Here is a 54,000-nt window from a genome sequence, read left to right as displayed (position 1 = left end):
AAATCGTCGTTCTGATGCAGAATGGCAATTCGCCCGCCCGGATGTGTTGCCAGGATGTGCTTGGCATAGAGTTGTGCCTCGATGCGGTAGCTGGGTGGAAAGCCAATAGTCCAAGGGAACTCTTGGTAGTTGCTCCACTTGTCGGCACCGGTGGAGGGAAAGAGGTTCGGCACCTTGCGTTGGTTCAGGTAGCGCAGCACGGCGCTATTGGTCGGTGTGCCGAGATTGCTGAATAAGCAGGCCACTTGGTCCTGCTCCACCAGTCGCCGCACCTGCTCCACCGTCTTCGGCGGGCTGTAGCCGTCGTCATAGGTGAGGAAGCGGATCCTCCGCCCAGCGACGCCGCCATTATCGTTCACCTTGCGAAAGTAGGCGTCCATGGTCTTGCCTTGGATGCCGAGGCCGGAAACCGGACCGCTATAGGACATGGTATTGCCGATGCGGATTTCGGTTGCAGTGACGCCAGGCGAGGTCTGGGCGGCGGCGATGCGTGGCGCACCAAAAGGGACGGTGATGGTAGCGGCCGCGCCGCCGAGCACCATGCGACGGGTTGTCATGATGTTTCTCCCTCCGCTGTTGGGCAGAGCCGGATGACCGGCCGCACCTGAGCGAGCCTAGCACCACCCTTGGTGCTTTCGACGAGAAACGGCCTTGTTGCACAGGTCGACGAAGTGGTCGCATTGAGGCCCATTCGTGATCCGGATCATGCGGTGCGGACATGCTTGAGGCGTCCAAGCTCCACCATTCGGTTCAGCATCTCTGCGGCGATCGCCGCCTCGGTCGCCTGTTCGAGCAGCCGACCAATCCGGGAGCCATCGTCGGCATCCCTGTCGGTCAGCGTCGAGGCAATTCTCCGCCCGGTGTTGGCGTCGGTGGCAAGATGCCGCACTCGCCAGGCCCGGCGCCGCTTGCTGCCGTGCCTCTGCTTCAGCCGCAAGGTCGCCAACGATAAAGGATTCCGCCGAGGCAAGAAGATCGGCGCAGCCAGGAGTTGCAGGAGGATGCCCGAAAACCAGAACGTCTTCGCGTCACCCGCGTTTCGGTTGTCCGGCCATAGGGGCCATGAGGAAGTCAACGATGTCCGAAAGCCCGCCCTTCGTGAAAACTCGCCGGCAGACGGTCAGGGTTGGCTTAGGCTTGGCAATGGGGGCCATGGCTCCTGCCGTCCACTCTGTCCAAGCACAGCAAACCTCGGTTGGGCGGCCCATTCGGCTCGTCGTTCCCTACCCAGCCGGTGGTGCCGTAGACCTGGTGGGGCGACTGTTCTCGGAACGCATGGAACCGCTTCTTGGCCAACAGGTGGTGGTGGACAACCGCTCCGGTGGAGCCGGCATCGTCGGAGCCGATTACGTCGCCAAAGCTCGCGCGGACGGCACGACTCTCGGCGTGATCGGCATGACCACCCTTTGCGCCTACAAGACGCTCTACAGCCATCTGCCCTTCGATCCCGACACTGACTTTTCCCCGATCAGTCAGCTGAGCGCCGGCACTGTCGTATGTGCCGTCAACAAGCAGGCCGCAGCACGACATGGCTGGACCGATTTCCGCCGTCTGGTCACTTGGGCCCGTGACAACCCGGAGGAATTGCGCTTCGGTACTGCGGGTGTGGGTAGCACTGCGCACCTGACCATGGCAGCGCTGCAGAAAGCCGCCGCTGTACGAGGATTGCACGTCACCTATCGTGGGGCTGCCCCTGCGGTTGCCGACCTGCAGGCTGGCGTCATTGATATGATGTTCGAGCTGACGCCGGCCCTGATGCCACTCATTTCCCAGGGCGAGGTAGCAGCGCTGGCCGTCGGAAGTGCGCGACGGATCGCGTTGCTTCCCTCCGTCCCAGGCATGTCGGAATTCGAAGACCTTGGACTGGGAGCGCTCGACATTGGCGCCTGGGAGGCGCTGATGGCTCCTGCCGGAACAGCCCCGGAGGTGATCAAACAGCTGCATGCCGCTGCCCTGCGAGCGGGCAGCGATTCCAGGCTAGGGGAAAGGATGCGAGAGGTCGGCTTCATCGCCGATCCGTCTGTCACACCACAGGCCCTCGCCGACAAGATCAAACACGAGACGCCGATCTGGCGGCGGCTCGTGGAAGCCTCAGGCGCGAAGCTTGACTGACGGACGGCATAGGGCGGCTTGGCAATCAGGGAACTCTTTCCAGCTGGCGACCGGACCAGATCGGCATGCCAAGCCCTCGCCAAGTTGACGGTGCACCCGGCCATCAATCTCGGCACACGGGCGGCTCACCTGGCTCTTGCTGATGCCTTCATGCCCATGGCCCGAACCAGGTCGTCCGCCGAGCGAGTGAAGATGCCCTGGACGAAGATGCCCTGGACATAGGCCTCTTGGGTTGAACGCATGCGTTCAACCGCCGTGAGCGCCTTCTCCGCCAGCCGCCTCGGCTCCAGAAAAGCCGGAAAGTAGGAGCCGCGCCGCAGCTTCGGAACGCGCAACTCCACCATGCCAACCCGGGTTTGCCAGTCCCGCTCCCGACAGCCGTTCCGCTGGCTCACCCGCCAGGCGCTGCGCCCGCCATGGCCAGCGCCACGGGCTCCCTCAGCATACAGCTTCATCAGCCGATACGCGGCAAAACCGGTCATCTCCCGCAGGAAAGTAGGGTCGGAGCCCTTCTCCAACAGCTCCCCCAATAGCGATCCTCTCGTCGGTCATCGTGGCGTCCCTGGGTCAGAGTTGCGTGTCGCAACACAACCCTACCAAGGACGAATTGCGATGATCGCCACCGTTACGGTATCGGCCTCCTACACCAGCACCCGGGACACGACCCTCCAGCACTGCCCACTCCTCATCCGTCAGCCCCAACGCCACCTTCCAGAAAGGCGGCTCAACACCAACGACGCGCCTGTGTTCAGGCGCTGGCGGGCCCTGGCTTTGCCAGAAGGGCGCGCACAAGCGGTCGGTACTTTCGTTGCAAAGCGCGTGGCGGTTTCGCTTGCCGGCTGATCTCACCCTGTGGCGTACAGGTCGAGGCTCTGCGCCAGCTCTTCCCACTGTCGGAGAGTCCGCTCGACCGACATGCGGAAGGCCGGCGGATCCTCGTAGCCGGGAACGGTGTCGATGGCGTGCAGCCGTCGTATCATCTCTGTGCTGGTTGCGACGGTGCGGAAGGCGGCGGACAACTGGTCCAAAATGGGCTGAGGTACCCGCGCCGGTGCGAAGAGGCCAGTGAAGCCGGTGAAGTCGAAGCGGCGGGAATAGCCAAGCTCAAGAAGCGTCGGCACCTCAGCCGCGAGTGAGGGCACACGATCCGGTCCCCCGGTTGCCAGCGGCCGGATGCGCCGCGTGCGGATCATCTCACCTGAGGCCGTCATGCTGTGGAAGCCGCCATGGAAATTGCCCGCCAGCAGGTCCTGCAGCATGGGGGCCTCGCCCCGATAGGCGACCTGGGTCACGCGGAGCCCTGCTTCCTGCGCCAGGAGCAGGGCATAGGCGTGCCCTGTCGAGCCCTGCCCGTAATTGCCGAAGGCGAGCTCGCGCCCGCGGCCCCACGCCACGAATTCGGCGAGCGTCGTCACGGACGCCGGCACGGTCGGCCCGATGCAGAAGGTGATGGCGGTGGTGCCGAGGCGTCCTACCGGGAAGAAGTCACGCATCGGGTCGTAAGGGAATCGGCGGAAGGTCACCGGCGCCTGCACATGAGTTGTGATATTGTAGAGCAAGGTGTAGCCGTCCGGAACGGCCTTCGACGCGACCTCTGCTCCTACCATCCCGCCAGCCCCGGCACGGTTCTCGATCAGGACCGGCTGGCCGAGCTCGGCCTGCATGCCCTCGGCCACCATGCGCGCCCAGACATCGGTTCCACCGCCGGGCGGAAAGGGTACGATGAAGCGGATGGGCCGGTCCGGGTAGCGTAAACCGACCTGGCCATGCCCCTGGGCGCGGGCGATGGCGGGAATGGCAAGCGCCTGGGTCACGACGCCCAGGAATGAACGACGGTACATAGGTGAACCTCCCCTGTGGTGACCGCTCTCCGGCGGTTGCGCACAGACGTCATGAAACATGCGTTGCCGGTGGGTACGGAGGGAAATCAGCAGGCTCCGGAGGTCGTGAGACAGGGTGATCCCGTCGGCCTCCCGTCCTCTGCAACGCCAATCGGCCGGACTTGGATGTCGGGGCTCGGTAGCCATTGGATCATGCTTGCTGTGACAGCCTGGACCAACACCCGGCACCGTCATGAACCTGTGGCAGATGGCATCGTCACGCGTGGTGCGGACAACCTGGTAGTGCAGACGCTCGCGGATCCAGCGTGAGTGATTGGCCAGCCACTTCCGCACCTTTGGTTGCTTGTGGGTGCCGTAGGTGTCGAGGATGGCGTGGGTCATCTTGCCAGCCGGAACCGTGCGCTCGACGGCGTTCAGGAAGCAGACGAACTACTTGTGGCTGTGCCGCAGGCATCGCCAGGTTATTGAAGCGATCGCTGCGTTGGATCGAGCGCCATCGCGGCTGGCAGGATCACGCTGCCATCTGAACACAGGTTTCCTCAGACAGCCCCGGAAGGCCTTTTCGCGGGCGCCGTGGTACTGCCCCGCGCTCATCAGGTGCCGCCGGACGTCGGACACCAGCTTCGGATGCTCTCGTGCGTGACGCTGATGCTCCGCTCGGCCAGGATGAGCTCGACGTCGCGCAGGCTGAGGCTGAACAGTTGATGAAGCCACACCGCAGGGCTGATGATCTCTGCTGGGAAGCGATATCCGGAGCAGGTGGCGGGCTCTGGCATCATCCCACCGGATTGGCCCAGCCACCTCGTTCCGGACAGAGTCCAAGAACTTGGCAACGCTCATGCGGCGGAACCGGATGAGGCCGCATCTCGTTGCATTGCCGGCACCCACATAAATCGAGGTCGGAGATGGTAGCCAACCGCGAACGCCTGGAGCTGCTGGCCCGTCTCGGTTATGCCGCGCGCGGCGTCGTGAGCCTGATCATCGGCGCCCTGGCCTTGCTCGCCGCTATTGGGCGCGGAGGAGGTGCCACGGATTCGAAGGGCGCTCTCCAGACCATTCTGTCCCAGCCGCTTGGGACTGCTCTCCTCGCTGTCGTCGCGCTCGGCGTCTTCGGCTTCGCCCTCTGGCGAACCTTCCAGGCGATCCTGGACGCAGACGGGCGCGGCACCGGCCCAAAGGCCATCGCCGCCCGCGCCGGGCAGGCGGTCTCGGCCATCATCTACGCCAGCCTTGGGGTGTTCGCTGTGAGTCTGCTCCTCGGGGGGCGGCAAGGCGATGGCGGCGGGACCTCGACGGAGGATTGGACTGCTTGGCTGCTGGTCCGGCCGTTTGGCCGGTGGTTGGTCGGCGCCGCCGGGCTGGCGGTGTCTGGTTCGGCGCTGGCCATGGGATACAAGGCTTGGACCGCCTCTTTCAGACGCTATCTGACCTGTGACGCCGGCGCTGCGCGCTGGGTGGTCCCGCTTGGGCGTGCGGGATATGCGGCGCGATCGGTGGTGTTCCTGATAGTCGGCGGCTTCCTTGTGGTTGCCGCTTACCAGGCAGACCCGAGCGAGGCGCGTGGTCTCGGCGGTGCCTTGCTTGCTCTTCAGGCTCAGCCTTTTGGGCGGGCGCTCTTCACCTTGGTCGCACTTGGCCTCACCGCATTCGGCGCCTTCGAGCTTGCAGAATCCAGGTATCGGCGAATTAACGCACCTGACGCCCGCGAGGTTGTCGCGGCGGCAAAGCCCATGGTGATGTAACCCTGACCGCCACCGTTGGTGCATCTGGTGGCTCTGTTCCACGCATCATCGTCGGCGGACAGTTCGGTGTCAGCTGTCGCATAGGCTGCTGGTGCTGCGCCCGTTGCTCCGTGGCAACTGCTATTGATCCGGCCTGGGTTCCCTGAGGGCAAGTAGGATCGGCCCAGACCGGCCCGGCCCGCAGCGTGGCGCTGGCATGAGCGGCTGGCCGTCCTCGGTGAGGGTTTCGCTGGCCGTCAGGGAGGCCGGCGCGTCGAGCATGCCGAGCGGCGCCAGCGCTGGGGCCGCATGCGCCAGGGCGGCAGGCCGGAGGTGCGGCAGCGACAGGTCGAGATGCCAGCGCTGCGGCGCGTCTTCCAGCGAGGCGGCCAGCCGAAGGGGCACCGTCTCCTCCCCCGATGCGAGCTTAACGCTGGCCGCGCCCCGCAGCGCATCATCCGCAGGCCGTCCCAGCGCGAGGTTGAGGTTGCGGAGCGCCCAATCGAGCCCGAGCGCCCGGTCCTCGACCACGATCCGCCCGTCCGTGATCCGGAGATCGCGGAGCGCTGCGAGGAGCGCCTCCGGTGATGGGCCGGAGGCCGGCGCCGCGGCCTCGCCCTCCGGCTGCCCCGGGGCCAGGGACAGCGTACCGCCGGCCTCGCAGCGCAGGTGGAGCACCGGCGCGTCCAGCACCACCCGGCTCGGTGCGAGGCGCGCGCAACAGCCCGCCGAGCGGGAATGCCACCTGCGCCTTCGGCACCTCGAATCACGGCGTCCCTCCCTCCCCGCGCGCATGCACCTGCGACAGGAGGATCTCGACAGGGGCCAGGCCGCCATCCTCGAAGCCGGTCCAGGCGATGCGCGTGCGGCCCACCTCGACGTGTAGGGCACCGCCCTCCAGGGCGGCCTCGATCCGCGCGGCGAGGAAGGGCGCCTCGATCGCCCCCCGCTCCAGGCGCCAGGCGAGCGCCCCGAGCCACGACAAGTGCGATCCTGCGCAGCATCATGCCGTCCCTCTTTACTGGGATTGCGGCGCCGGCCCTGCCGGGGACCGCAGCCAGGGCCCGAGCAGGAGGATGGCGCCGAGGGCAAGCGCGAGGCCGGCCACGGTCGCGGCGATGACCAAGGCGGGCAGCGCGCCATAGTCCCCGCGCGCCACCGGGAAGGCGGCGTTCAGCCCGCGCGAGAAGATGTTGCCCGCCTGCAGGGCCAGGTTCATCAGCGAGGCGACCAGCGCGAACCAGGTGGCCTGCCGCCCCGGCGGCGCATGCACCGCGATCAGCGTCAGCACCGGGATCATGCCGAGCTGCGCGAGCGGCGCCGAGAGCGCGGTGTCCACCAAGCCGATGGTACGCGCGCCGATGCCGAGATGCGCCTCGGTCCAGTGGTGCAGGCCGAAGAGCATGCCGATGGTCGGCAGTGCCAGCAGGGCGCCGAGCGCCGCGAGCCAGCCGAGCACCATGCCGAGCGGCAGCCGCACGATGCGCCCGCCGAGCAGCAGCGAGCCGGCGATGGCGAGACCGGTGCCGATCTGCGCCAGCACGCCGAAGAAGCCCTGGTCGTAGCCGAGCACGTCCATCTGCCACCATTGCAGGCCGGGCCCGGCCGGCGGCGCGGCGCGGAACGCGAAGATCACCGCCGCGGCCGCCGCCATGGCGCGCCGCGTCGCGGGCGGGATGCCGGCCATGGTGGTCCGCAGCAGCCAGGCGATGACACCGAGCGAGAGCAGGAGACCGATCTCCGGCGCATAGGGCGGGTCGAACAAGCCGAGCGCGAGCAGCGCCGCGGCGAAAACGGTCCCTCCGCCGAGGATGCGCCGGTCGGGCCGGAGCGGCGCATCCTCGGCGGTTTCTTGCAGCAGCACGGCGCCGATGACGGAGAGCAGCGGCACCGCCGCGCCGATCAGGAAGACGATGGCCGCCGGCAGCGCCTGTGCCGCCCAGCCTCCGATTCCGGCCACCGCGAAGGCCCCGCCCATCACCGCGACGCGGCCGAGCACCTGCACGTCGCCAAGCTCGGCCTGCACGACGGCTGGGTCGCGCGGCATGCCCTCCGGGTCCGTGCGGTCCACCACCTCCGTCGTCAGCGCATCGGCGACGCAATCCTGCACGACAAGGCCGATGACGACGAGGAGGGAGGCGGCGACATAGACCGCTTCCGCCGAGGCGGAGCCGGTGCGGCCGGCGGCGGCGGCGGCCAGCGCGAGAGAGGCCGCCACCTGCAGCAGGGCGCCGATCAGGATGTAGCTGCGCCGCCGAGAGCCGAAGATCGGCACGGTGTCGACCAGGTGCCCGACCACCATCTTCAGCGTCCAGGGCACGGTCAGCCACGCGGCGAGCGCGAGCAGCGCCGGTGCCGAGAGCCCGAGGCGCTCGCGCACCCAGAAGGTCTCGGCGATCGCGGCGAAGCCGCTTGCCCCGGCCGCCAGGTAGACGAGCAGCGGCGGCGCCGTGCGTCGGTTGAGCCGGCGCAGCGGGGCGAGCAGCCCGGGAGGCCCGACGTGGTCCGGCATGCGTGCCAGGCGCCGCTCAGCCGTTCCGCTGGTCGCGTTCGTAGATGCAGCCACCAGCGATACCGGCGGCCGTGCCTGTCAGCGCGCCCCAGCCGAGTTTGCCGGACAGCGAGCCGAGCCGGGCGCCAGCCGCGGCACCGAGGCCGGCATCCGCGGCGATGCCGGTCTTCGGATCCTGCATGGGCGGTACTTGGCAGGCGCTGCCGAGCGGCTGCGCGCCGAAGGTGAGAGCGGGCAGGCCGATGGGTCGCATGGTTGTTCTCCTGTGCTCAGCGGGCCCGGCCCGAGAAGGCCTAGCTGGAGTCGGGGAAGCAGAACAGGGCTTTCGCCGGGTCGTCCTTGGCATATTGGGTGTTGTCGCGGGCCTGTGCGACGAAGCGGTCTACTGCCGCCTGCCGGTTCGGCGGCGTGGTGCAGTGATGGGATTGCCGTGTCACGAGGCCGCCCGCCACCACGGGTGGCGAGGTGGAGTAGTAGGCGCCCGGCCGGACATTCGGCATGTTCGCCCAGAGATTCACCTGCCCCGTGCCGCCGCCGAAATCCCGGCAGACCGCGCCGCTCTCCGGATCGAGCGCCACCAGGCGACCATCGGCGGTGGGCAGGAAAAGGCGTGCGGCGCAGTCCGTGGTCCTGGCTGTCTCGGCCGCCACGGGCAGGTTCGGGACCGTGGTCCGGGCCGCCTGCAGCCGCGCAGGGTCGGGTGCCGGTGCGGTACCTGGCGGCAGGTCGGCGGCGTAGGCGAGGCCCCGGCCAGTCAGGTGCTGCAGCGCGAGCCCGTCGAGCAGGCGGGTGTCGTGGCGCCACAGCTCTGCGCCGGTGGTCGCGTCCAGCGCCACCACGTCCTGGTGCGGCGTGCAGAGGAAGAGCCGGTTGGCGATCTTGAGCGGCATGACCTCGAAGGTCGTCTCCACGGGGTCCCCTGGACGGCCGCGCATGTCACCGGAATGATAGTGCCAGGCGACCTGGAGCTGTTCGACATTCGCGGGCGTGAGTTTGTAACCGGAAGAACTTCTTGCGGCTGACATGAGCGGCGCAGCCGCGCCTGCCGCTATTCCACCGTGACGCTCTTCGCCAGGTTCCTGGGCTGGTCGACATCGGTGCCCTTCAGCACCGCGACATGATAGGCCGGCAGTTGCACCGGGATGGCGTGCAGGATCGGCGCGGCGAAGGAGTCGATGTCGGGCAAGGTCACCACCTGCTCCGCGAAGCGCGACAGGGCCGTCGCGCCGGCCGCATCCGTGAAGGCCATCACCCGCCCGCCACGCGCCGCGGCTTCCTGCAGGTTGGACGCGGTCTTCTCGAAGAGCGGGCCGGAGGGACACAGCGCGGTGGGGCCATGCTTCATCTCGCCCGCGGCGTAGCCTTCGGCATGGATGGAGCTGAGCTCCTTCAGCTTCAGCGCACCCTCGAGCGTGATCGGGAAAAGCGGCCCGCGGCCCAGGAACAGCACATCCCGTGCCTTGGCGACTTCGGTGGCCAGTTCGCGGATGCGCGCATCCTGCCCGAGGATCGCCGCCGCATGGCTTGGCACCGCGAGCAGCGCCTGGGTCAGCCGTCCCTCTTCCAGGGTCGTCATCTGCCGCCGCCGCCGCGCGAAGTCGATGGCGAGGCAGGCCAGCACCGCGAGTTGCGCGGTGAAGGCCTTGGTGGATGCGACGCCCACCTCAGGCCCGGCTACGGTCAGCAGTGCGGCATCGCTTGCCCTGGCCATCGTGCTTTCCGGCACGTTGACGATGGACAGCACCGTCTGCCCGCCCACCTGCAGCAGCCTGAGCGCCGCCATCGTATCCGCCGTCTCGCCGGACTGGGATACGAGGATCGCGGCGCCGCCATCGGCCAGCGGCGGATCGCGGTAGCGCAGTTCGGAGGCGACATCGGCGTCGCAAGGAAGGCGTGCCAGCCCCTCGATCGAGTAGCGGCCGACATGCGCCGCCAGGAAGGCGCTGCCGCAGGCGATGAGCGTCAGCCGCGAGAGGCTGGCGGGATCGAAGGGCAGCCGCGGCAGGCGCACCTCCAGCGTTCGTGGATCGAGGTACTGCCGGAGCGTATCGCCGAGGACGGCAGGGTGCTCATCCCTTGCCGAGCACGGCGCCGGAGATCGCCGTCTGGACCACGGGACGCTCCACCGGCCCGCCATCCGCGGCGAGGAAACGCGCGCCCTCGACGGCCACGACGGCCCAGTCGCCCTCCTCGAGATAGGCGATGCGCCGTGTCAGCGGGGCGAGCGCATGCGCGTCGGAGCCGAGGAGCATCTCCCCATCGCCGTAGCCCACTGCGAGGGGCGCACCCTGCCGGGCGCCGAGCAGCAGCCTGGGATGCCCAGCGAAGGCCGCGACGAGCGCGAAGGCACCCTGCACGCGCCGGAGCGCCGTGGCGAAGGCCGGCTCGGGCGCCAGGCCATCGGCCAGGTATCGGTCCAGCAGGCAGACGAAGGTCTCGGTATCCGTCTCGGTCTCGAACAGCGCGCCCTGGCTTTCCAGCTCGGCGTGATTCTCGATAATACCGTTATGGACGACGGCGACGCGGATGGTCGCGTGCGGATCCCGCCTGGGGGGGGAAACACGGCGAGGTCCATGCCGGCGATGCCCGGGCTACGCCCCCACCCGGCCGGGACGCGCCGCAGTGCGGGCCCAGGCCCCGGATGCTCCGGCCCCGCGCCCTGCACGCCCGGCCGCGGTCCGAGAGGGGCGTTCACGCATGGTCAGGCGTCGTCGCAGGGGCCGCAGCAGCCTCGGCGCCTGTCGTCCAGGGCTACCGGCCCGTCCCCGCGCCCGGCGCGCCGGGGCTGGTCGGCAGCGAGGCACCCGGCCCGATCCGGCCGACATTGCCGAACAGCGCCTGCAGCAGCGTCCGGTCATTGCCCGGCGTCGGCGTCTCGCGCGCGACCATGGCGACGGGCTTGCCCTCCTCCGGCCCCAGCACCTTCACCTCACGGACCACGCCGCCGGAATCGAAGGACACCACGACGGTCTGCTGGTCGGTCACCAGCAGCTCCCGCCCCGGCCGCTGCCGGGTGCGGCTGCTGATATAGTACCAGACCGGGTCGCCGAAGGTGCTGCTGTTGGTCGGCGAGCCGAGCAGCGCCTGCACGTCCTGCCGGGTCTGCACCCCGGGCGTGATCTCCTTCAGCTGATCCTCGGTCACCCGGTTGCCGCGCTGGACGGTCGGCGCGTCGAAGATGCTGCAGCCTGGCAGGGCCAGCGGCAGCAGCAGCACGCCACAGGCCAGGGCCGCGGCACGCAGCCGCCGCGTGGCGGAGTCGTTGACCGGATGGCAAGGGCGATCCATCTCTGCGTCCCATCGTGAAATCGTGCCGGCGGCAAGGTGTCGCGGGCAGCGGCGGGGTGCCAGCCCCGGCGCGAATGCCACCACGCCACGGCAGGGTCAACCACGCCGTGGCCGGACCGGGAAGGACAACACCACCCATGGGCCTGCTCGCCCTGTTCCGCCGCAAGCCGCATGAGCGGACCGGCTTCGAGCTCTACGGCGCCGCCGTCACCGCGGCGCGCGACCCATGGTTCTTTGGCCCCCTCGGCGTGCCGGACACGCTGGACGGGCGGTTCGACCTGGTCGGCCTGCATGTCGCCCTGCTGATCCGCCGCCTCCGCACCGATCCGGACCCGCTGGGCGCCGCCCTCGCCCAGGCCGTCTTCGATGCCATGTTCGCGGATATGGACATCAACCTGCGCGAGATGGGCGCCGGCGACATGAGCATCGGCAAGCGGGTGAAGCGGATGTGGGAGGCCTTCCACGGCCGCTGCCTCGCCTATGAGGCGGCCCTCGATTCCGGTGACGAGGCGGCGCTGGCCGCCGCCATCGAGCGCAATGTCTGGCGCAGCGAGGCCGCCGCACGCGACCCCGCCCTGCGCCTCGCCCGCCATGCCTTCCGCAGCGCCGAGGCTCTGGCCACCCAGCCGCTGGCCAGCCTGCGGCGCGGCGAGCCCCCCTTCCCCGCCCCAAGCGAGCCCGCCGATGCCGCCTGACGCCGCCCCCGAATTCTCCCGCCCCGTCCCGCTTGGCACCGTCCCCCATGCGGGCCGCCGCATCGCCCTGTCGGCCACGCCCGGGGAATGCGCGGCGCTGGCCGCCCGATTCGGCATCCTCGGCCTCGACAGCCTCGCCGCCGAATTCCAGCTCATGCCGGAGGAGGAGGGCACGGTTCGCGTCCAGGGCCGCATCGCCGCCAGCCTCACCCAGGCCTGCATCGTGACCCTGGAGCCGGTGGCCCAGACGGTGGACGAGGCGGTGGCCTTCCGCCTCCTCCCCCCCGGCCGCGAGCCGCAGGACGGGCCGGACGATCTCGACGAGATCGAGTGCCCGGACGGCGTCGCCGATCTCGGCGAGGCGGTGGCCGAGCAGCTGGCCCTCGTCCTCGATCCCTATCCGCGTGCGCCGGGTGCGGAACTGCCCGCCGAGGCCACCGACGGCTCGGCCGGCGCCTTCGCCGCCCTGGCCTCGCTCCGCAAGAACTAAGGCCCCGGTTCCGGCAGCCGTCGCGGCTTTCACGGCGAGGCCACCAGCCCCTCGGCCAGGGCAGCAGGCGCGGGTCAGGGCCGCGTCCATTCCGTGCCACCGTGCTTGCGCCCCCGGGGGGGCGGTGCTACAGCCCCGCCCTCCCGTTGAAACGCCTTGCGTGTTGCAAAGAAAGGCTCGGCGCCATGGCCGTCCCGAAGAAGAAAGTTTCGCCCTCCCGTGCCGGCATGCGGCGGAGCCATCAGGCCCTGACCAAGATGGCCCATGCCGAGTGCTCCAATTGCGGTGAGCTCAAGCGCCCGCACCATGTCTGCTCCTCCTGCGGGCATTACGATGGGCGGGAGGTGGTCCCGGCCGGCGATGCGCTGAAGGCCGCCATTCGCCACTGAGCCACAACCGGCACCCTGGCGGGGATCGGCATACCGTGTCGCAAAGCATTGGGCCGCAGGATAGCAGCGCCCCGGGTTTCTCCCTGGCGATCGACGCCATGGGGGGCGACAACGCGCCCGACATCGTCCTCGATGGTCTGGAACTGGCCGCGGAACGTCATCCGCAGGCCCGTTTCCTGCTGGTCGGTGACGAGGCCCGGATCGGCGGCATGCTCGCCCGCCGGCCTCGCGCTGCCAAGGCCTGCATGCTGCGCCATGCGGCGACCGTGATCTCCGCCGAGATGAAGCCGACCGCGGCGCTTCGCCAGGGCCGGCAGAGCTCCATGCGCATCGCCATCGACGCCGTTGCCGGTGGCGAGGCCAGCGGCGTCGTCTCGGCCGGCAATACCGGCGCGCTGATGGCGCTCGCCAAGATCGTGGTGAAGACGCTGCCGGAGATCGACCGGCCGGCGCTGGCCGCCATCGCCCCCTCCGCGCGCGGCGACGTGGTGCTGCTCGACCTCGGCGCCAACGTCCAGTGCGATGCCCGCAACCTCGTCGAATTCGCCGTCATGGGCGACAGCTTCGCCCGTGCGGTGCTGGGCCTGACGACGCCGAGCTTCGGCCTGCTCAATGTCGGCTCCGAGGAGCTGAAGGGCGACGACCGGGTCCGCGCCGCCGCCGAGACGCTGCGCGAGAGCCATATCGGCGCCAATTTCCACGGCTTCATCGAAGGCCATGACATCGCCGCCGGCACCGTCGACGTCGTGGTGACGGATGGCTTCACCGGCAATGTCGCGCTGAAGACCGCCGAGGGCACGCTGAAGCTGATGCGCGACCTGCTGCGCCAGGTCTTCACCAGCAGCATCCCCGCCCGCGCCGGCTACCTGCTCGCCCGGCCCGCGCTCGACCGCCTGCGCGAATGGATGGACCCGCGCCGCTACAACGGCGCCATCCTGCTCGGCCTGAACGGCGTCGTCGTGAAGTCCCATGGCGGGACCGACGCGCTCGGCTTCGCCCATGCTGTGGATGTCGCCATGGACATGGTGACGCACCGCTTCAATGACCGCATCCGCGAGGGCCTGGCGCAGATCGGCAAGCCGGTCGCGGCACCCGCCTCGCCCTAGGGCCGGTCCCTGCGCTGCGGCGCAGCGGATAGGCCCTGGGCTGTTGTTTCATACCAGCGGGCCACGCCATGCCGGTGACGCATCGGAGCGGCGCTCGCTCTAGGGAAGGCCTTCGGGATGATCCGTTCCGTGATCGCCGGCTGCGGCAGCTACCTGCCGGAGCGTTGCGTGCCCAACACGGCGCTCGCCGCCGAATTCGGCATCGAGACCTCCGATGAGTGGATCACCGAGCGCACCGGCATCCGCCAGCGCTACATCGCCGCCCCGGGCGAGTCCGCCTCCTCCATGGGTGCCGCCGCGGCGCGCCAGGCGCTCGAGCGGGCCGGCATCGAGGCCAGCCAGGTCGATGCCATCATCGTCGCCACCGCGACGCCGGACAGCGCCTTCCCGGCAACCGCCGTCCGCGTCCAGCAGCAGCTCGGCATCACCCGCGGCTTCGCCTTCGACATCGCCGCCGCCTGCACCGGCTTCGTCTATGCCCTCGGCGTCGCCGATGCGCTGATGAAGACCGGCCAGGCCCGCTGCGCCCTGGTCATCGGCACCGAGGTCTTCTCCCGCATCGTCGACTGGACCGACCGCGGCACCTGCGTGCTCTTCGGCGACGGTGCCGGCGCCGTGGTGCTGACCGCGGAGCAGGGCACGGATCGCGGCATCCTCTCCACCCATCTCCATTCGGATGGCCGGCATGGCGACATCCTGCTGGTGGATGGCGGCGCCGGCTCGACCGGCGGCACCGGCCTGCTCCGCATGGCGGGCAAGGAGGTGTTCCGGCACGCCGTCTCGAAGCTCGCCGCGGTGGTGGACGAGGCACTGGCCGCCAACGGGCTCGGCCATGCCGATCTCCGCTGGCTGGTTCCGCATCAGGCCAATCTCCGCATCATCGAGGCGATGGGGAAGAAGCTGAACCTGCCGCGCGAGCGCGTGGTCGTCACCGTGGACCGCCACGCCAATACCTCCGCCGCCTCCATCCCGCTGGCATTGGCCGAGGCAGCCGGCCGCGGCCTCATCGAGCGCGGCGACCTGATGGCGCTCGAGGCCATCGGCGGCGGCCTCACCTGGGGCGCGGCGCTGGTACGTTTCTGACCACGGCACTGCGACTTTCGTGCCACGCTGTTGCGCTTTCGCCAAGCTGCGGTTGACGCCCGCGGAGGATACCGGTTTCCTAATGGCCAGAATGGCTTGCGGGAACCGGTTGCCGGATGAATACGCTCACGCGCGCGAACCTGGCCGAGGCGATCTATAGCCAGGTTGGGCTGTCGCGGAACGAATCGGCGGCCCTGCTGGAATCCGTGCTGGAACGGATTTCCTCCGCGCTCGAAGCCGGCGAGGCGGTGAAGATTTCGGCCTTCGGCACCTTCATGGTCCGCCAGAAGGGCCAGCGAGTCGGGCGCAACCCGAAGACCGGCGTGGAGGTCCCCATACTGCCCCGCAAGGTGCTCTCCTTCCGACCCTCCCAGGTGCTCAAGGCCCGCATCAACGGCCAGGCCGCGCCCGACTCGGACAACGCGGCGTGAGCGAGCAGCTCCCCCCGCGGCCGCGCAAGGCGCCGACCGCCTTCCGCACCATCAGCGAGGTCGCCGAGGATCTCCATATCCCGCAGCATGTGCTGCGCTTCTGGGAGACGAAATTCCCCCAGCTCAAGCCGCTGAAGCGCGGCGGTGGCCGGCGCTACTACCGGCCGGAGGATATCGGCCTGCTCCGCCGCATCTCCGATCTGCTCTACACCCAGGGCTACACCATCAAGGGCGTGCAGCGGCTGCTGCGCGAGGGCGGCCTTGGCGAGGCCGAGATGGCCCTGCCCGAGCCCACCGAGTCCGCCCCCGACAGCCTCCGCGCCATCCTCGAGGATCTGGAGGAATTGGCCGAGGAGCTGCACGGCCTGGCCGGCCGCTGACCGCCCCGCCGCATCGCCCCGCAGGCCGGCCAATTCCCGGCGATCGGCTCTAGCCTCGCATGGCGGAGGGTGCTATCCCCCCGCCCGGTACGGATCGTAGCGCAGCCTGGTAGCGCACTTGTCTGGGGGACAAGGGGTCGTGGGTTCAAATCCCGCCGGTCCGACCATTCCCCCCTCCCTCCCCAGCAGCACCCGCGCCGGCCTCAGGCCTTGGCCAGCTTGCGGATCGCGCTCGCCATCGGCCGCCGGCCCTCGCCCATATAGCCCTCGTGGTATTCCTCGATGCGGGCCGGGTCGTAGAGGTAGTTCACCATCAGCCCTGCGCTCTCGCGCATGCCCTTCTCCGAGACATCGCCGCGCCAGTTGATCCGCTCGATCCGGGCGCCATTGGAGAGGTGGAAATGCTCCACCGGGTCCCGCGCCCGCTGCGGATTCCGCGCCGAGGCCGCGTGCACCAGATAGCCGGCGCAGAGCCGGGTCAGCACCGGCTCCAGCGCCTTGGCGATGGCCTCGTCACGCTGCCAGCCGCGCCGGGCAAGGATGCGTGCCAGGGTCTGCGCCGGCGTCTCCGGCGCGACCGAGGGTGCGCTGGTGGTTGCCGCCCCGCCTTCGGCCGGGGCCGGCAGCGCCAGCATGGCAGGCGCCGCCGCCCGCAGCGCCGTCAGCTCCTCCTCCGAGGCCAGCGCCGGCTCCGCCGCCGCGATCCGCTCGTTCAGCCAGCGGCAGAAGCCCGGGATGGGCGAGAGGGTGGCGAAGTTCTTCAGCCCCTTCAGCTCGCCCCCAAGCAGCGCCACCACCCGCTTGATCAGGAAATTGCCGAAGCTGATGCCATCCAGCCCGCGCTGGCAGTTGTTGATCGAGTAGAAGATCGCGGTATCCGCCTGGGCCGGGTCGAGCACCGGCGCCTTTTCGTCCAGCAGCTTCTGGACGCTCGCCGCCAGCCCCTTCACCAGCGCCACCTCGACGAAGATCAGCGGCTCCTCCGGCATGCGGGGGTGGAAGAAGGCGTAGCAGCGCCGGTCGCTGTCGAGCCGGTTCTTCAGGTCGCGCCAGGTGCGGATCCGGTGCACGGCCTCATAGGTGACGAGCTTCTCCAGCAGCGCGGCCGGGCTGTTCCAGTCGATCCGGCGCAACTCGAGGAAGCCGACATCGAACCAGCTCGCCAGCAGCCCGCGCAGGTCGCTCTCCAGCGCCCCGAGCACCGGGTCGCTATCCATCACCCGCAGCAGCTCGCCACGCAGATCGACCAGGAACTTCATCCCGTCCGGGATGGTGGTGAACTGGGTCAGCAGCCTGAGCCGCGGCGGCTCCAGCGCGCGGCGCAGCTTGGCCTTGGCGCTGGCGCGCTCGGTGGGTTCGGCCGCGGCCAGGACCCGCTCCATCGCCTTCCGCGTCGCCGCGTCATCCGAGTCGAAACCGGCCAGGGTGCGCAGGAACTCCACCCGCCCCGGCGCATCGAGGGTGAGATAGGCCTGGGCCAGCTTGGCCGCCCGGTTGCGGGCCGAGAGCTCTCCGCCCCGGTCCTCGAGGCAGGCGCGCATCTGCTCGGCGATGCCCTCTGCCTCCGTCCCGGACACCCGATCGGCCATGTCCCGCCACAGGCTGGTGACGCGGCGCAGGGCGCGGTCGAAGAGACCAGCCTGTTCGAGCACTTCAGACATCGTCGAGCCTCCCGCGAAGCGGAATGAAATCCCGGGTAATCTAGCGCGATCGGAGGCCGCCGTCAGGCACCGCTTGCAGCCGCGGCGGCACTTGGCAGCAGCGTGATGAGATCCTCAGCCAGCAGCCCGGGCCCATGCCGCCGCGCCGCCTCGCCCTGCAGCCAGGCCCCGGCCGCCGCCGCCTCGAAGGCCGCCATGCCCTGCGCCAGCAGCGCGGCGATGCTGCCCGCCAGCACATCCCCGGTGCCGCCGGTGGCGAGGCTCGGCGGGGCATTGTGGTTGACGATCGCCCGCCCATCCGGCGCCGCGACCACGGTATCCGCTCCCTTCAGCAGCACCACCGCGCCGGTCAGCGCCGCCGCCCGCCGCGCCGCCGCGATCTTGTCATCGCCGATCGGGCCGAAGACCCGGTGGAACTCCCCCGCATGCGGCGTCAGCACCGCCGCCCCCGCCAGCGCCTCCGGCGCCCCGGCCGAGGCGCCGAGCGCCCCGGCATCCGCCACCACCTGCCGCCCGGCCGCGAGCACGGCGCGGAGGGCCGCACGCGTCGCATCATCCGGCTCCAGCCCCGGCCCGATCAGCCAGGTGCCGCGCCGCGCATCGCCGAGCAGCGCCTCGATCGTCGCCTCGCTGACCAGGCTGCCCGGCTCCGCCGCGCGATAGAGCATGGCCGAGGCGGCATCCGGCGCCCGGAGGGTGACCAGCCCTGCCCCCATCCGATGCGCCGCGCCGGCGGCCAGCCGCGCCGCGCCCGTCATCGCCGCGCCGCCGAGGATGCTCAGATGGCCCCGGCTGTATTTGTGGGACTCGGCCCCGGCCACCGGCAGCCGCCACAGCCTCGGCCCGTTCCGCCAGGCCTGCGGCGCAATCCTGCCCAGCACGCTCGGCGGCAGGCCGATATCCGCCAGCACCGTCTCGCCGCAAAGCTCCCGCCCCGGCAGCAGCAGATGCCCGGGCTTGAGCCGGAAGAAGGTGACGGTCATCGCCGCCCGCGGCGCGAAGCCGCGCACCTGACCCGTCGCCCCATCGAGGCCGGAGGGCGTATCGACGGCCAGGATCGGCGCCTCGCAGGCCCGCAGTACCTCCGCCGCCAGCCCCTCCACCGGCCGGCCCAGCCCGGCCCCGAAGACGGCATCGATTACCAGCCCCGCCCGGCCGGCTTCCGCCACGCTGAAGGGCACCAGCGGCCCCCGCCAGCGCGCGGCGGCCGCCGCGGCATCGCTGCCCGCGCGCGGCGGCGCCAGGGCGGCGACGGTGACGGGCCAGCCCGCCGCCTCCAGCAGCCGCGCCGCGACATAGCCATCGCCGCCATTATTGCCCGGCCCGGCGAGCACCAGCACCCGGCAGGGCCGGAATCGCCGCCGCGCCGCCCGCGCCACCGCCCGCCCCGCCGCCTCCATCAGCCATGGCCCGGGGATGCCGGCCTCGGCGGCCAGCCCATCGGCCCGGCCCATCTCGGCCGGGGTCAGCAATTCGGGCGCTGCATCCAGGGGCATCGATCCGTCCTCCGTCTGAACCACAGGGGGCGCCACGCGTCCTGATGGGGCAAGTTCCCAAGGAGCCGCGCATGCCCCGCCTGAACCTCTCCACCGTCATCGCGCCGCTGCTGGTCATGATCCTGGTGGCGCTGACGATCCATAAGATCAGCGCGCCGCCGCCGAAGGGCCCGCCGCCGCCGACGACAGCCGCGATGCGCGAGACCAGCGGCGGCGGCGCCCGGCCCGCCGAGCCGGCCGCCGTCAATACCCAGACCACGAACTCCGGCGGCTGAAACGGGACCGTTCGCACGGCCCCGACATCCGGCCGTGCGGATGCCCCGGACTGGCCTGGCCGGAGAGATCCGCGGAACCATGCCGCAAGCCGGTGCGGAGTCCGCCAGCGCTGGCGGGGAAGCCCCGGCCTAGGCTAGGCGTGGCAGGATCGCTGCCACCACCGCCTCGAACATCTCGGTGGTGAGCCGCCGGGTCGAGGTGTTGTAGCGGCTGACATGGTAGCTGTCGGCCAGCAGCAGCCCGCCCGGCAGCGGGTGCAGCGCGCCATGGGAGAAACGCGTCGCGCTGCGCTTCAGATCCAGCGCGCGCAGGCAGGCATCATGCGCCAGCACGCCGAGCGCCAGCACCACCCGCAGCCTCGGCATCCCCTGCAGCTCCCCCTGAAGGAAGGTGTTGCAGGCACGGATCTCGGCCGGCTCGGGCAGGTTGGCGGGCGGCACGCAGCGCACCGCATTGGTGACGCGGCAGCCGGTCAGCTCCATCCCGTCATCCGGCCGTTCGAGGTAGGTCCCGCGTGCCAGGCCGTATTTCAGCAGCGTGGCATAGAGCAGCCGCCCCGCATGATCCCCGGTGAAGGGCCGGCCGGTGCGGTTGGCGCCGCGCTGCCCCGGCGCCATGCCGAGCACCATCAGCGGCGCCTCGCGCGGGCCCCAGGAGGGAACGGGCGCGTTGTGCCAATCCGGCCAGGCTGCCCGGTTCGCCTCGCGCAGCGCGGCGAGGCGGGGGCAGAACGGGCAATCGCGGTCCGGCTGCTGGGCCGGCGCCGCTCCTGCCAGCTCCGTCACTCCGGCAGGTCCGGCGCTTCGCGGAAGGGCTCGGCCGGGGTCGCCCGCGACACGCTCGCCCGCGCCGGCGCGCCGCCCTGGGGGGCACCGCCGACCGCCCGCTGCCGCGGCTCCACCTGGCGGCGGGTGATGTGCTCGGCGAGCTCGGTCAGGTCGATGAAGGCATCCGCCTGGCGCCGCAACTCGTCGGCGATCATCGCCGGCTGGGTGCGGATCGAGGAGATGACGGTGACGCGCACGCCACGCCGCTGCACCGCTTCGACCAGGCGCCGCAGATCGCCATCGCCCGAGAAGATCACCACATGATCGACATGCGGGGCGAGGTCGAAGACATCGACCGCCATCTCGATATCGACGCTGCCCTTCACGCGGCGGCGGCCATTGGCGTCGGTATACTCCTTGGCCGGCTTGGTGACGACGGAATAGCCGTTATACCCGAGCCAATCGACCAGCGGCCGCAGCGGGGAGTATTCCTCGGTCTCCAGCAGGGCGGTGTAGTAGTAGGCGCGGATCAGATAGGCACGCTGACGGAAATGGGCGAGGAGATTCTTGTAGTCCACGTCGAAGCCAAGAGTACGGGATGCGGCGTAGAGATTGGCGCCGTCGATGAAGACGGCGAGCCGTTCGATACGGTCGGGCTGCAAGTTCGTTGCTTTCGAAATATGGGTCACGCCAATCTGGCCAGCTGAGTGTAGGCGAACATTGCAAGCAGTTAAGCGACAAAGCGTTGTGCTCATCGCCGTTGGCGCGAATTTGCCCGGATATTCCGGGGATGGGCCGCTCGAGACCTGCCGTGCCGCCGCGGCGGCGATGGATGGACTTTGCGGGTTGCGCCTCACGGCCCTCTCCCGCTGGTACCGGACGGAGCCGGTGCCGCCCATGCCGGGCGCCCCCCGGTTCGTCAATGGGGTCGTCAGGCTGGAGGGCCCCATGCCCGACCCGGCCGCGCTGCTGGCGGCGCTGCACGCGCTGGAGGCGGCCGCCGGCCGGCAACGCCCCTTCCCCAACGCCCCGCGCACCCTCGACCTTGATATCGTCGCGATCGACGACCTGCGGCGCAGCGCGCCCGATCCGGTGCTGCCGCACCCCCGGGCCCATCTCCGGCGCTTCGTCCTGCAGCCGCTCGCCGATGTCGCCCCGGGCTGGGTCCACCCGGACACCGGCCGCAGCGTCGAGGACATGCTGGCCGCCCTGCCGGCCGAGGACCTGCCGGAGCCCATTCCCGGCTGAACCCTGCCGCGGCGCTTGCGGAAGCCAGCCGGCATGTCTATCTGGAAGGTTCATCTCTCAGAGTCTGCGCTGCTCCTGGCCGGTTCATCCCGGGAGCGGCTCGATTGAACCTAAGTGAGGCCGATATGGCGCGCGTCACCGTCGAAGACTGCATTGTCCAGATCCCCAACCGGTTCGAGCTCGTCCTCACCGCCGCCCAGCGGGCCCGCAACATCGGCCGCGGCGAGGAGCTGACGCTCGACCGCGACAACGACAAGAACCCCGTCGTCGCCCTGCGCGAGATCGCCGAGCAGACGATCGATCTCGGCTCGATCGAGCAGGACCTCATCAAGTCCCTGCAGCGCGCGCCCGAGCCGGAGCCGGCAGAGGAGGAGGTGCTCGACCTCATCGCCACGGACGAGAACATCTTCGGCGTCATGGACGTCAACGAGGAGCTGCCCGTCGAGGGCGCCGGCCTCGAGGACATGTCGCCCGACGACCTGGAGGCTGCGATCGCCGCCGAGCTGGGCGGCGGCCGCCGCTGAGGCGCCGCCTTTGACCGAGCGCGACACCGGGCCCGCTTTCGCCCCGGTGCCGCGCGCCCCCGAAGGCCCGGCCACCGGTACCGCCAGCACGACCACGATCGCCAATCCCACCCTGCCTCCCGGCTATGCCGAGGCAGCGGTGCTCGCCGAGCGCGTCCTCGCCTATGACCCGCGGGCCGATATCGGGCTGATCACCCGCGCCGGCCAGCTCGCCGCCGAGGCGCATGCCACGCAGCGGCGCGACAACGGCGACCCCTACATCACCCACCCGCTGGCCGTCGCCGGCATCCTCGCCGATTACCGGCTCGACAGCGCCACCATCGCCACGGCCCTGCTGCACGACGTCGCCGAGGACACGGCGGTCGGGCTGAAGGAGATCGAGCGCCGCTTCGGCCCCGATGTGGCCCGCCTCGTCGATGGCGTCACCAAGCTGACGCGGATCGAGCTGCAGTCGGAACGCACCAAGCAGGCGGAGAATCTCCGCAAGCTGGTCCTCGCCATGAGCGAGGATATCCGCGTCCTCCTCGTCAAGCTCGCGGACCGGCTGCATAACATGCGGACGCTGCATTTCGTCCCGCAGCAGGCGCGGCGGCAGAAGACGGCGCGCGAGACGCTCGAGATCTTCGCCCCGCTCGCCGAGCGCATCGGCATGGATGCGCTGAAGACCGAGCTCGAGACGCTCTCCTTCCAGGCGCTGCACCCGGAGGCGCGGCAGACCATCGCCGCCCGCCTCACCTTCCTGCGGGGCCAGGGCGCCGACCTGATCCGCGAGATCGAGCAGGACCTCAAGCGCGTCCTCGCCCGCCACGGCGTCTCGGCGCTCGACGTCATGGGGCGGGAGAAATCGCCCTATTCCATCTGGCTGAAGATGCAGAAGAAGAACGTGGCCTTCGAGGCGCTCTCGGATGTCATGGCCTTCCGCGTCATCGTCGAGGACCGCGCCGCCTGCTACGTCGCGCTCGGCGCGGTGCATGACGCCTATCGTGTCGTCCCCGGCCGCTTCAAGGACTACATCTCGACCCCGAAGACCAACGGCTACCAGTCGCTCCACACGGGCGTCACGGTGCCGGAGCGGCGCAACGCCAAGATCGAGGTGCAGATCCGCACGCGGGAGATGCACGAGGTCGCCGAATTCGGCGTCGCCGCCCACTGGATCTACAAGCAGGGCCCCGAGACCGCCGGCGGCACGGCGCGCAAGCGCTACCCCTGGGTCCGCGCCCTGCTCGACATCCTGGAGAATGCCGAGGGCGTCCAGGAATTCCTCGACGACACCAAGCTCGAGCTGCATCGCGAGCTGGTCTTCTGCTTCTCCCCCAAGGGCGACCTGATCGAGCTGCCGCGCGGCGCGACACCCGTCGATTTCGCCTATGAGGTCCATAGCCAGGTCGGCGACACCTGCGTCGGCGCCAAGGTCAACGGCAAGATCGTCCCGCTCCGGCACATGCTGGAGAATGGCGACCAGGTCGAGATCATCACCGCCCGCGGCGGCCAGCCCAACCCGGCCTGGGAACGCTTCGTCGTCACCGGCAAGGCGCGGGCCCGCATCCGCCGCTTCGTCCATGCCCGGCAGCGCGAGGAGAACCAGGAAAGCGGCCGCGCCGCCATTACCAAGGCCTTCCGCCAGGAGGGGCTCGATTTCTCCGAGAAGCTGCTGGAAGGCGCGCTCAAGGCGCTGAAGCAGCCCGGGCTGAACGAGCTCTATCTCCTCGTCGGCTCCGGCTCCCTCTCCGCCCGCGATGTGGTGCAGGCGGCGGTGCCGGAACTCCGCACACCGCCCCGCATCGCCGACCCGCTGCCGCTGGCCCGCCCACGCGGCCGGCTTGGCGCCGGTCCCCTGCTCGGCCGGATCGACCGCCCCGGCGCCGCCCGCAGCCAGGCCCCGGCCGGCATGCCCGTCACCGGCCTCGTCAGCGGCATGCCCTACCATTTCGCCGGCTGCTGCCACCCGCTGCCGGGCGAGCGCATCCTCGGCATCGTCACCACGGGCAAGGGCGTCACCATCCACGCCACGGATTGCCCCAGCCTGCAGAATTTCGCCGCCGCGCCGGAGCGCTTCCTCGATATCGACTGGGACGAGGGCGCGATCGGCCACCATGTCGGCCGCATCATCGTCGAGACGCGCAACAAGCCCTCGGCGCTCGCCGCCCTGACCGAGACCGTCGCCCAGCAGGACGGCATCCTGGCCGGGCTCAAGGTGAACCACCGCGACCCGGAGAGCTGCGAGATCGCCCTCGATGTCGAGGTGCGCGACCTCCGCCACCTGGAGCGCATCATGGGGGCCCTGCGGGCGCCTGCCGACAACCTCCGGGTGGAGCGTGCCCGCGGATGATTCTTGGCCTCGGCAATGATGTCGTCGATATCCGGCGCATCGAGCAGACCATCGCCCGCCATGGCGACCGCTTCCTCGAGCGCGTCTTCACCGAGGTCGAGCGCGCCAAGGCCGAGCGCCGCACCGAGAAGCTGCGCGCCAGCACCTATGCCAAGCGCTTCGCGGCGAAGGAGGCGGCCTCCAAGGCGCTCGGCACCGGCTTCCGCGCCGGCGTCTTCTTCCGCGACCTCGGCGTGGTCAACCTCCGCAGCGGCCAGCCGACCCTGCAGATGACCGGCGGCGCCGCCGAGCGCCTCGCCGCCATCACCCCGCCCGGCCACCGGGCGGAGGTGGCGCTGACCATGACGGACGAATACCCCTATGCCAGCGCGGTGGTGATCATCTCGGCGGTCAGGCTGGCGGAGTAGCCAGCGCCGCCTCCACCGCCCGCAGCAGCGCCGGCGCGTCCGGCTCCGTCGCGGTCGGGAAGCCCTGCACCCGCCGCCCATCCCGCGCCACCAGGTATTTGTGGAAATTCCACCGCGGCGCCCCGCCCCCGCGCGCGGCGAGGAAGCCGAAGAGCGGCACCGCCTGCGTGCCCCGTACATGGACGGGCATGGTCATCGGGAAGGTGACGTCGTAATTCGCCTCGCAGAACCGCTTGATGGTCCCCGCATCGGCGCTTTCCTGGTTGAAGTCGTTCGAGGGCACGCCGAGCACCACCAGCCCCCGTGCCGAGAACCGGTCGTGGAGCTTCTGCAACCCGGCATATTGCGGGGTGAAGCCGCAGAAGCTCGCCGTGTTCACCACCAGCATCGGCCGCCCGCGGAAGCCCCCGAGGTCGAGCGGCCCGCCCTCGATCGCCTCCAGGCGGAAGTCGAAGGCACTCGCCTCCGCCGCGCCGGCCGCGCCCGTCATGCCGAGCCCCGCCAGCGCCAGCGCCGCTCGCCGGGTGAGCTCAGCCATAACGCTCCTCCAGCCAGGGGTCGCCGTTGTTGTGATAGCCGCGGACTTCCCAGAAACCCGGCCGGTCCTCGCGCAGCAGCTCGATGCGCGTCACCCATTTGGGGCTTTTCCAGAAATAGAGCCGCGGCAGCACCACGCGCACCGGCCCGCCATGCTGGCGCGAGATCGGCTCGCCCTCCCAGCTATGGGCCAGCAGCACCTCGTCGCGGACGAACTCCGCCAGCGGCACATTGGTGGTGTAGCCGTCATAGGAGGTGAAGGCGACGAAGCGCGCCTCGTCCTTCGGCCGCGCCATTGCGATCAGGTCGCGTGCGCGGACGCCCTGCCAATGGTTGTCATAGCGGCTCCACTGCGTCACGCAGTGGATGTCGTTGACCAGCTCGGTCTGCGGCAGGGCCATGAATTCGGGCAGGGTCAGCCGCACCGGCGCCTGCACCAGCCCCTCCACCCGCAGCCGCCAGCGGTCCGGCGCCACATCCGGCTGCACGCCGAGATCGAGCACCGGCCAATCCCTCACCAGGGTCTGGCCCGGCGGCAGCCGGTCCCGCGTCGGGTCGCCCGGGGTGCCGGTCAGCAGGCGGCCGTCGCGGGCCCAGGCCTGCTTGGTGTCCACCAGCTTCTGGCGGATGCCGCCGGTCAGGGGGATGTCGTCGTCCTCGGCCATGGCATTCTCCTGCTGCCCCTAGGTATCGGCAGCGGCGGCGGATGCAAGGGGCCGGGCCAGAGCAAACTCCGATCAGGTGGAATCACCTGATCGGAGTAATTTGCTCAATCAAACAATAAGCTAGAGCGGGGTCCGTGAGCCACTGCGAACGGAAACCGCTCTAGCCCCTGGCCCGCATCAGCCGCGCCTTGTCCCGCGCCCAGTCGCGCTCGGCGATGGCGTGGCGCTTGTCGTGCTTCTTGCGGCCCTCGGCCACGCCGAGCAGCACCTTGGCCCGGCCCTTCTCGTTGAAATGGATCTGCATCGGCACGATGGTCGCCCCCTCGCGCGCGATATTGCCGATCAACTCCTGCACCTGCTTGCGGTGCAGCAGGAGCTTCCGCGGCCGCGTCGGCTCGAAGCGCGCAACGGTGCTGCCCGCCTGCCATTCCGGGATGGTGCAGTTGAACAGCCACATCTCGCCATCGCGCTCACCCGCCCAGGCCTCGGCGAGCGTCGCCCGCCCGGCGCGGAGCGACTTCACCTCCGGCCCGACCAGCGCCAGGCCCGCCTCGATCGTCTCACCGATCGTGTAGTCGTAGCGCGCCCGCCGGTTCTGCGAGGCGATACCGTGCGAGATCAGCCCCTTCTTCGTCTTCTTCTCTGCCATGGGGCATATCTAGTTGAGGAGGCCCACCGATACCATGGCCTCCCGCACCCGCTTCCGCACCGGCTCGGAGACCGGCGCCATCGGCAGGCGGCAATGGTCGCTGCCCTTGCCGAGCAGGCTCGCGGCATACTTCACCGGCCCCGGCGAGGTCTCGGCGAAGAGCGCGTCATGCAGCGGCACCAGCCGGTCCTGGATGCCCATCGCCTCGTCGGTCCGCCCCTCGCGCCAGGCCTTCTGCATCTCGGCGCAGAGCCGGGGGGCCACATTGGCGGTGACGCTGATGCAGCCGGTGCCGCCGGCCGCATTGAAGGACAGCGCCGTATGGTCCTCGCCGCTGAGCTGGATGAAATCCGCCCCGCAGGCCCGCCGGGTGTGCAGCGGCCGCGCCAGGTTGGCCGTCGCATCCTTCACGCCGACGATATTCGGGTGCCGTGCCAGCCGCGCCATGGTCTCGACGCTCATGTCGATCACGCTGCGCGGCGGGATGTTGTAGATGAAGAGCGGCAGGTCGGCGGCATCGGCCACCGCCTTGAAATGCAGGTACATCCCCTCCTGCGTCGGCTTGTTGTAGTAGGGCGTCACCACCAGCGTGGCATCGGCCCCGGCCTCCTTGGCGTGCCGGGCGAAGTCCACCGCCTCGGCGGTGCTGTTGCTGCCCGCGCCGGCGATCACCGGTACCCGGCCACGCGCCACCTCGACGCAGAGCTCGACCACCCGCTTGTGCTCGGCATGCGACAGGGTCGGGCTCTCGCCCGTAGTGCCGACGGGGACCAGCCCCTCGGTGCCCTCGCTGATCTGCCACTCCACCAGCTCCTGGAAGGCTTTCTCGTCCAGGGAGCCATCGCTGCGCATCGGCGTAATCAGCGCGACCATCGATCCCCTGAACATGACCCATTCCCTCCGTGTCGTTCCCGCATGCTGGCGGATGGCGGAGCCTAGTGGTCAGTGGCCACAGGAACAAGGCCGCGCGGGACAGCGGCGGGGCGGATCGGCTACAAGCCGCCGATGCGCCGCCGCACCGTCCTCGCCCTGCCCGCCATGCTCGCCATGGCTCCCTGGCCACCCGCCCTCGCCCAGACCGCCCCCGGTGGGGCCGAGGCCCTGCGCGCCGCCGGCCGCCAGGCCATGGCCCTCGCCAATGCCCAGCGATGGGCCGAGGCCGATGCCGCCGCGCAATCGGCCGACCCGCTGATCCGCAAGCTCGTCACCTGGATGCGGCTGCAGTCCCGCGGCAGCGGGGCCGGCGCGCCGGAGATCGTCGCCTTCACCCTGGCCAATCCGGACTGGCCGGCCCAGGACGCCCTCTCCCGCCGCGCCGAGGAGGCGCTGGCCCTCGACCCGAACGACACCCTCACCGCCGAATACTTCGCCGCCCGCACGCCCCGCGGCCTCGAGGGCTACCAGCGCCTCGCCGATGCCCTCGCCCGTGCCGGCCGCGGCGAGGAGGCGGCGAAGATCATCCGCGTCGGCTGGCAGGAGGCCCTGGCCGACCCGCTCGCCGAGCCCGCCTATCTCGACCGCAACGCCGCCAGCCTGACGCCCGAGCACCATTGGCAGCGCTTCAACCGCCTTGCCCTGGCCCGCGACGCCGCCGGCGCCGGCCGCAGCCTCGCCTATCTCGACCCGGCCCGGCAGGGTATCGCCGCCGCCCGCCTCGCCTATGCGGCCGATGGGGCGGATGCCGATCTCCCCGCCCTCGCCACCGCGGCCGCCAGCGACGCGGCACTCGCCTTCGAGCGCGCCCGCTGGCTCCGCCGCCGTGACCGCGATGCCGAGGCCGCCGCCTGCTGGGCGACGAGCCCCGCCCCCTCGCCCGAGATCGCCCGCGCCGCCTGGCCCGAGCGGCAATTGCTCGCCCGCAAGCTGATCCGCCTCGGCGATGCCCGCACCGCCTATGCCGTCGCCGCCCGCCATGGCATCGAAGTCCCCGGCGAGCCACGGCAGGAGGCCGAATTCCTGGCCGGCTTCATCGCCCTGCGGCGGCTGGAGGATGCCGCCTCCGCCGAGCGCCACTTCCTGCTGCTCTCCGAGGGCAGCCGCAGCGTCATCACCCGCGCGCGCGCCCTCTACTGGCAGGGCCGGGCGCTGGCCGCCCGGGGCGACACCGCCACCGCCCGCCAGCGCTATGCCGCCGCCGCCGAATTCCCCGTGACCTTCTACGGCCAGCTCGCGGCCCTGGCGCTTGGGGAGGATGGTGCCGCCCTCTCCGCCCGCATCGCCCGCACCCCGGCCCCCGCCCCCTCCACCCGCCAGGCCACCGCCTTCCAGGAACGGGAGCTGGCCCGCCTCGTCCTCGCGCTCGCCGATATCGGCGAGACCCGGCGCGCCCGCACCATCCTCCTCCGCATCGAGGAGGGCGCCACGGACCCGGCCGAGCGCGTGCTCGCCGCCCAGCTCGGCACCCGCATCGGCCGGCCGGACCATGCCGTCTGGGTCGCCCGCCGCGCCGGCGCCACCGGGCTGATGCTGCTCGCCGATGGCTGGCCGACGCCCTACCCGGCCCCCGCCGAGGGGCCGGAGCCGGCGCTCACCTATGCCATCACCCGCCAGGAGAGCAATTTCGACCCGGAGGCCGTCTCCTCCGCCAATGCGCGCGGGCTGATGCAGCTCCTCCCCGGCACGGCGCAGCAGGTCGCCCGCCGCCTTGGCCTGCCCTACACGCCAGGCATGCTCACCACCGACCCGGCGATGAACATGCGCCTCGGTGCCGGCTACCTCGCCCAGCTGCTGGAGCGGTTCGGCGGCACCCTCCCCTTCGCCATCGCCGGCTACAATGCCGGTCCCGGCCGGGTGGATGAATGGATCGGCACCTTCGGCGACCCGCGCAGCGGCGTCATCGCGATGCTCGACTGGATGGAGCTCATCCCCTTCGCCGAGACCCGCAACTATGTGCAGCGGGTGATCGAGAACATGGCGATCTACCGCGCCCGCGACGCCGCGGCCGTTGGCCAGCCGCACCCGATGACGCGCTGGCTCGCGGCGTGAGCGCCCTGCCGCGCCGCATCGCCTTCAGCGCCCGCGACGGCCTGCGCCTCTCCGCCCTCGAATGGCCGGGCGACCCGGCCGCCGTGCCGCTGCTCTGCCTGCCGGGAATCGCCCGTACCGCGCTCGACTTCACCGCCATCGGCCTCCGCCACCGCGGCCGCCGCCGCGTCGTCGCCCTCGACTATGCCGGCCATGGCGAGAGCGGCCGCGCCGCCGACCCGGCCCGCTACCGGGTGGAGGTCGCCATCCGCGACCTGCTGGACGCGATGGCGGCGCTCCACCTCCACCGCGTCGCCCTGCTCGGCACCAGCTTCGGCGGCATCCTCGGCATGGCGCTCGGCCTGCTGCGGCCGGGCGCGCTCGCTGCCCTCGCCCTGAACGATACCGGCCCCCGCCTCGAGCCGCTCGGCCTCGATGCCGTCCGCGACTTCATCGGCCGTGACCCCGCCTTCGCCAGCATCGAGGATGCCGCCGCCTTCCTGCGCCGGATCCTGCCACCGCTCGGCATCCCCGAGCAGGGCTGGCGCGCCGTCGCCGAGACCACCTATGCCCGTGGCGCGGACGGCCGCCTGCACCCGCGCTGGGACATCCGCATCCTTGAGGCCATGCCGCGCGAGGCCGGCCCGACCGAGCTCTGGCCGCTCTTCCATGCCCTGCCCGGCATCCCGCTGCTGCTGATCCGTGGCGAGGAGAGCCTCGTCCTCTCCGCCGAGACCGCCCACCGCATGCGGGAGGCGCGGCCGGATATGGACTTGGTCTCCCTCCCCGGCATTGGCCATGCGCCGACCCTGCTGGAGCCGCCCTGCCTCACCGCCCTCGACCGGTGGCTGGCCCGGCTGGCGTGATGACCACACCCCGCTTCGTGGCGACCATGGGCGGCATCGGGCTGATGCGCCCCGCCCCCGGCACCTGGGGCTCCGCCCTGGTCCTGCCCCTGGTGCTGCTCGGCCCGATCCCCTGCCTGCTGATCGCCGCCGCGCTGACCCTCGCCGGCACCTGGGCCGTCGGCCGCCTCCTCGCCACCGACCGCGGTGCCGATCCGGGATGGGTGGTGGTGGATGAGGGCGCCGGCCAGCTCCTCGCGCTCGCTGCCCTCTCGACGGAGCCGACCGGCTGGGGCGTCATCCTTGCCTTCCTGCTGTTCCGGCTCTTCGATGTCTACAAGCCCGGCCCGGTCGGCTGGGCGGACCGGCAGCACGGCGCCTTCGGCGTGATGCTGGACGATATCGTGGCAGGCGCGATCGTGGCCGGGCTGATCCTGCTGCTGCGCCTCACCTGGCCGGAGCTGCCCCTATGAAGATGCCCCTCTGATGCTGCCCGACGAGACACTCGACGCCGCCCGCACCCTCCTCGCCCTGCTCGAGGCACGCGGCCTGACCCTGGCCACCGCCGAGAGCTGCACCGGCGGCCTCATCGCCGCCGCGCTGACCGCCATCCCCGGCTCCTCAGCCGTGGTGACGCGGGGCTATGTCACCTATTCCAACGAGGCCAAGGCGGCGATGCTCGGCATCCCCATGGGCGTGATCGAGGGCTATGGCGCGGTCAGCGAAAGCGTTGCCCGCCGCATGGCCGAGGGCGCGCTCCGCGCCAGCGGCGCCGACATCGCCGTGAGCTGCACGGGCATCGCCGGCCCGGGCGGCGCGACGCCAGGCAAGCCGGTCGGCCTCGTGCATATGGGCGCCGCCCGGCGGGATGGCCGCACCACCCTGCTCCGCCGCGTCTTCCCCGGCGACCGCACCGCGGTCCGCGCCGCGACGGTGGCGGCGGTGCTGGAATTGGCGCGCGGGCTGGCTGAATAGCCCGGCCTATTCCAGCCGGAAGGCATCCGCGATCCGCCGCACCGTCCCGTCGGCCGCCACCAGCAGCAGGTCGAAGCGCACGCCGGCCGTGCCGCGGCCCGGATTCTCCGCCAGCCAGCACTCGCCGGCCCGCAGCAGCCGCTCCCGCTGCCGCCGCAACAGCGCGGCCGCCGCCTCCGTCAGGCTCGGCCGCGCCTTCACCTCGATGAAGGCCAACACCCCCTCGCGCTCGGCGACGAGGTCGATCTCCCCCGCCACCGTCCGCACGCGCCGGCCGAGCACCAGCCAGCCCGCGGCGGCCAGCGCCGCCTCCGCCGCGGCCTCGGCCCCGCGACCGGCAAGCTCGGCCCGCCCGCCGCGGAGCCGCCGCCCGGCCTCGCTCAGCGGCTGACCGCCGCCCGGATGGCCGCCACCGCCTCCTCGATCATCGGCGCCGTCACGTCGAGATGGGTACAGGCCCGCACCCGCCCGCCGAGCCCGCTCACCGCGATGCCCTGCAGCGCCAGCCGCGCCTGCAGCGCCTCCACCGTCAGGCCGGTATCGCGGACATCGAAGAAGACGAGGTTGGTATCCGGCTCCTCCACCACGATGCCCTCGATCTGCCGCAGGCCCCGCGCCAGGGCCTTGGCATTGGCATGGTCCTCGGCCAGACGGTCCACATTATGGTCGAGCGCGTAGAGGCAGGCCGCAGCGCAGATACCCGCCTGCCGCATGGAGCCGCCGAGCCGCTGCTTCCATCGCCAGGCCTGGCCGATGAACTCGGCGCTCCCGCACAGGACCGCGCCCAGCGGCGCCCCGAGCCCCTTGGTGAAGTCGAGCCAGACGCTGTCGTACTGCGCCACCATCTCGCGCGGCGCGATGCCGGCGGCGACGCAGGCATTCATCAGCCGGGCGCCATCCATATGAGTGGACCAGCCCTCGCCATGCGCCACATCGGCGACGGCATTGAGCTGCGCCAGCGGCCAGATCGTGCCGCCGCCGATATTCGCCGTCTGCTCCACCTCCAGCAGCCGCTGCGGCGGGGCATAGCGCGTCTTCGGCCGGATCGCGGCGCGGACATCATCGGCCGTGAACTGCCCCCGCGCGCCCTTCAGCGGGTAGATCTGCACCCCGGTCAGCGCGGCATGGGTGCCGCCCTCGCTATGGAGGATGTGGCTCGTCTCATGCGCCACCACCTCATCGCCCTTGCCGCAATGGGTGAGGATGGCGATGACGTTGCACATCGTCCCCGACGGCAGGTAGATCGCCGCCTCCTTTCCCATCAGCGCCGCCATCCGGTCGCAGAGCGCATGCACGGTCGGGTCGTCGCCATGCTGCTCGTCGCCGACCTCGGCGCGCATCATGGCCTCCTTCATCGCCGGGCTTGGGCGGGTCTGGGTATCGGAATAGAGGTTGATGCGGACGGGCGGGGCACCGGCCGGCGGGCGGGCGGGGGCGTGGACCATGGCGGGAATCCCTCTCAGATCGCCCGAACCTGCGACCGCCACGCGCCGCTGGCAACACCCCGGCTGGGGTCAGATATGCCGTGCCCAGACCGGTGCGATCGCCGGCCGCGCCGCAACGGCCTGGGCCAGCGCCTCCACCTTCGGGCAGTTGGCCGGGATCCATTGCCGGCCACCCATCCAGCGCGAGACGAAGGCCAGGTAGATATCGGCGACCGAGAACCGCCGGCCCAGCAGGAACGGGGCCGGCGCCACCTGCGCCTCCACCAGCCGCCAGATCTCCCGCCCCATCTCGAAGGCCCGCGCGCGGATCGCCGGCGCATGGGATGGGTCTGCGCTGAACCGCTCGGGGTAGTCGCCCCGGGTGACGCAGGGGTAGAACTCGCCCGCGATCAGCGCCATCCAGCGCAGCGCCACCGCCCGGCCGGTCTCGCCCGGCGCCGGCAGCAGCCCGGCCTCGGGGTGCCGGTCCACCAGGGTGAGCAGGATGACGAGGCTCTCCGTCACCACGGTACCATCCGGCAGGATCAGCGTCGGGACGCGCCCCATCGGGTTGATCCGGCGATAGTCCTCGGCCAGTTGATGGTCGCCCTCGAGCGGCACCGACCGCAGCTCCACCGGCGCGCCGATCTCGGCCAGCGCCATCTCCACGGGGGCCGAGCCCGACCCCTTGTCGCCATAGAGGATGTAGGTCATGGCGCGGAGCCTGCCGCACCCGGACCGGCCCCTGCCAACATAAAAACCTGATGCCGCGGATCAGCGCCGCTGATTACGCCGCCGGCACCGGGCTCGGCTGCGCGCTCGGCCGGCCATAGAGCTGCATCGCCCGCCGCTCGAAGGCACGCACCATCAGCCGCACCGCCTCGTTGAAGACGGTGCCGATGACGGCCTGCAGCAGCCGCGAGCGGAATTCGAAATCGACGAAGAACTCCACCTGCGTGCCGTGCGGGTGCGGCACGAACTTCCAGTGGTTGTTGAGGTAGCGGAAGGGCCCGTTCATGTACTGCACATGGATGTCGTGCGGGCGTTCCAGCTGCACCTCGCTGCGGAAGGTCTCGCGGAACAGCTTGAAGCCGATGGTCAGGTCGGCGACCAGCTTCTCCTCCGTCTGCGAGATCACCCGGGCACCAACGCACCAGGGCAGGAATTCAGGGTAGCGCCGCACATCCGCCACCAGGGCGAAAAGCTGCTCCGGGGTATAGCGCAGGACGCGCCTCTCGGCATGGGTCGGCATGAAGCTTAGGTGGCCATGGCCAGGCGGGCGGCAAGCTGTCGTTCCCGCGCCGTGCGCAACGCCGCAAAATCCCGGTCCGCATGGTAGCTGCTGCGGGTCAGCGGCGTCGCCGAGACCAGCAGGAAGCCCTTGGCGCGGGCCATCCGGGCGTAATCCTCGAACTCGTCCGGCGTCACGAAGCGATCGACGGCCGCATGCTTCACGCTTGGCTGCAGGTACTGCCCGATGGTGAGGAAATCGACCTCGGCACTCCGCATGTCGTCCATGACCTGCAGAACCTCCACTCGCTCCTCCCCCAGCCCGACCATCAGGCCCGACTTGGTGAAGATGGTGGGGTCCAGCCGCTTCACCCCGTCCAGCAGCCGGAGCGAATGGTAGTAACGCGCCCCGGGGCGGATATTCGGGTAGAGCTTCGGCACCGTCTCGAGATTGTGGTTGAAGACATCCGGCCGCGCCTCGACCACCACCTCCAGCGCCCCGTCCTTCCGCAGGAAGTCCGGCGTCAGCACCTCGATCGTGGTTTCCGGCGTCGCCGCCCGGATGGCCCGGATGGTCTCGGCGAAATGCCGTGCCCCGCCATCCGCCAGGTCGTCCCGGTCGACGCTGGTGATCACCACATGCCGGAGGCCGAGCGTCGCCACCGCCTCCGCCACCCGCCGCGGCTCATCCGCGTCGAGCGCCTTCGGCAGCCCTGTCGCCACGTTGCAGAAGGCGCAGGCGCGGGTGCAGGTCTCGCCCATGATCATCATGGTCGCGTGGCGCTGCGACCAGCACTCGCCGATATTCGGGCAGGCAGCCTCCTCGCAGACCGTGACCAGCTTCTGGTCCCGCATCAGCGCCCGGGTCTCATGGTAGATCGGGTGATTCGGTGCCTTCACCCGGATCCAGCTCGGCTTGCGCTGGATGGGGTTGTCCGGCCGGCCCACTTTCTCCGGGTGCCGCACGGTCTCGCGCGGCGCCTCGGAATGCCGGATCTCGATGCGGGTCGCCATCAGCCTGAAGCACCTGCCTGCGATGTAAATCCCCCGCCTCGCGGCGGGGGAGGCCCTACATGTGGATCACCCGGCCATAGGCATCAAGCACCGCCTCATGCATCGCTTCGGAAATGGTCGGATGGGGGAAGATGCTGTGGATCAGCTCCTCCTCCGTGGTCTCCATGGTCTTGGCGATGGTGTAGCCCTGGATCATCTCCGTCACCTCGGGCCCGACCATATGGGCGCCCAGCAGCTCGCCGGTCTTGGCGTCGAAGATGGTCTTGATGAGCCCTTCCGGCTCGCCCATGGCGATGGCCTTGCCATTGCCGATGAAGGGGAAGCGCCCGACCCGCAGCTCATGCCCGGCCTTCTTCGCCGCCTCCTCGGTGAGGCCGACGCTCGCCACCTGCGGCCGGCAATAGGTGCAGCCCGGAATGTTCAGCACCTCCATCGGGTGCACGCCCTTCACCCCGGCGATGGTTTCGACGCAGAGGATGCCCTCATGGCTCGCCTTGTGCGCCAGCCAGGGCGCGCCGGTGAGGTCGCCGATGGCATAGATGCCCGGCTCCCCGGTGCGGCAGTACTGGTCGACCACCACATGGGCGCGCTCGACCTTCACCCCCGTTCCCTCGAGGCCGATATCCTCGACATTGCCGACGATGCCGACCGCCGAGATCACCCGGTCGGCCGTGACCTCCTGCACCTTGCCGCCCGCCTCGATCACGGCGGTGACGCTGTCCTCGCCCTTGCGCAGCCCCTGCACCTTGGCGCCGGTCAGGATCGTCATGCCCTGCTTCTCGAAGGCCTTGCGGACGAAGGCGCTGATCTCGGCATCCTCCACCGGCAGGACGCGGTCCATCACCTCGACCAGCGTCACCTTGGCGCCCAGGTTGAGGTAGAAGCTGGCGAATTCCGAGCCGATCGCGCCCGAGCCGATGACGATGAGCGATTTCGGCATCGAGGGCGGCACCATCGCCTCCTTGTAGGACCAGACGAGCTTGCCGTCCGCCTCGAGGCCGGGCAGCGTCCGCGCCCGCGCGCCGGTCGCCAGGATGATGTGCTTGGCGGCGAGCTCCGCCACCGGCTTGCCGTCCTTCGTCACCGACATGCGGCCCTTGCCGGCGAGCCGGCCCTGCCCGTCGAAGACCGTGACCTTGTTCTTGCGCAGCAGATGCTTGACGCCGCCCGAGAGCTGGTTGGCGACGGCGCGGCTGCGCTTCACGATCTTGCCGATGTCGAAGCGGATATTGTCGGCCGCGAAGCCATAGGCGTCGAGCGTGTGGAGCAGGTGGTTGATCTCGCTCGACCGCAGCAGCGCCTTGGTCGGGATGCAGCCCCAGTTGAGGCAGATGCCCCCGAGATGCTCGCGCTCCACCAGCGCCGTCTTCATCCCGAGCTGGGTGGCACGGATCGCGGCGACATAGCCGCCCGGCCCACCGCCGAGAACGATGAGGTCGAAATTCTGGGTCTCGGCCATGGTTCAGTCCTCCCGCGCGGCCAGCGCCTGGAGCGCCGTGCCGCTGAGCCGTTGCAGGGTCCACCCCTCGCGCGGCAGGGCGCCGATGGAGCGGTAGAAAGCGATGGAGGGCGCGTTCCAGTCGAGCACCGACCATTCCATCCGGCCACACCCGGCAGCGAGCGCCCGCCGCGCCAGCTCGCCGAAGATGGCCCGGCCGATCCCCCGCCCGCGCAGCCCCGGCTCGACGAAGATATCCTCGAGATAGAGCCTTGGCTCGCCGTCGAAGGTGGAGACGCTGTAGAACCAGAGAGCGAGGCCGACCGGCCTGCCCTCCCACTCGGCGATCAGCGCCTCGGCGCGGCGCGGCGCCTCGAAGAGAAGGCGGCGGAAATGCTCCTCCGTCGCCGTCACCTCATGCAGCAGCTTCTCGTAGTCCGCCAAGGCCCGGACGAAGTGGAGCACAAGCCCCTCATCGCCCGGCACGGCATCCCGAAGCCGAAGCGCGGCCGGCATCACAGCATCAGGCTCAGCGGATCCTCGATGACGCCCTTCAGCGCCTGCATGAACTCCGCCGCCAGCGCGCCGTCGATGACGCGGTGATCGACCGAGAGGGTGCAGGTCATCACCGTGGCGATCGCCAGCTCGCCCTTCTTCACCACCGGCCGGGGCTCGCCGGCCGCGACCGCGAGGATGCCGGCCTGAGGCGGGTTGATGATGGCGCTGAAGTCCCGCACGCCATACATGCCCATGTTCGAGATGCTGAAGCCGCCGCCCTGGAATTCCTCGGGCTTCAGCTTGTTCGCCTTGGCCCGGTTGGCCAGGTCCTTCATCTCGTTGCTGATCGCCGAGAGCCCCTTGCGGTCCGCCTGCTTGACGATCGGCGTGATCAGCCCCGTCGGCGTCGAGACGGCGACCGAGATATCGACGTCGTGGAACTGCAGGATCGCCTCGTCGGTCCACATGGCATTGACGCTCGGGAAGCGCCGCAGCGTGGTCGCCACCGCCTTGATGACGAGGTCGTTGACCGAGAGCTTGAAGGCCCCCGGCCCCTCCTTCGGCGACTTGGCGTTGAGGTCGGCGCGCAGCTTCAGCAGCGCGTCGATCTCGAAATCCATCGTCACGTAGAAATGCGGGATGGTCTGCTTCGATTCCGCCAGCCGCCGGGCAATGACCTTGCGGATGGTGCTGTTCGGCACCGGCGTATGCGGCTGGGTGACGACCGGTGCGGGTGCCGCCGCCTTGGGCGCCGGAGCGGCCGCGGGGGCCGGAGCCGCCGCGGGTGCCGCCGCCGGCTGCGCCGCAGGCGCCGCCTTCGGCCGGTTCAGCGCCGCCTCGACATCCGCCTTGACGATCCGCCCCGCGGGCCCGCTACCACTGATGCCGCCGAGGTCGAGCCCCGCCTGCTGCGCCATCCGTCGCGCCAGCGGCGAGGCGAAGACCCGGTCCTGCCCCTCCGCATGCCCATTGGCGACAGGCGCCTTCGGTGCGGGCGCAACTGCCGGCGCGGCCGCCGGCTTCGGCGCCTCGATCGGCTGCTCCGCCGCCCCCGCCACCTTGCCGCCATCCGCCTTCACCGCCTCCAGCGCCGGCCCCGAGGGCGACTCATTGCCCGCCGAGGCGGCCGGCTTCGGCGCCGGCGCATCGCCGACGCTCTCGCCCGGCTCCACCAGCACCGCGATGGTGTCGTTCACCTTCACGCCCTGGGTGCCATCGGCGACGAGGATCTTGCCGAGCACGCCCTCGTCCACGGCCTCGACTTCCATCGTGGCCTTGTCGGTCTCGATCTCGGCGATGATGTCGCCGGACTTGACCTGGTCGCCTTCCTTCTTGAGCCAGCGCGCCAGCGTGCCTTCCGTCATGGTCGGCGAGAGCGCAGGCATCAGGATGTTGGTCGCCATCTCCCCGCTCCCCCCTTACTTGTACGTCACGCGCTTCGCCGCATCGACGATCTCGGGGATCGTCGGCAGCGCCAGCTTCTCCAGATTGGCGGCATAAGGCATCGGCACGTCCTTGCCGCAGACGCGCACCGGCGGCGCATCCAGCCAGTCGAAGGCCGCCTCCATCACCTGCATGGCGATCTCGGTGCCGATATTGGCGTAGGGCCAGCCCTCCTCGACCGTCACCAGCCGGTTCGTCTTCCGCACCGAGTTGGCGATGGTCTCCGCATCCAGCGGCCGGATGGAGCGCAGGTTGATCACCTCCGCCTCGATGCCCTGCTTCGCCAGCTCCTCCGCCGCCTGCATCGCCCAGGTGACGGCGATGGAATAGGCGACGATGGTGACGTCCTTGCCCGCGCGCTCGACCTTCGCCTTGCCGATCGGCACGATGAAGTCGTCAGCGGTCGGACAGTCGAAGCTGTGCCCGTAGAGGATCTCGTTCTCCAGCACGATCACCGGGTTCGGGTCGCGGATCGCCGCCCGCAGCAGCCCCTTGGCATCCGCCGAGGACCAGGGCGCCACCACCTTCAGCCCGGGCACATGCGCGTACCAGCTCGCATAGCACTGGCTGTGCTGCGCGGCGACGCGCGCCGCCGCCCCGTTCGGCCCGCGGAAGACGATCGGGCAGCCGAGCTGGCCGCCCGACATGTAGAGCGTCTTGGCGGCCGAATTGATGATCTGGTCGATCGCCTGCATGGAGAAGTTGAAGGTCATGAACTCGACGATCGGCTTCAGCCCCGTGAAGGCCGCGCCCACCGCCATGCCGGTGAAGCCATGCTCGGTGATCGGCGTGTCGATCACCCGCCGGGGCCCGAACTCGTCGAGCAGGCCCTGGCTGATCTTGTAGGCGCCCTGGTACTGGGCGACCTCCTCGCCCATCAGGAAGACCTTGTCATCGGCCCGCATCTCGAGCGCCATGGCGTCGCGCAGCGCCTCGCGCACCGTCATCGGCTTGGTCGGGCCCCAATCCTTCTCGGGCGCCGCCGCGGCCTCGCCCATCTTGGCGGCGCCTTCCTTCCGGTCCGCCCCGCGCTGGGCGACCGCGCCGTAATCCTCGGCCTGCTTCGCCACCTCGCCCACCTCGGGGCTGGCGGCCGCCGGCGGGGCCGGCTGCTGCGGCATCGCGGTGTCATGCCCCGGCGCCGCGCCCTTCGAGCCGCCCGCGCCGCCGCCATCCAGCTCGGCGATCGGCGAGTTGACGGCGACGCCCTCCGTGCCCTCGGGCACGACGATCTTCGTCAGCGTCCCCTCATCGACCGCCTCGACCTCCATCGTCGCCTTGTCGGTCTCGATCTCGGCGATCACATCGCCGGACTTCACCGCATCGCCTTCCTTCTTCAACCAGCGGGCCAGCTTGCCCTCCGTCATGGTGGGCGAGAGCGCCGGCATCAGGATCTCGACACCCATCTCAGCGCGCCTCCAGCAGGACATCGGTCCAGAGCTCGCTCTCCGGCGGCTCCGGGCTCTGTTGCGCGAAGTCGGCCGCCTCCTGGACGATCGCCTTCACCTCGTCATCGATCGTCTTCAGCGCCGCCTCGTCGAGCCCCTGCTCGAGCAGCAGCTTGCGCGCGGTCTCGATCGGGTCCGATTGCTCGCGCATCTTCTGCACCTCCTCGCGGGTGCGGTACTTCGCCGGGTCGGACATCGAATGCCCGCGGTAGCGGTAGGTCTTCATCTCCAGCAGGTAGGGCCCGTTCCCGGCGCGGCAGTGGGCGGCCGCGCGCTCGCCCGCCTCCTTCACCGCCATGACATCCATGCCGTTCACCTGCTCGCCGGGGATGCCCCAGGGGGCGCCGTTCTTCGACAGGTCGCGCGAGGCGCTGGCCCGCTCCACGCTGGTGCCCATGCCGTACTTGTTGTTCTCGATGATGAAGATCACCGGCAGCTTCATCAGCGCCGCCAGGTTGAAGCTCTCGAAGACCTGGCCCTGGTTCGAGGCGCCCTCGCCGAAATAGGTCAGCGAGACGTTCCGCGATTCGCGGTACCAGTTGGCGAAGGCAAGGCCGGTGCCGAGCGAGACCTGCGCGCCCACGATGCCATGCCCGCCGAAGAAGCCCTTCTCGCGGCTGAACATGTGCATCGAGCCGCCCTTCCCGTGGGAATAGCCGCCGATGCGCCCGGTCAGCTCGGCCATGACGCCGCGCGCCTCCATGCCCGTCGCCAGCATATGGCCGTGGTCGCGGTAGGAGGTGATGACCTGGTCGCCCGGCTCGAGGCAGGCCTGCATGCCGACGACGACCGCTTCCTGCCCGATATAGAGGTGGCAGAAGCCGCCGATCAGCCCCATGCCGTAGAGCTGTCCGGCCTTCTCCTCGAAGCGCCGGATCAGGAGCATGTCCCGATAGGCCTGGAGCAGCTGGTCCCGCGTCATCGGCGGCGCCGATGCCGCCTTCCCGCGGCGCTTGCCGCTTGTGGCTTCCGCTGCCTGGGCCATGCGGACCCTCCCCCTGCCTGACGATTGCGACAGGGCAGGAATTACGCGCGCCATGCCCCGACGACAAGCGAGGCCGCGTAGAAAAACCGAGGCTGTGCAACGAAATACGTCGATTAACCAGATTTTGGTTAATGGACTTTATGTGCAGCGCAGCAGGCTTTCCACCCGTTGCCGGAAGGCCCCGAGGAAGCGCAAGAACCGCAAAGCGGTTCCGCCCCGGCGCAGTTTCCGGTTGCGCCGGGCCCTGCGGACCGGGATAACAACCTCGCGTTTCCGTGATGCCTGGAGCCCAATTCATGCCTGGCTGGCGAGGCTGGCTGCTCGCTCCCCTCCATGTCCTGGCGCTGGCGACCACGGCGAAATCCTTCCGGGACAACCCCGTGCTCGGCAGCGCCTGGCTCAACCGCCGCGGCCTGCACATCGCCCGCAAGCGCCTCGCCCGCCGCCTGGCCGAGCGCCGCCGCACCCGCCTCGCCCCGGCCCTGCCGCCGGAGGACATCGCTGCCTTCCGCCGCGACGGCTATCTCGCCATCCCCGATTTCCTGCCGCCCGCGCTCTTCGCCCGCATGCGCGACGAGCTGTTCGGCCAGGAAACGCCGGCGCGGGAATTCATCGACGGCTACACGCTGACCAGGCTGATCCCGCTCGATGCCGGAACGCTGCCCGGGCTGCCCGCCACTGCCCGGGCCCTCGCCACGCCGCGCTACCGGGCGCTGCACGACTATATCGGCTCCCACCGCCTGCCCCCGCATCGCTTCGTGCAGACGGTCTTCAGCGGCGTGCGCGATGCCCCGGTCGATGTGCAGAGCCACTTCCACACCGACACCTTCCACCCGACGGTGAAGTCCTGGCTCTTCCTCACCGATGTGCCGGGCGATGCAGCGGGCTTCACCTATGTGCCCGGCTCCCACCGCCCGACGCGGCGGCACCTGGCCTGGGAGCGGCGCGTCTCCATCACCGCCGCGCAGCATGCCGACCGCCTCACCGGCGAAGGCTCGCTCCGCATCGAGGAGGCGAGGCTGGCGCGCCTCGGCTATGCGCCGCCGCGCAAGCTCGCCGTCGCCGCCAATACGCTGGTGATCGCCGATACGGCCGGCTTCCACCGGCGGGGGATCAGCGAGGGCGCTGCATGCCGCATCGCCATCTGGGCCTATGCGCGGGGCAACCCCTTCGCGCCCTGGGCCGGGCTCGGCCTTGCCGGCGCCGGCGGGCGCCGCATCCGTGCCTTCTGGGCGGCGCAGGACCTGCTGGCCCGCCTCACCGGGCGGGGCAATGGCTGGCGCTGGGTCGGCCTTCGCAGCCCCGCCACGCCGCCCTCCCCAGCCCCCTGACGGATCAGAACAGGCGGCGCTGCGAGTCGTAGGGGATGACGATCTCGTCCTTGCCGACGAGGTTCAGCAGGGTCCGCGCCCGCTCATCGAGCTGGTCGCGGTCGATCCGCTCGCCGCGCAGCCCGTTCACCCGCCGCTCCATGGAATCACGCTCGGACTCGGCCCGCACCAGCGTGGCGCGTGCATCGGCGATCTCCTGCTGCTTCCGCTCGCGCGCCAGCAGCCCGCTATCGCCATGCAGCGAATGCCATACGAAATAGCCGCAGAGCAGCGCCAGGCCGACCGGCGGCAAGGCATCGGCCAGCTTGCGCTTCAGCACGCGCCCGAAGGACATCGTCCAGAATCCCCCAATTTCCCAGTCTATAAGCACCAGCCACCTGGGGAATTGGCAAGCGCCATCGGCGGGCGGGACGCGATTTCCCGCCCGCCGTGGCCTGGCTGCGTCGGAGTTCAGCGCCGCAGGATGGTCCGCCCCGCATAGCGTGCGGCGGTGCCGAGCTGCTGCTCGATGCGGATCAGCTGGTTGTACTTGGCCAACCGGTCGGAGCGGCTGAGCGAGCCGGTCTTGATCTGCCCGCAATTTGTAGCGACGGCGAGGTCGGCGATGGTCGCATCCTCGGTCTCGCCCGAGCGGTGGCTCATCACCGCCTTGTAGCCGGCGCGATGCGCCATCTCGACCGCTTCCAGCGTCTCGGTCAGCGTGCCGATCTGGTTCACCTTCACCAGGATCGCATTGCCCGTCCCGGTCTCGATGCCCTGGCGCAGCCGCTCCGGGTTGGTCACGAACAGGTCGTCGCCCACCAGCTGCACCTTCTGCCCGAGCCGCTCCGTCAGCAGCTTCCAGCCCGCCCAGTCATCCTCGGACATGCCGTCCTCGATGCTGATGATCGGCCACTTGGCACAGAGCGTGGCGAGGTAGTCCACCATGCCGCCCTGGTCGAGCGTCTTGCCCTCGCCTTCCATCTTGTAGACGCCGTCATGGAAGAACTCGGTCGAGGCGCAGTCGAGGGCGAACATGATGTCCTCCCCGACGCGGTGCCCCGCCGCCTCGCAGGCCTTGGCGATGAAGGACAGCGCCTCGTCGGCCGAGCCGATATTCGGGGCGAAGCCGCCCTCGTCGCCGACATTGGTGTTGTGGTGCGCGTCGTGCAGCTGCTTCTTCAGCGCCGCGAAGACCTCGGCGCCGATCCGCACCGCATCGGCGACGGTGCCGGCCGAGACCGGCATGATCATGAATTCCTGGATGTCGATCGGGTTATCGGCATGCTGGCCGCCGTTGATGATGTTCATCATCGGCACCGGCAGGGTGCGGGCGAACACGCCGCCGACATAGCGGTAGAGCGGCTGGCTGAGCTCCTCGGCGGCGGCCTTCGCCGTGGCGAGCGAGACGGCGAGGATGGCATTGGCGCCGAGCCGCGCCTTGTTCGGCGTGCCGTCCAGCTCGATCATCGTCTCGTCGATGCGGACCTGCTCGCTGGCATCCATGCCGGAGAGGGCGTCGAAGATCTCGCCCTCGACATTGGCCACCGCCTTGGTCACGCCCTTGCCGCCGAAGCGCGCCTTGTCGCCGTCGCGCAGCTCGACCGCCTCATGCGCGCCGGTCGAGGCGCCGGAGGGAACGATGGCGCGGCCGATCGCGCCGCTCTCCAGCACCACCTCGGCCTCGACCGTGGGGTTGCCGCGGCTGTCGAGGACCTCGCGGGCGATGATGTCGACGATGGCGGACATGGGGCGCTCTCCGGGCTGTCTGCGCGCCGATACCGGCCCGGCCGCCGGGCGGCAAGCCCCCAACTTTCCGGGAGTGGCCCGGCCGCGTCAGCCGGGCCTACTGGCCCCCGCCGTCACCGCCGCCATCCCCCGCGCCATCACCGCCGCCGCCCACGCCCACATGGTCCTCCCGGCCGTCGCCGACGCCGCCATCCTGCGCACTGCCCTCCCGCGCGCTCATCACGAGAAGGCCGATGCAGGCCACCGCGAGCGGCGCGGCGAATCCGGCCCAACGCCCGCTGAGCAGCAGGGCGAGCGCCAAGGCCCCGGCCGCTGATCCCGCCAGCCGGAGGCGCCGCCGGTTCACCCGCGCCGGCTGCCCTCGGTCAGCGCCGAGAGCCGCGCCACGGCGAGCTCGAGCTGCGCCACCCGCCCCTCGGCATCCGGCCCGCTCACCGCCAGGGCGGCATGGGCCTGCTCGATCGCCGCCAGCAGGTCGATGATCGAGGCGAGGTTGCCCTGGGCCGGGTCATTGTCCCGCGCCTCGGCCACGCTCCGGAAGATGCTGTAGCGCTCCGCCACGCCGATCCTGGAATCGGTCCGCAGCGCGGCGAGGAAGCGCGCCTGCTGTGCATCCAGCCCCTCGTGCCGGGCACGGATGGCACCCCGCGTGCCGAGGCCCGGCTCCGCCCCGACCACCGCCCGCAGCATGGCGATGACGGCGACCACATGCGGCTGCCCCTCCTCGACCAGGGCGGCGAGGCTCGGGCGCTCGCGCTGCGCCGCCAGCACGCCGGGCAGGTCGGCCAGGGCGGTGATGCCGGCGAGCCCGGCCTGCCGCACCGGCTCCAGCACCGGCGTGCCGCTCGCCGCCTGCACGGCCGCCAGCCCGTTCGCCGCCGCCCGGGCCAGCACCTGGCCATTGCCAACCGTCGCATCGCGCACCGGCTGGCCGGAGGCAGCCTGGGCCAGGACATGGGCGTAGTCGCCGAGGGCGAGGAAGGCCGGATCCATCACCCGGCCTGCCGCCTCGGCGGCGCCTGCCGGCGGCGCGGTGAAATGCCCGGCCGGCGCCCCCCGCCCGCCGACGGCGAAGGCGATGGCGCTGTCCTCGCGCTGGGCCATGCGCTCGAAGCTGTCCATCCGGTCGACCGCGCCATCCACCGCCTCCTGCGCCTGGTCGAGCGCCTGGGCGAAGCGCAGCGACGCGCTGGCCGGTGGCTCGGCCCGCTCCCCCATCTGGGCGCAACCCGCGAGCAAAGGGAGGGCGAGAAGGATGAGGCGAGACCGGACCATGCAATTCCCCTTTTGGCAGATTGCGGGCGAGAGAGACGCCCGGCGGGCGCCGAGGTCAAGCGCCGTCGGGCAGCATGCCGGCTGCCGGCTTTCCGGCAGGTGAGGCCGGCATGGACGCACCCGGCATGGACCGCGCCCCGAGGCACGGTCCATGCCGGGATCTCAGACCAGCCGCGCCTGCCGCACCGCCGCGCCGATGAAGCCGCGGAACAGCGGATGCGGCGCGAAGGGCTTCGACAGCAGCTCGGGGTGGAACTGCACGCCGATGAACCAGGGATGGTCCGGGTACTCGACGATCTCGGGCAGGTCGCCATCGGGCGACATGCCGGAGAAGCGCAGGCCCGCCTCCTCCAGCTGGTCCTTGTAGTTGACGTTCACCTCGTAGCGGTGCCGGTGCCGCTCCTCGATCTCGGAGGCGCCGCCATAGACCTCCCGCACCAGCGAGCCGTCGGACAGCCGCGCCGTATAGGCGCCGAGCCGCATCGTGCCGCCGAGATCGCCCATGGCATTGCGCCGCTCCAGTGCATTGCCGCGCAGCCATTCCGTCATCAGGCCGACGACGGGATGCTCGCAGGGGCCGAATTCAGTGGAGGAGGCGCCCTTGAGCCCGACCAGGTTCCGCGCCGCCTCGATCACCGCCATCTGCATGCCGAAGCAGATGCCGAAGAAGGGGATCTTCCGCTCGCGCGCGAAGCGCACCGCCTCGATCTTGCCCGGCGTGCCGCGCTCGCCGAAGCCGCCCGGCACCAGGATGCCGCTCGCCCCTTCCAGCCGCTTCACCGCCTCGTCGCCGCTGCGGTCGTCGAAGACCCCGGAATCGACCCAGTCGAGCTTCACCCGCACATTGTGCGCGATGCCGCCATGGGTCAGCGCCTCGTTCAGCGACTTATAGCTGTCGAGCAGGTTGGTGTACTTGCCGACGACGGCGATGGTCACCTCGCCCTCGGGCTGCTTCAGGGAATGGACGATGCCCTCCCAGCGCCGCATGTCCGGCTCGCCATAGATCGACAGGCCGAAATGGCGCAGGACTTCCCGGTCCAGCCCCTCGGTATGGTACTGCAGGGGCACGCCATAGATGCTGCTGGCGTCCAGCGCCGGGATCACGCTTTCCGGCCGCACGTTGCAGAACAGCGCGATCTTGCGCCGCTCATTCTCCGGGATCGGCCGGTCGCAGCGGCAGAGCAGGATCTGCGGCTGGATGCCGAGGCCCAGCAGCTCCTTCACGCTGTGCTGCGTCGGCTTGGTCTTCAGCTCGCCGGCCGAGCCGATGAAGGGCACCAGGGTCAGGTGCATGAACAGGCTCTGGGTCGGCCCCAGCTCATTCGCCAGCTGCCGCAGCGCCTCGAGGAAGGGCAGCGATTCGATGTCGCCGACCGTGCCGCCCACCTCGACCAGGATGAAGTCGTAGCCGTCGGTCTCGGCCTGGACCACTTCCTTGATCTTGTCGGTGATGTGGGGGATCACCTGGACGGTGCCGCCCAGATAGTCCCCGCGGCGCTCCGCCGCGATGACGTCGGAGTAGATCCGCCCCGTCGTCCAGTTGTCTGCCTTGGTCGCATGCACGCCGGTGAAGCGCTCATAATGGCCAAGATCCAGGTCGGTCTCGGCACCGTCATCGGTGACGAAGACTTCCCCATGCTGATAGGGCGACATGGTCCCCGGATCCACGTTCAGATAGGGATCGAGCTTGCGCAGGCGGATCTTGTATCCGCGCGCTTGCAACAGGGCCCCGAGAGAAGCCGCTGCGATGCCCTTGCCGAGGGAGGAGACCACGCCGCCGGTGATGAATACGAACCGCGCCATGGGCGCCCACCATACCGGGCCTGCCGCCGCTCCGCTACCCGCGAGGATGGAGGCTGGCGCTGGGTCAGCCATGCAGCGGGCGATCTTGCAACAGTGCGACTCCGGCGCCCATCGCGTGCGATCCCCAGCGGGCCAGGAATCTCACGTTTTCGCGATAAAGCATCGAGGCTGCCAGGAGGGTCAACGACCCCGTCCATGGCCAGGGCCCCGGAGGGCCGCCGGTCAGTTGGTCGGCACGCTCGGCGCCGCCGGTGCCACCGGGGCGGCAGGGGTCGTCGCGGCCGGCGGCGCGGGCGCATCGAGGATGGAGCCCTGCAGCCCCGTCCCCCGCCCGAGCAGGGCCAGCGCCAGGGACAGCACGAAGAAGGCCGTGCCCAGGATGCCGGTGGTGCGGGTCAGCAGGTTGGCCGTGCCCCGCCCGCTCATGAAGGAGCCCATGCCCTGGGAGGAGCCGATGCCGAGCCCGCCGCCCTCGCTGCGCTGCAGCAGGACCACGCCGATCAGGGCCAGGGTGACGAAGAGGTGGATGATGAGGAGAACGGTGGCCATGGGCTGCTGCGACTGTTCCGGAATTCAGAGGCCGCCTTCTACAGGCTCGCGGCCATGGAAGCCACCCTCCCGCGCCCGGCCGTCCCTTCGGCGGCCTCGGCCAGGTCATGGCTGGCAAGGTTCTTCCCCTTCGCCTCGACCTCGAGATCGGTCCAGGCCAGGTGCCCGACCGCCCAGGCATTGATCGCCCGGTTCCACATCCGCTCGGAATGCGCCCGGAGTTCCCGCGCCGGAACCCCGGCCGCGACCAGGGCGCGGTAATCCGGCAGCAGCTCCGGGTCGAGCCCGCCCGGCAGCAGCCCCTCGCGCGGCGCGCTCAGATGCCCCATCGGCCGCGTGCCCCGCCAGCTCTGCCGCACCAGGTCGATGCGCGGGTCCTCCGGCGCGATGTGCTCGCCCGCCGATTGGCACCAGTGGTGATGCAGGTCGAGGACGATCGGCAGGGTGTCGGCCAGCGACAGCAGGTCGTCGAGCCCGTAGGAGATCTCGTCATTCTCGACCGTCAGCAGCCCGCGGGTCTCCTCCGCCAGCAGCGCGAAGCCCCGCCGGAACCCCGCGACGCCCGGCGCCCGCGCCCCGCCATGGATGTTGATATGCGCCCCCTCCGGGTGCCAGCCGCCGGCCAGCCCCAGCATCCGCATCACCTCGGTATGGTAGTCGAGCTCGGCGATGCTGTTGGCGAGCGCCCGCGGGTTCTCGGTCGAGAGCACGCAGTACTGGCCGGGATGCATGGACAGCCGCACCCCCGCCGCCCGCGCCCGGGCGCCGATGGCGGTGAGGCCCCGCTCCACCGCCTCGCGCAGCACCGGCTCGGCATAGCGCGGCTGCGCCACCGGGTGGGTATAGACCGGCAGCACGCTCGAGATGATGCGGAGGCAGCGCTCCAGCGGCGGCGCCGCGGCCGCCTCCTCCACCTGCGCGGCGAGCGCCGCCATGTTGCCCTCGACGAGGCCGAGCAGCTTCGCCGTCGCCTCCGCCGGGCCAAGCCGGCTGAGCGCGGCGACCGTCGTGTCGCGCAGGTTCATCCCCGCCGCCGGCCGGCTATCGCCCGCCGGCGGCACCCATTTGCAGCACCATCCAATTCGCATGGAGGGCGAACGCGCCGCGGGCTTGGCGGGTTCGCCTTGCATGCCCGCGGGAAAGTTGCTATACAAGAATGATCAACACCACTCCCGCCTCAGCCCCTGCGGAGGAATGCGGGATCAGCCGAGAAACACGTCATCGGCGGTGAGGCCGCGGACGCCCAGCAGCTCGATCTCGACCGTCACGCCCGGCACGGGCTGCGGGTATTCGGGCGGCGGCAAATTGAACTGGGTGTAGATCTGCACGATGGTCCGGTCGCCCTCGACCTCGTAGCGGACCTGCATCCGGTTGCCGTCCTCCGGGCTGACCCGGAAGGCCTCGTTGCCGATGAAGACCGGCGGCGGCGTGTCCCGGGGCAGGAAGCCGCTGCGGTAGCCGGACAGGTCGAGCACGTCATCATCGGCATGCCGGAAATCGGTGACGACATCCCGGTTGCCGGGGCCGACGCCGCTGTCGAGGGTGAAGCCGGCAATGCCCTCCCGCCCGAACAGGAAGCGGTCCGCGCCCCGGCCGCCGGTCAGGACATCGAGGTCGTATCCGCCTTGCAGCGTGTCGTCCCCAGAGCCTCCGTAGATGGAATCCTTTCCGCCCCCGCCCCGGATGCTGTCCCGCCCCGCCCCGCCACAGAGCAGGTCGGCGTCATCGAGCGCCTCCCAGCCCTCGGCGCCGGACGGGCTCGGCGGCCCGTAGCCCCAGCCGATGATGGTATCGTTCCCCGAGCCCCCGAAGGCGGTGTCCTCGCCGTATCCACCCTGGACAAGGTCGTCGCCCCTGCCGCCGAGGAGCAGGTTGCGGCCTGGGGTGCCGCCAACTTCCACCGGGTTCGGGCCGCCCGGCCTGGCATCGCCGACGACACGGTCGTTCCCGTCGCCGCCCGAGACGAGATCATCGCCCGCACCGCCGAAGACGCTGTCATTGCCGCTGCCGCCGAACACCGCGTCCCGGCCATCGAGACCGTCCAGGGTGTCGTTACCACCAAGACCCGCCAGCAGGTCCCAGCCATTCGTCGCAGGCAGGGTATCAGGACCGGACCCGCCAAATCGGATGCTCATTTCGGTTCCCTCCGGATGATCCATTCTTTTGCATGGATCTTCTTTCTCAATAATCCGGTGGTCGCCCGTCCTGCATTCCTTATTCATCGGGTCGCCCTGCCAAGCAGGCTGGCCGGGCTTCAAGTCTGCATGAGGCGCTGCTGGCCGAAGGCGCCCGGGGATAAAACCCTCAAATCCTCAATTATCTGGGCCAACCCATTGATTTCAGGGTGGCGGCATGGCTCGGCCTCAACGGATTTGAGGTGGCCGGGGCGCCTTCAGGCGTCCACGACCACGTATTCGTCCTCGACCTTCACCGGGAAGGTCTCCGCCACATAGGGGCCCTCGACCAGCGTCGCCCCGCTCGCCACCTGGGCGGGGAATTGCCGCACCTGAACCCGCTTCGGGTCGAACCAGGACTTGCCGGTGCGGATGTCGAATTCCCAGTAGTGCCAGGGGCAGCGCACCATCTCGCCGCGCCGCGAATAGCGGTACTCGCCGGGTGCCGCGCTCTCCACATGCCCGGAGACCAGCCCGGCGCAGAGGCTGCCCCCCTGATGCGGGCAGCGATCCGACAGCGCGTAGAACTCACCGCCGAGGTTGAAGACGACGATGCGCTTCCCCTCGGCCTCGATCAGCTTCCGCCCGCCGGCGGGGATCTCGCCCACCGGCGCCACGACGATCCGAGCCATGGCCTAGAACCCGTACAGCGCCCGGGCATTGCCGCCATAGATCCCGCGCCGCCGCTCGGCCGGGATCACGCCGGGGATGGCCGCGCGTGGGTCGTCGAAATCCCAGTGCGGGTAGTCGCTGGCGAAGAGGATGTGGTCCCAGCCCACCCATTCGCAGGTATCGAGGATGTGCTGCCCCCGCTCCGGCTCCTCCATCGGCTGGGTCGAGACCCAGATATGGTCGCGGATATACTCGGAGGGCGCCCGCTTCAGGTGCGGCACCTCCGACTTCAGGTGGCGCCAGTGCTTGTCCAGCCGCCAGCCCACCGAGGGCAGCCAGGCGAAGCCGCATTCGATCAGGATGACCTTGAGGCCCGGGAAGCGCTCGAACACCCCCTCGGTGACAAGGGAGATCACCTGGTTCTGGCAGGAGGTCGCATGCTCGCTCACCTCCTCGATATAGAAGGAGGGCCAGCCGCCATTGGTCATCGCCCAGCCGCTATAGCCGAAGGCATGGAAGGCGACCGGCAGCCCGGCCTCCACCGCCGCCTCGTAGATCGGCCAGTAGCGCGGGTTGCCGGCCGGCTCCGCCGTGCGGCTCATCATCAGCACCTGGCAGAAATTCGGGTCGCCCGCGCGCTTGCGGATCTCGGCGGCCGAGGCCTGCGGGTCCTCGTAGGGCACGACGACGCTGCCGCGGAGCCTGGGCTCCTTCCGCAGCCAAGCCTCGAGCTGCCATTCATTGGTCGCATGTGCCATGGCGGCGGAGAAGCCGTTGTTCCGGTCCCCCTGCCCGCTCGGCTGCAGCGGGTTCAGCACCCCGTAGTCGATCCCGTAATTGTCGAGCAGCTGGAAGCGCAGGAAATCGAGGTCCGAGGCCGGCGTCCCGCCATTCGGCGGCCAGGCGTCGCGGCGCGAGGCCAGCGGCTGCGCCTTCGGGAAGGGCGGCTGCCCGGCGGTGAAGCCGTGCCGGGCCCGCATCCCCCAGGTCTGCAGGTGCTCCCACCACCGCTCGCTGAGGAAGGGCCTGAAATCCTCGATGGCGTGTGGCCGGGGGTGGATGTCGACATCGACGAGGCCCAGCGTGGCGGCGGCGGGCTTGCCGGGGGCGGCGATCGGTTGGATGACGTTCATGCCACGACTCCTTCGCGCAGGCGCTGATAGGTGGCGAGCGGATTGTCCCGCATCAGTTTCGGCCAGAGGCTCTCGGGGATGCCCGGCGGCATCGCCGCATCCCCGTCATATTGCCAGTGCGGCCAGTCCGAGGCCCAGAGCAGCAACGCATCGGAGCGCAACTGGTCCATCACCCGCTGGACGATGGCGCCATCCTCCGGCGCATCCAGCGGCTGGACGGTCAGCCGCACCTGGTCACGGACGATCTCAACCGGCAGCCGGTCCACCCAGGGCACCTCGAAGCGCACGCCCTTCCAGGTCTTCTGCAGGCGCCAGAGGAAGCTCGGTAGCCAGGTCACGCCGGATTCCAGCAGCACCACCCGCAGGTCGGGGAATTTCGAGAAGGCGCCCTCGGTCAGCAGGCTGGCGAGCGTGCTCTGGAAGGCCTGCTGGTTCGCCGCGTATTCCTCGAGATACCAGCTCGTCCAGCCAACCGAGGTCTGCGGGTGGCGGTAGGCGCTGCCGGCATGGATGCCGAGCGGCAGCCCATGCCGCGCGCAGGCCTCCAGCACCGGCCAGTAGTGCCGCCGCCCAAGCGGCACCTCGCCCATCACCAGCACCAGCACCTGGACGAAGCGCGGGTCGGGCGCCAGCCGCTCGATCTCGGCCACCGAGGCCTCGACGCTCTGCAGCGGCAGCACGATGGAGGCGCGCAGCCGGTCGTCCCGGTCGAGCCATTCCGCCCGCGTCCAGTCGTTCAGCGCCCGGGTGAAGGCTGCCGCCATGTCCTCGTTGAAGACCAGCTGCACGCCGTAGAGGGGGTTGAGGATGCCCATGGCGGTGCCGAGCCGGTCCATCGACTGGGCCCGCAGCAGCTCGACCGTCCCGGCGCCCCGGCCATCGGCACCGCGCCAGTCCTGGCGGATGGTCTTCGGCGAGCGCACCGGCCAGGACTGGGTGTCGAGGGTGGTGATCCCCCGCTCCTCCACCTGGTCGCGCCAGAACTCGTCCATATAGGGCGTCAGCGCCCGCATATCCGGCACCATCGGGTGCAGGTCGCAATCGATCGGGCGGAAGCGGCTGAACATCGCCTCTCGTTATCCTCCCAGGTCGGCCAGCCCGAGGAAGGCCGCCGCCAATCTTGCCTGGCCTTCGAACATCGCCCGGCCGGTGACCGTATCACACCCCGCCGCGGCCGCCGCGTCCAGCAGCGCCGTGCGCTCGGGGGTTGGAATTACGTCGGCGACCACCTGGCCGGGCGACAGGCGGCCCGGCTCCACCGCCAGTGCATCGCCGGGCCGCAGGCCGAGCGGCGTCGCGTTCACCACCAGCCCGTAGCCGGCCGGGTCCGGCAGGGCGGTGGCCACCCGGCAGCCGGGGAAGGCGGCCGCGACCGCCTCCGCCAGCGCCCCCGCCCGCCCCGGCGCCGTATCCGACAGGGCGAGCTCCGTCACCCCCGCCCGGGCCAGGGCGAAGGCGATGGCCCGCCCCGCCCCACCGCAGCCGACCTGCAAAGCCCGCATCCCGGCCGGCTCATGGCCCTCGGCCCGCAGCCCGGCGACGAAGCCCTCGCCGTCGAACATCTCGCCCTCCCAGGCGCCGTCCGCCCGGCGGCGCACCGTGTTCACCGCCCCGGCCAGCCGCGCCAGCGGCCCCAGCGCATCGAGCAGCGGCACCACCGCCTGCTTGTGCGGCATGGTCAGCACCACCCCGTCGAGGTTGCGGAGGCGCGTCAGCCCACGCCAAGCAGCCGGCAGGTCGGCAGCCGCCACATCCAGCGGCACGAAGGCGGCATCCAGGCCCGCCTCGGCGAAACGGTCGTTCCACCAGGCCGGCGAGCGCACCACCCCGACCGGGTCGCCGAGGATGGCGAAGAGCCGGGCCGCACCGGTGATGGGCATTGCGCTCCCCCTCTGCTGGACCTTGCCGTCGCGCTTCGCCCATCCTGGCGCCGAAGCCGGGGAGGAGGAAGGACATGGCGAGCGGCAAACGTCCGGTGGCGCTGGTGACCGGCGCGCGGCGCGGCATCGGGGCGGCGACCTGCATCGCCCTCGCCGCGCAGGGCTACGACATCCTGGCCGTCGACAAGGAGCTGGAAGGCGCACGGGAGACCGGCCGCGCCGTCGTCGAGGCGGGTGGCGATTTCGACTTCCGCTTCTGCGACCTCGCCGACCCGAAGGCCCTCGCGCCGCTGGCCGACTGGGCCTGGGCCATGGGCGGCGGGGTGGAGGCGGTGGTGAGCAATGCCGGCGTCGGCACGCAGCAGCGCGGCGACCCGCTCGACCTCACGCCGGAGAGCTGGGATCAGGTGATCGCGGTCAATACCCGCGCCCCTTTCTTCCTCACCCAGGCCCTCGCCCGGCGGATGGTGGCGGAGGTTGCGCCGCTGCGCGGCCCGCGGGGCATCGTCTTCATCACCTCGGCCAATGCCGTGCTGGCGAGCCCGGACCGCGCCGACTACTGCGCCAGCAAGGCCGCGCTCTCGATGCTTGCCCGCTGCTTCGCCCTGCGTCTGGCGGAGGACGGTATCCCGGTCTTCGAGGTC

The 54,000-nt window shown here is 70.4% G+C and carries 61 protein-coding genes, 1 tRNA gene and 3 pseudogenes (2 of these 65 only partly in view); 22 read left to right on the top strand and 43 right to left on the bottom strand.

The genetic code is table 11. The features are described from left to right. Together BLR02_RS02170 and BLR02_RS02165 are read right to left on the bottom strand one after the other, a co-directional pair. Positions 1-557: the beginning of an ABC transporter substrate-binding protein gene (locus BLR02_RS02170; protein WP_090660029.1), read on the bottom strand. 661 nt of this gene lie to the left of the window's left edge; the window shows 557 of its 1,218 coding nt (coding positions 1-557); its start codon is at positions 555-557; its stop codon lies off the left edge, out of view. 146 nt (positions 558-703) lie between these two features. Then, on the bottom strand, positions 704-937 hold the full coding sequence (locus tag BLR02_RS02165) for a hypothetical protein (protein ID WP_176849335.1): 234 nt from the start codon (positions 935-937) through the stop codon (positions 704-706). A gap of 125 nt (positions 938-1,062) precedes the next feature. Here BLR02_RS02165 and BLR02_RS02160 point away from each other — a divergent pair, with 125 nt between their 5' ends. Continuing rightward, positions 1,063-2,112, top strand: coding sequence for a tripartite tricarboxylate transporter substrate-binding protein (locus BLR02_RS02160; protein WP_090660024.1), 1,050 nt, complete (start codon positions 1,063-1,065; stop codon positions 2,110-2,112). Positions 2,113-2,205: 93 nt separating this feature from the next. Here BLR02_RS02160 and BLR02_RS02155 read toward each other — a convergent pair. After that, positions 2,206-2,664, bottom strand: a pseudogene (locus BLR02_RS02155) (transposase); the annotation flags it as partial. Positions 2,665-2,724: 60 nt separating this feature from the next. On the opposite strand from BLR02_RS02155, the gene BLR02_RS28395 reads away from it, so the two are divergent. Continuing rightward, positions 2,725-2,955, top strand: a complete 231-nt coding sequence (locus BLR02_RS28395; protein ID WP_143018021.1) for a hypothetical protein — start codon at positions 2,725-2,727, stop codon at positions 2,953-2,955. A 2-nt stretch (positions 2,956-2,957) separates the two neighbouring features. Here the strand turns inward: BLR02_RS28395 and BLR02_RS02150 are convergent, their stop codons facing one another. From BLR02_RS02150 to BLR02_RS02145, 3 genes and pseudogenes are all read right to left on the bottom strand, one after another. After that, positions 2,958-3,953, bottom strand: coding sequence for a Bug family tripartite tricarboxylate transporter substrate binding protein (locus BLR02_RS02150; RefSeq protein ID WP_176849333.1), 996 nt, complete (start codon positions 3,951-3,953; stop codon positions 2,958-2,960). A 297-nt stretch (positions 3,954-4,250) separates the two neighbouring features. Continuing rightward, a pseudogene (locus BLR02_RS30260) lies at positions 4,251-4,412 on the bottom strand (IS630 family transposase); the annotation flags it as partial. Positions 4,413-4,546: 134 nt separating this feature from the next. Continuing rightward, positions 4,547-4,732: a hypothetical protein gene (locus BLR02_RS02145; protein ID WP_090560741.1), complete on the bottom strand. Its 186-nt coding sequence runs from the start codon at positions 4,730-4,732 to the stop codon at positions 4,547-4,549. 126 nt (positions 4,733-4,858) lie between these two features. Here BLR02_RS02145 and BLR02_RS02140 point away from each other — a divergent pair, with 126 nt between their 5' ends. Then, positions 4,859-5,695 carry a DUF1206 domain-containing protein gene (locus BLR02_RS02140; protein WP_090560740.1) on the top strand — a complete coding sequence of 279 codons (837 nt, stop codon included), beginning with the start codon at positions 4,859-4,861 and terminating at the stop codon, positions 5,693-5,695. A 120-nt stretch (positions 5,696-5,815) separates the two neighbouring features. On the opposite strand, the gene BLR02_RS02135 is transcribed toward BLR02_RS02140, so the two are convergent. The 7 genes and pseudogenes from BLR02_RS02135 to BLR02_RS02105 form a co-directional block, all read right to left on the bottom strand. Beyond that, positions 5,816-6,367 (bottom strand): AsmA family protein, encoded by a 552-nt coding sequence (locus BLR02_RS02135; RefSeq protein WP_143018019.1) that lies wholly within the window; start codon positions 6,365-6,367, stop codon positions 5,816-5,818. A gap of 73 nt (positions 6,368-6,440) precedes the next feature. Then, positions 6,441-6,659 carry a hypothetical protein gene (locus tag BLR02_RS02130; RefSeq protein WP_090560738.1) on the bottom strand — a complete coding sequence of 73 codons (219 nt, stop codon included), beginning with the start codon at positions 6,657-6,659 and terminating at the stop codon, positions 6,441-6,443. Positions 6,660-6,692: 33 nt separating this feature from the next. Then, complete coding sequence (locus BLR02_RS02125; protein WP_090660018.1) at positions 6,693-8,186, bottom strand: MFS transporter; 1,494 nt, start codon at positions 8,184-8,186, stop codon at positions 6,693-6,695. 16 nt (positions 8,187-8,202) lie between these two features. After that, positions 8,203-8,439, bottom strand: coding sequence for a hypothetical protein (locus BLR02_RS02120; RefSeq protein WP_090660014.1), 237 nt, complete (start codon positions 8,437-8,439; stop codon positions 8,203-8,205). A gap of 40 nt (positions 8,440-8,479) precedes the next feature. Beyond that, positions 8,480-9,211, bottom strand: a complete 732-nt coding sequence (locus BLR02_RS02115) for a PQQ-binding-like beta-propeller repeat protein (RefSeq protein WP_090660011.1) — start codon at positions 9,209-9,211, stop codon at positions 8,480-8,482. Between the two features lie 23 nt (positions 9,212-9,234). Further along, a pseudogene (gene glmS / locus BLR02_RS02110) lies at positions 9,235-10,726 on the bottom strand (glutamine--fructose-6-phosphate transaminase (isomerizing)); the annotation flags it as partial. A 211-nt stretch (positions 10,727-10,937) separates the two neighbouring features. Continuing rightward, complete coding sequence (locus BLR02_RS02105) at positions 10,938-11,474, bottom strand: outer membrane protein assembly factor BamE (RefSeq protein WP_090560735.1); 537 nt, start codon at positions 11,472-11,474, stop codon at positions 10,938-10,940. A gap of 137 nt (positions 11,475-11,611) precedes the next feature. Between BLR02_RS02105 and BLR02_RS02100 the strand changes: the two genes are divergently transcribed. The 8 genes from BLR02_RS02100 to BLR02_RS02065 all read left to right on the top strand — a co-directional run bounded on the left by BLR02_RS02100 (position 11,612) and on the right by BLR02_RS02065 (position 16,215). Further along, positions 11,612-12,169 carry a ubiquinol-cytochrome C chaperone family protein gene (locus BLR02_RS02100; RefSeq protein WP_090660008.1) on the top strand — a complete coding sequence of 186 codons (558 nt, stop codon included), beginning with the start codon at positions 11,612-11,614 and terminating at the stop codon, positions 12,167-12,169. After that, positions 12,159-12,659, top strand: a complete 501-nt coding sequence (locus BLR02_RS02095; RefSeq protein ID WP_176849332.1) for a YceD family protein — start codon at positions 12,159-12,161, stop codon at positions 12,657-12,659. The genes BLR02_RS02100 and BLR02_RS02095 overlap by 11 nt, the downstream gene beginning before the upstream one ends. A gap of 185 nt (positions 12,660-12,844) precedes the next feature. Next, positions 12,845-13,048, top strand: coding sequence for a 50S ribosomal protein L32 (gene rpmF / locus BLR02_RS02090; protein ID WP_090560732.1), 204 nt, complete (start codon positions 12,845-12,847; stop codon positions 13,046-13,048). A 35-nt stretch (positions 13,049-13,083) separates the two neighbouring features. Continuing rightward, positions 13,084-14,154 (top strand): phosphate acyltransferase PlsX, encoded by a 1,071-nt coding sequence (gene plsX / locus BLR02_RS02085; protein WP_090560731.1) that lies wholly within the window; start codon positions 13,084-13,086, stop codon positions 14,152-14,154. A gap of 117 nt (positions 14,155-14,271) precedes the next feature. Continuing rightward, positions 14,272-15,237: a beta-ketoacyl-ACP synthase III gene (locus tag BLR02_RS02080; protein WP_090660000.1), complete on the top strand. Its 966-nt coding sequence runs from the start codon at positions 14,272-14,274 to the stop codon at positions 15,235-15,237. A 116-nt stretch (positions 15,238-15,353) separates the two neighbouring features. Next, positions 15,354-15,668 (top strand): integration host factor subunit alpha, encoded by a 315-nt coding sequence (locus BLR02_RS02075; protein ID WP_090560729.1) that lies wholly within the window; start codon positions 15,354-15,356, stop codon positions 15,666-15,668. Then, positions 15,665-16,048 (top strand): MerR family transcriptional regulator, encoded by a 384-nt coding sequence (locus BLR02_RS02070; RefSeq protein WP_090560728.1) that lies wholly within the window; start codon positions 15,665-15,667, stop codon positions 16,046-16,048. Before BLR02_RS02075 ends, BLR02_RS02070 begins: the two co-directional genes overlap by 4 nt. A gap of 90 nt (positions 16,049-16,138) precedes the next feature. Further along, positions 16,139-16,215 (top strand) — tRNA-Pro (locus tag BLR02_RS02065). Positions 16,216-16,251: 36 nt separating this feature from the next. On the opposite strand, the gene BLR02_RS02060 is transcribed toward BLR02_RS02065, so the two are convergent. Together BLR02_RS02060 and BLR02_RS02055 are read right to left on the bottom strand one after the other, a co-directional pair. Beyond that, a complete protein-coding gene (locus tag BLR02_RS02060) occupies positions 16,252-17,709 on the bottom strand; it encodes a malonyl-CoA decarboxylase (protein ID WP_090560727.1) in 1,458 nt (485 codons plus the stop codon). Positions 17,710-17,771: 62 nt separating this feature from the next. Continuing rightward, positions 17,772-19,205 (bottom strand): NAD(P)H-hydrate dehydratase, encoded by a 1,434-nt coding sequence (locus BLR02_RS02055; protein ID WP_090659996.1) that lies wholly within the window; start codon positions 19,203-19,205, stop codon positions 17,772-17,774. Positions 19,206-19,276: 71 nt separating this feature from the next. Between BLR02_RS02055 and BLR02_RS02050 the strand changes: the two genes are divergently transcribed. After that, on the top strand, positions 19,277-19,480 hold the full coding sequence (locus BLR02_RS02050) for a hypothetical protein (protein ID WP_090560725.1): 204 nt from the start codon (positions 19,277-19,279) through the stop codon (positions 19,478-19,480). Between the two features lie 129 nt (positions 19,481-19,609). On the opposite strand, the gene BLR02_RS02045 is transcribed toward BLR02_RS02050, so the two are convergent. Both BLR02_RS02045 and BLR02_RS02040 read right to left on the bottom strand, forming a co-directional pair. Then, on the bottom strand, positions 19,610-20,266 hold the full coding sequence (locus BLR02_RS02045) for a uracil-DNA glycosylase (protein WP_245704582.1): 657 nt from the start codon (positions 20,264-20,266) through the stop codon (positions 19,610-19,612). After that, the gene (locus tag BLR02_RS02040) at positions 20,263-20,910 is read right to left on the bottom strand and encodes a LabA-like NYN domain-containing protein (RefSeq protein ID WP_176849298.1); all 648 of its coding nucleotides are present in this window, start codon (positions 20,908-20,910) and stop codon (positions 20,263-20,265) included. The genes BLR02_RS02045 and BLR02_RS02040 overlap by 4 nt, the downstream gene beginning before the upstream one ends. Positions 20,911-20,995: 85 nt before the next feature. Here BLR02_RS02040 and folK point away from each other — a divergent pair, with 85 nt between their 5' ends. The 4 genes from folK (at position 20,996) to acpS (ending at position 24,756) form a co-directional block, all read left to right on the top strand. Further along, a complete protein-coding gene (folK, locus tag BLR02_RS02035; RefSeq protein WP_342670550.1) occupies positions 20,996-21,496 on the top strand; it encodes a 2-amino-4-hydroxy-6-hydroxymethyldihydropteridine diphosphokinase in 501 nt (166 codons plus the stop codon). A 125-nt stretch (positions 21,497-21,621) separates the two neighbouring features. After that, positions 21,622-22,020 carry a DNA-directed RNA polymerase subunit omega gene (gene rpoZ / locus BLR02_RS02030; protein WP_090560723.1) on the top strand — a complete coding sequence of 133 codons (399 nt, stop codon included), beginning with the start codon at positions 21,622-21,624 and terminating at the stop codon, positions 22,018-22,020. 10 nt (positions 22,021-22,030) lie between these two features. After that, a complete protein-coding gene (locus BLR02_RS02025) occupies positions 22,031-24,349 on the top strand; it encodes a RelA/SpoT family protein (RefSeq protein WP_408735502.1) in 2,319 nt (772 codons plus the stop codon). Next, on the top strand, positions 24,346-24,756 hold the full coding sequence (gene acpS, locus BLR02_RS02020; protein ID WP_090560722.1) for a holo-ACP synthase: 411 nt from the start codon (positions 24,346-24,348) through the stop codon (positions 24,754-24,756). The genes BLR02_RS02025 and acpS overlap by 4 nt, the downstream gene beginning before the upstream one ends. On the opposite strand, the gene BLR02_RS02015 is transcribed toward acpS, so the two are convergent. The 4 genes from BLR02_RS02015 to dapA all read right to left on the bottom strand — a co-directional run bounded on the left by BLR02_RS02015 (position 24,740) and on the right by dapA (position 27,495). Beyond that, positions 24,740-25,294, bottom strand: a complete 555-nt coding sequence (locus BLR02_RS02015; RefSeq protein WP_090659993.1) for a glutathione peroxidase — start codon at positions 25,292-25,294, stop codon at positions 24,740-24,742. The genes acpS and BLR02_RS02015 overlap by 17 nt on opposite strands. Then, positions 25,287-25,958: a sulfite oxidase-like oxidoreductase gene (locus BLR02_RS02010; protein WP_090659990.1), complete on the bottom strand. Its 672-nt coding sequence runs from the start codon at positions 25,956-25,958 to the stop codon at positions 25,287-25,289. Before BLR02_RS02010 ends, BLR02_RS02015 begins: the two co-directional genes overlap by 8 nt. Before the next feature lie 160 nt (positions 25,959-26,118). Further along, a complete protein-coding gene (gene smpB / locus BLR02_RS02005) occupies positions 26,119-26,607 on the bottom strand; it encodes an SsrA-binding protein SmpB (RefSeq protein ID WP_090560719.1) in 489 nt (162 codons plus the stop codon). Between the two features lie 9 nt (positions 26,608-26,616). Beyond that, complete coding sequence (gene dapA / locus BLR02_RS02000) at positions 26,617-27,495, bottom strand: 4-hydroxy-tetrahydrodipicolinate synthase (protein WP_090560718.1); 879 nt, start codon at positions 27,493-27,495, stop codon at positions 26,617-26,619. A gap of 117 nt (positions 27,496-27,612) precedes the next feature. On the opposite strand from dapA, the gene BLR02_RS01995 reads away from it, so the two are divergent. The 4 genes from BLR02_RS01995 to BLR02_RS01980 are packed head-to-tail and all read left to right on the top strand — an operon-like array spanning position 27,613 to position 31,391. Then, a complete protein-coding gene (locus BLR02_RS01995; protein ID WP_090659986.1) occupies positions 27,613-29,592 on the top strand; it encodes a lytic transglycosylase domain-containing protein in 1,980 nt (659 codons plus the stop codon). After that, a complete protein-coding gene (locus BLR02_RS01990; protein WP_176849331.1) occupies positions 29,589-30,437 on the top strand; it encodes an alpha/beta fold hydrolase in 849 nt (282 codons plus the stop codon). The genes BLR02_RS01995 and BLR02_RS01990 overlap by 4 nt, the downstream gene beginning before the upstream one ends. Further along, positions 30,437-30,889 (top strand): phosphatidylglycerophosphatase A family protein, encoded by a 453-nt coding sequence (locus tag BLR02_RS01985; protein ID WP_090560714.1) that lies wholly within the window; start codon positions 30,437-30,439, stop codon positions 30,887-30,889. Before BLR02_RS01990 ends, BLR02_RS01985 begins: the two co-directional genes overlap by 1 nt. Positions 30,890-30,902: 13 nt before the next feature. Beyond that, positions 30,903-31,391: a CinA family protein gene (locus tag BLR02_RS01980; RefSeq protein ID WP_090659980.1), complete on the top strand. Its 489-nt coding sequence runs from the start codon at positions 30,903-30,905 to the stop codon at positions 31,389-31,391. A 6-nt stretch (positions 31,392-31,397) separates the two neighbouring features. On the opposite strand, the gene BLR02_RS01975 is transcribed toward BLR02_RS01980, so the two are convergent. The 10 genes from BLR02_RS01975 to pdhA form a co-directional block, all read right to left on the bottom strand. After that, on the bottom strand, positions 31,398-31,775 hold the full coding sequence (locus BLR02_RS01975; RefSeq protein ID WP_090560712.1) for a YraN family protein: 378 nt from the start codon (positions 31,773-31,775) through the stop codon (positions 31,398-31,400). After that, positions 31,772-32,836, bottom strand: a complete 1,065-nt coding sequence (locus BLR02_RS01970) for a threonine aldolase family protein (RefSeq protein ID WP_090560711.1) — start codon at positions 32,834-32,836, stop codon at positions 31,772-31,774. Before BLR02_RS01970 ends, BLR02_RS01975 begins: the two co-directional genes overlap by 4 nt. 69 nt (positions 32,837-32,905) lie before the next feature. Then, on the bottom strand, positions 32,906-33,529 hold the full coding sequence (locus tag BLR02_RS01965) for a glutathione S-transferase family protein (protein ID WP_090659977.1): 624 nt from the start codon (positions 33,527-33,529) through the stop codon (positions 32,906-32,908). Positions 33,530-33,602: 73 nt separating this feature from the next. Next, complete coding sequence (locus BLR02_RS01960) at positions 33,603-34,067, bottom strand: type II toxin-antitoxin system RatA family toxin (RefSeq protein ID WP_090560709.1); 465 nt, start codon at positions 34,065-34,067, stop codon at positions 33,603-33,605. Between the two features lie 5 nt (positions 34,068-34,072). After that, complete coding sequence (lipA, locus tag BLR02_RS01955) at positions 34,073-35,059, bottom strand: lipoyl synthase (RefSeq protein ID WP_090560708.1); 987 nt, start codon at positions 35,057-35,059, stop codon at positions 34,073-34,075. Between the two features lie 55 nt (positions 35,060-35,114). Continuing rightward, the gene (gene lpdA, locus BLR02_RS01950) at positions 35,115-36,518 is read right to left on the bottom strand and encodes a dihydrolipoyl dehydrogenase (RefSeq protein WP_090659972.1); all 1,404 of its coding nucleotides are present in this window, start codon (positions 36,516-36,518) and stop codon (positions 35,115-35,117) included. A 3-nt stretch (positions 36,519-36,521) separates the two neighbouring features. Next, positions 36,522-37,013, bottom strand: coding sequence for a GNAT family N-acetyltransferase (locus tag BLR02_RS01945; RefSeq protein WP_090659969.1), 492 nt, complete (start codon positions 37,011-37,013; stop codon positions 36,522-36,524). Further along, complete coding sequence (locus tag BLR02_RS01940; RefSeq protein ID WP_090659966.1) at positions 37,013-38,398, bottom strand: pyruvate dehydrogenase complex dihydrolipoamide acetyltransferase; 1,386 nt, start codon at positions 38,396-38,398, stop codon at positions 37,013-37,015. Before BLR02_RS01940 ends, BLR02_RS01945 begins: the two co-directional genes overlap by 1 nt. Positions 38,399-38,413: 15 nt before the next feature. Beyond that, positions 38,414-39,844: a pyruvate dehydrogenase complex E1 component subunit beta gene (locus tag BLR02_RS01935; RefSeq protein ID WP_090659963.1), complete on the bottom strand. Its 1,431-nt coding sequence runs from the start codon at positions 39,842-39,844 to the stop codon at positions 38,414-38,416. 1 nt (position 39,845) lies between these two features. Further along, positions 39,846-40,871 carry a pyruvate dehydrogenase (acetyl-transferring) E1 component subunit alpha gene (gene pdhA, locus BLR02_RS01930; protein ID WP_090560703.1) on the bottom strand — a complete coding sequence of 342 codons (1,026 nt, stop codon included), beginning with the start codon at positions 40,869-40,871 and terminating at the stop codon, positions 39,846-39,848. Between the two features lie 296 nt (positions 40,872-41,167). Between pdhA and BLR02_RS01925 the strand changes: the two genes are divergently transcribed. Beyond that, positions 41,168-42,202 (top strand): phytanoyl-CoA dioxygenase family protein, encoded by a 1,035-nt coding sequence (locus tag BLR02_RS01925; protein ID WP_090659960.1) that lies wholly within the window; start codon positions 41,168-41,170, stop codon positions 42,200-42,202. Positions 42,203-42,206: 4 nt separating this feature from the next. Here the strand turns inward: BLR02_RS01925 and BLR02_RS01920 are convergent, their stop codons facing one another. The 12 genes from BLR02_RS01920 to BLR02_RS01865 form a co-directional block, all read right to left on the bottom strand. Beyond that, positions 42,207-42,536: an FtsB family cell division protein gene (locus BLR02_RS01920; protein ID WP_090560701.1), complete on the bottom strand. Its 330-nt coding sequence runs from the start codon at positions 42,534-42,536 to the stop codon at positions 42,207-42,209. 116 nt (positions 42,537-42,652) lie between these two features. Continuing rightward, on the bottom strand, positions 42,653-43,930 hold the full coding sequence (gene eno / locus BLR02_RS01915; protein ID WP_090659957.1) for a phosphopyruvate hydratase: 1,278 nt from the start codon (positions 43,928-43,930) through the stop codon (positions 42,653-42,655). A gap of 97 nt (positions 43,931-44,027) precedes the next feature. Beyond that, on the bottom strand, positions 44,028-44,276 hold the full coding sequence (locus tag BLR02_RS01910) for a hypothetical protein (protein ID WP_143018018.1): 249 nt from the start codon (positions 44,274-44,276) through the stop codon (positions 44,028-44,030). Next, the gene (locus tag BLR02_RS01905) at positions 44,273-45,148 is read right to left on the bottom strand and encodes a hypothetical protein (RefSeq protein WP_090659954.1); all 876 of its coding nucleotides are present in this window, start codon (positions 45,146-45,148) and stop codon (positions 44,273-44,275) included. The genes BLR02_RS01910 and BLR02_RS01905 overlap by 4 nt, the downstream gene beginning before the upstream one ends. Positions 45,149-45,367: 219 nt before the next feature. Then, a complete protein-coding gene (locus BLR02_RS01900) occupies positions 45,368-47,008 on the bottom strand; it encodes a CTP synthase (RefSeq protein ID WP_090560697.1) in 1,641 nt (546 codons plus the stop codon). A gap of 222 nt (positions 47,009-47,230) precedes the next feature. After that, entirely contained in the window at positions 47,231-47,557 is a 327-nt protein-coding gene (secG, locus tag BLR02_RS01895) for a preprotein translocase subunit SecG (protein WP_090560696.1), read from the bottom strand. Between the two features lie 38 nt (positions 47,558-47,595). After that, positions 47,596-48,687, bottom strand: a complete 1,092-nt coding sequence (locus BLR02_RS01890; RefSeq protein WP_090659951.1) for an apurinic/apyrimidinic endonuclease family protein — start codon at positions 48,685-48,687, stop codon at positions 47,596-47,598. A 72-nt stretch (positions 48,688-48,759) separates the two neighbouring features. Continuing rightward, positions 48,760-49,692 carry a calcium-binding protein gene (locus tag BLR02_RS01885; protein WP_176849330.1) on the bottom strand — a complete coding sequence of 311 codons (933 nt, stop codon included), beginning with the start codon at positions 49,690-49,692 and terminating at the stop codon, positions 48,760-48,762. 257 nt (positions 49,693-49,949) lie between these two features. Beyond that, positions 49,950-50,363, bottom strand: a complete 414-nt coding sequence (locus tag BLR02_RS01880) for a Rieske (2Fe-2S) protein (RefSeq protein WP_090659945.1) — start codon at positions 50,361-50,363, stop codon at positions 49,950-49,952. Positions 50,364-50,366: 3 nt separating this feature from the next. Then, on the bottom strand, positions 50,367-51,476 hold the full coding sequence (locus BLR02_RS01875; RefSeq protein WP_090659942.1) for an amidohydrolase family protein: 1,110 nt from the start codon (positions 51,474-51,476) through the stop codon (positions 50,367-50,369). After that, positions 51,473-52,543, bottom strand: a complete 1,071-nt coding sequence (locus tag BLR02_RS01870; protein ID WP_090659939.1) for an amidohydrolase family protein — start codon at positions 52,541-52,543, stop codon at positions 51,473-51,475. Before BLR02_RS01870 ends, BLR02_RS01875 begins: the two co-directional genes overlap by 4 nt. 9 nt (positions 52,544-52,552) lie before the next feature. Next, positions 52,553-53,356: a shikimate dehydrogenase family protein gene (locus BLR02_RS01865; RefSeq protein ID WP_090659936.1), complete on the bottom strand. Its 804-nt coding sequence runs from the start codon at positions 53,354-53,356 to the stop codon at positions 52,553-52,555. 74 nt (positions 53,357-53,430) lie between these two features. On the opposite strand from BLR02_RS01865, the gene BLR02_RS01860 reads away from it, so the two are divergent. After that, a protein-coding gene (locus BLR02_RS01860; protein ID WP_090659933.1) for a 3-ketoacyl-ACP reductase crosses the window boundary here: on the top strand, positions 53,431-54,000 show its 5' portion. It continues 207 nt past the right edge of the window; only the first 570 of its 777 coding nucleotides appear in the window; it begins with the start codon at positions 53,431-53,433; the stop codon falls past the right edge of the window.

Origin of the sequence: Belnapia rosea, from assembly GCF_900101615.1 — a bacterium.
Lineage (GTDB): Bacteria > Pseudomonadota > Alphaproteobacteria > Acetobacterales > Acetobacteraceae > Belnapia > Belnapia rosea.
The sequence above is the reverse complement of the archived record's forward strand: the minus strand, read 5'-3'. Positions and strand labels throughout refer to the sequence as shown.

Coding starts and splice junctions, on each gene's coding strand:
- BLR02_RS02160 (WP_090660024.1), top strand. CDS start 1,063: ATGAGGAAGTCAACGATGTCCGAAAGCCCGCCCTTCGTGAAAACTCGC.
- BLR02_RS28395 (WP_143018021.1), top strand. CDS start 2,725: ATGATCGCCACCGTTACGGTATCGGCCTCCTACACCAGCACCCGGGAC.
- BLR02_RS02150 (WP_176849333.1), bottom strand. CDS start 3,953: ATGTACCGTCGTTCATTCCTGGGCGTCGTGACCCAGGCGCTTGCCATT.
- BLR02_RS02145 (WP_090560741.1), bottom strand. CDS start 4,732: ATGATGCCAGAGCCCGCCACCTGCTCCGGATATCGCTTCCCAGCAGAG.
- BLR02_RS02140 (WP_090560740.1), top strand. CDS start 4,859: ATGGTAGCCAACCGCGAACGCCTGGAGCTGCTGGCCCGTCTCGGTTAT.
- BLR02_RS02125 (WP_090660018.1), bottom strand. CDS start 8,186: ATGCCGGACCACGTCGGGCCTCCCGGGCTGCTCGCCCCGCTGCGCCGG.
- BLR02_RS02120 (WP_090660014.1), bottom strand. CDS start 8,439: ATGCGACCCATCGGCCTGCCCGCTCTCACCTTCGGCGCGCAGCCGCTC.
- BLR02_RS02115 (WP_090660011.1), bottom strand. CDS start 9,211: ATGTCAGCCGCAAGAAGTTCTTCCGGTTACAAACTCACGCCCGCGAAT.
- BLR02_RS02105 (WP_090560735.1), bottom strand. CDS start 11,474: ATGGATCGCCCTTGCCATCCGGTCAACGACTCCGCCACGCGGCGGCTG.
- BLR02_RS02100 (WP_090660008.1), top strand. CDS start 11,612: ATGGGCCTGCTCGCCCTGTTCCGCCGCAAGCCGCATGAGCGGACCGGC.
- BLR02_RS02095 (WP_176849332.1), top strand. CDS start 12,159: ATGCCGCCTGACGCCGCCCCCGAATTCTCCCGCCCCGTCCCGCTTGGC.
- rpmF (WP_090560732.1), top strand. CDS start 12,845: ATGGCCGTCCCGAAGAAGAAAGTTTCGCCCTCCCGTGCCGGCATGCGG.
- BLR02_RS02080 (WP_090660000.1), top strand. CDS start 14,272: ATGATCCGTTCCGTGATCGCCGGCTGCGGCAGCTACCTGCCGGAGCGT.
- BLR02_RS02075 (WP_090560729.1), top strand. CDS start 15,354: ATGAATACGCTCACGCGCGCGAACCTGGCCGAGGCGATCTATAGCCAG.
- BLR02_RS02060 (WP_090560727.1), bottom strand. CDS start 17,709: ATGTCTGAAGTGCTCGAACAGGCTGGTCTCTTCGACCGCGCCCTGCGC.
- BLR02_RS02055 (WP_090659996.1), bottom strand. CDS start 19,205: ATGCCCCTGGATGCAGCGCCCGAATTGCTGACCCCGGCCGAGATGGGC.
- BLR02_RS02050 (WP_090560725.1), top strand. CDS start 19,277: ATGCCCCGCCTGAACCTCTCCACCGTCATCGCGCCGCTGCTGGTCATG.
- rpoZ (WP_090560723.1), top strand. CDS start 21,622: ATGGCGCGCGTCACCGTCGAAGACTGCATTGTCCAGATCCCCAACCGG.
- acpS (WP_090560722.1), top strand. CDS start 24,346: ATGATTCTTGGCCTCGGCAATGATGTCGTCGATATCCGGCGCATCGAG.
- BLR02_RS02015 (WP_090659993.1), bottom strand. CDS start 25,294: ATGGCTGAGCTCACCCGGCGAGCGGCGCTGGCGCTGGCGGGGCTCGGC.
- BLR02_RS02010 (WP_090659990.1), bottom strand. CDS start 25,958: ATGGCCGAGGACGACGACATCCCCCTGACCGGCGGCATCCGCCAGAAG.
- smpB (WP_090560719.1), bottom strand. CDS start 26,607: ATGGCAGAGAAGAAGACGAAGAAGGGGCTGATCTCGCACGGTATCGCC.
- dapA (WP_090560718.1), bottom strand. CDS start 27,495: ATGTTCAGGGGATCGATGGTCGCGCTGATTACGCCGATGCGCAGCGAT.
- BLR02_RS01995 (WP_090659986.1), top strand. CDS start 27,613: ATGCGCCGCCGCACCGTCCTCGCCCTGCCCGCCATGCTCGCCATGGCT.
- BLR02_RS01985 (WP_090560714.1), top strand. CDS start 30,437: ATGACCACACCCCGCTTCGTGGCGACCATGGGCGGCATCGGGCTGATG.
- BLR02_RS01980 (WP_090659980.1), top strand. CDS start 30,903: ATGCTGCCCGACGAGACACTCGACGCCGCCCGCACCCTCCTCGCCCTG.
- BLR02_RS01970 (WP_090560711.1), bottom strand. CDS start 32,836: ATGGTCCACGCCCCCGCCCGCCCGCCGGCCGGTGCCCCGCCCGTCCGC.
- BLR02_RS01965 (WP_090659977.1), bottom strand. CDS start 33,529: ATGACCTACATCCTCTATGGCGACAAGGGGTCGGGCTCGGCCCCCGTG.
- BLR02_RS01960 (WP_090560709.1), bottom strand. CDS start 34,067: ATGCCGACCCATGCCGAGAGGCGCGTCCTGCGCTATACCCCGGAGCAG.
- lipA (WP_090560708.1), bottom strand. CDS start 35,059: ATGGCGACCCGCATCGAGATCCGGCATTCCGAGGCGCCGCGCGAGACC.
- lpdA (WP_090659972.1), bottom strand. CDS start 36,518: ATGGCCGAGACCCAGAATTTCGACCTCATCGTTCTCGGCGGTGGGCCG.
- BLR02_RS01945 (WP_090659969.1), bottom strand. CDS start 37,013: ATGCCGGCCGCGCTTCGGCTTCGGGATGCCGTGCCGGGCGATGAGGGG.
- BLR02_RS01940 (WP_090659966.1), bottom strand. CDS start 38,398: ATGGCGACCAACATCCTGATGCCTGCGCTCTCGCCGACCATGACGGAA.
- BLR02_RS01935 (WP_090659963.1), bottom strand. CDS start 39,844: ATGGGTGTCGAGATCCTGATGCCGGCGCTCTCGCCCACCATGACGGAG.
- pdhA (WP_090560703.1), bottom strand. CDS start 40,871: ATGGCCCAGGCAGCGGAAGCCACAAGCGGCAAGCGCCGCGGGAAGGCG.
- BLR02_RS01925 (WP_090659960.1), top strand. CDS start 41,168: ATGCCTGGCTGGCGAGGCTGGCTGCTCGCTCCCCTCCATGTCCTGGCG.
- BLR02_RS01920 (WP_090560701.1), bottom strand. CDS start 42,536: ATGTCCTTCGGGCGCGTGCTGAAGCGCAAGCTGGCCGATGCCTTGCCG.
- eno (WP_090659957.1), bottom strand. CDS start 43,930: ATGTCCGCCATCGTCGACATCATCGCCCGCGAGGTCCTCGACAGCCGC.
- BLR02_RS01905 (WP_090659954.1), bottom strand. CDS start 45,148: ATGGGGGAGCGGGCCGAGCCACCGGCCAGCGCGTCGCTGCGCTTCGCC.
- BLR02_RS01900 (WP_090560697.1), bottom strand. CDS start 47,008: ATGGCGCGGTTCGTATTCATCACCGGCGGCGTGGTCTCCTCCCTCGGC.
- secG (WP_090560696.1), bottom strand. CDS start 47,557: ATGGCCACCGTTCTCCTCATCATCCACCTCTTCGTCACCCTGGCCCTG.
- BLR02_RS01890 (WP_090659951.1), bottom strand. CDS start 48,687: ATGCAAGGCGAACCCGCCAAGCCCGCGGCGCGTTCGCCCTCCATGCGA.
- BLR02_RS01885 (WP_176849330.1), bottom strand. CDS start 49,692: ATGAGCATCCGATTTGGCGGGTCCGGTCCTGATACCCTGCCTGCGACG.
- BLR02_RS01880 (WP_090659945.1), bottom strand. CDS start 50,363: ATGGCTCGGATCGTCGTGGCGCCGGTGGGCGAGATCCCCGCCGGCGGG.
- BLR02_RS01875 (WP_090659942.1), bottom strand. CDS start 51,476: ATGAACGTCATCCAACCGATCGCCGCCCCCGGCAAGCCCGCCGCCGCC.
- BLR02_RS01870 (WP_090659939.1), bottom strand. CDS start 52,543: ATGTTCAGCCGCTTCCGCCCGATCGATTGCGACCTGCACCCGATGGTG.
- BLR02_RS01865 (WP_090659936.1), bottom strand. CDS start 53,356: ATGCCCATCACCGGTGCGGCCCGGCTCTTCGCCATCCTCGGCGACCCG.